This is a genomic window from Streptomyces sp. NPDC046215, from assembly GCF_040646215.1.
GTDB classification, from domain to species: domain Bacteria; phylum Actinomycetota; class Actinomycetes; order Streptomycetales; family Streptomycetaceae; genus Streptomyces; species Streptomyces stramineus.
In genome coordinates, this window is record NZ_JBEYZW010000026.1 from 1 (window position 1) to 56,615 (window position 56,615).

52 protein-coding genes and 1 riboswitch (1 of these 53 running past the window's edge) are annotated in these 56,615 nt (G+C 71.7%); of the genes, 31 read left to right on the forward strand and 21 right to left on the reverse strand.

The features are described 5' to 3' along the window. Positions 1-122: 122 nt before the first annotated feature. The gene (locus ABZ951_RS14075; RefSeq protein WP_344091506.1) at positions 123-1,514 is read right to left on the reverse strand and encodes an aminotransferase class V-fold PLP-dependent enzyme; all 1,392 of its coding nucleotides are present in this window, start codon (positions 1,512-1,514) and stop codon (positions 123-125) included. Positions 1,515-1,770: 256 nt separating this feature from the next. Here ABZ951_RS14075 and coxB point away from each other — a divergent pair, with 256 nt between their 5' ends. The 4 genes from coxB (at position 1,771) to ABZ951_RS14095 (ending at position 6,278) form a co-directional block, all read left to right on the forward strand. After that, the gene (coxB, locus tag ABZ951_RS14080) at positions 1,771-2,742 is read left to right on the forward strand and encodes a cytochrome c oxidase subunit II (RefSeq protein WP_344091508.1); all 972 of its coding nucleotides are present in this window, start codon (positions 1,771-1,773) and stop codon (positions 2,740-2,742) included. Beyond that, positions 2,739-4,472, forward strand: coding sequence for a cytochrome c oxidase subunit I (gene ctaD, locus ABZ951_RS14085; RefSeq protein ID WP_344091510.1), 1,734 nt, complete (start codon positions 2,739-2,741; stop codon positions 4,470-4,472). Before coxB ends, ctaD begins: the two co-directional genes overlap by 4 nt. Next, the gene (locus ABZ951_RS14090) at positions 4,469-4,867 is read left to right on the forward strand and encodes a cytochrome c oxidase subunit 4 (RefSeq protein WP_344091512.1); all 399 of its coding nucleotides are present in this window, start codon (positions 4,469-4,471) and stop codon (positions 4,865-4,867) included. Before ctaD ends, ABZ951_RS14090 begins: the two co-directional genes overlap by 4 nt. Before the next feature lie 166 nt (positions 4,868-5,033). Further along, positions 5,034-6,278 carry an Ig-like domain-containing protein gene (locus ABZ951_RS14095; protein WP_344091515.1) on the forward strand — a complete coding sequence of 415 codons (1,245 nt, stop codon included), beginning with the start codon at positions 5,034-5,036 and terminating at the stop codon, positions 6,276-6,278. Positions 6,279-6,282: 4 nt separating this feature from the next. On the opposite strand, the gene ABZ951_RS14100 is transcribed toward ABZ951_RS14095, so the two are convergent. Further along, complete coding sequence (locus ABZ951_RS14100) at positions 6,283-6,708, reverse strand: hypothetical protein (protein WP_344091517.1); 426 nt, start codon at positions 6,706-6,708, stop codon at positions 6,283-6,285. 283 nt (positions 6,709-6,991) lie between these two features. On the opposite strand from ABZ951_RS14100, the gene ABZ951_RS14105 reads away from it, so the two are divergent. The 7 genes from ABZ951_RS14105 (at position 6,992) to idi (ending at position 14,807) form a co-directional block, all read left to right on the forward strand. After that, positions 6,992-7,612: a heme-copper oxidase subunit III gene (locus ABZ951_RS14105; protein WP_344091519.1), complete on the forward strand. Its 621-nt coding sequence runs from the start codon at positions 6,992-6,994 to the stop codon at positions 7,610-7,612. Positions 7,613-7,684: 72 nt separating this feature from the next. Beyond that, a complete protein-coding gene (locus ABZ951_RS14110; RefSeq protein ID WP_344091522.1) occupies positions 7,685-8,494 on the forward strand; it encodes a c-type cytochrome in 810 nt (269 codons plus the stop codon). Beyond that, positions 8,491-9,549: a Rieske 2Fe-2S domain-containing protein gene (locus tag ABZ951_RS14115; RefSeq protein WP_344091524.1), complete on the forward strand. Its 1,059-nt coding sequence runs from the start codon at positions 8,491-8,493 to the stop codon at positions 9,547-9,549. Before ABZ951_RS14110 ends, ABZ951_RS14115 begins: the two co-directional genes overlap by 4 nt. Beyond that, on the forward strand, positions 9,546-11,195 hold the full coding sequence (locus ABZ951_RS14120) for a ubiquinol-cytochrome c reductase cytochrome b subunit (protein ID WP_344091526.1): 1,650 nt from the start codon (positions 9,546-9,548) through the stop codon (positions 11,193-11,195). Before ABZ951_RS14115 ends, ABZ951_RS14120 begins: the two co-directional genes overlap by 4 nt. Before the next feature lie 306 nt (positions 11,196-11,501). Beyond that, positions 11,502-12,746: a cytochrome P450 gene (locus tag ABZ951_RS14125; protein ID WP_344091529.1), complete on the forward strand. Its 1,245-nt coding sequence runs from the start codon at positions 11,502-11,504 to the stop codon at positions 12,744-12,746. 134 nt (positions 12,747-12,880) lie between these two features. After that, complete coding sequence (trpD, locus tag ABZ951_RS14130) at positions 12,881-13,948, forward strand: anthranilate phosphoribosyltransferase (RefSeq protein WP_344091531.1); 1,068 nt, start codon at positions 12,881-12,883, stop codon at positions 13,946-13,948. 268 nt (positions 13,949-14,216) lie between these two features. Continuing rightward, positions 14,217-14,807 carry an isopentenyl-diphosphate Delta-isomerase gene (gene idi / locus ABZ951_RS14135; RefSeq protein ID WP_344091533.1) on the forward strand — a complete coding sequence of 197 codons (591 nt, stop codon included), beginning with the start codon at positions 14,217-14,219 and terminating at the stop codon, positions 14,805-14,807. Positions 14,808-14,875: 68 nt separating this feature from the next. Here idi and ABZ951_RS14140 read toward each other — a convergent pair whose 3' ends face one another. From ABZ951_RS14140 to ABZ951_RS14170, 7 genes are all read right to left on the reverse strand, one after another. After that, positions 14,876-15,850 carry an aminotransferase class I/II-fold pyridoxal phosphate-dependent enzyme gene (locus ABZ951_RS14140; RefSeq protein ID WP_344091536.1) on the reverse strand — a complete coding sequence of 325 codons (975 nt, stop codon included), beginning with the start codon at positions 15,848-15,850 and terminating at the stop codon, positions 14,876-14,878. A gap of 90 nt (positions 15,851-15,940) precedes the next feature. Next, complete coding sequence (locus ABZ951_RS14145) at positions 15,941-16,186, reverse strand: phosphopantetheine-binding protein (RefSeq protein WP_344091538.1); 246 nt, start codon at positions 16,184-16,186, stop codon at positions 15,941-15,943. A 10-nt stretch (positions 16,187-16,196) separates the two neighbouring features. Beyond that, on the reverse strand, positions 16,197-17,225 hold the full coding sequence (locus ABZ951_RS14150) for a beta-ketoacyl-ACP synthase III (RefSeq protein ID WP_344091540.1): 1,029 nt from the start codon (positions 17,223-17,225) through the stop codon (positions 16,197-16,199). Positions 17,226-17,254: 29 nt separating this feature from the next. Next, positions 17,255-18,268: a squalene/phytoene synthase family protein gene (locus ABZ951_RS14155; RefSeq protein WP_344091542.1), complete on the reverse strand. Its 1,014-nt coding sequence runs from the start codon at positions 18,266-18,268 to the stop codon at positions 17,255-17,257. A 102-nt stretch (positions 18,269-18,370) separates the two neighbouring features. Further along, a complete protein-coding gene (locus tag ABZ951_RS14160; protein ID WP_344091544.1) occupies positions 18,371-20,152 on the reverse strand; it encodes a thiamine pyrophosphate-binding protein in 1,782 nt (593 codons plus the stop codon). Positions 20,153-20,190: 38 nt separating this feature from the next. Next, entirely contained in the window at positions 20,191-20,862 is a 672-nt protein-coding gene (locus tag ABZ951_RS14165) for a hypothetical protein (RefSeq protein ID WP_344091547.1), read from the reverse strand. Positions 20,863-20,957: 95 nt separating this feature from the next. Next, on the reverse strand, positions 20,958-21,917 hold the full coding sequence (locus ABZ951_RS14170) for a 3-oxoacyl-[acyl-carrier-protein] synthase III C-terminal domain-containing protein (protein WP_344091549.1): 960 nt from the start codon (positions 21,915-21,917) through the stop codon (positions 20,958-20,960). 442 nt (positions 21,918-22,359) lie between these two features. After that, positions 22,360-22,476, forward strand: a riboswitch (SAM riboswitch). Positions 22,477-22,666: 190 nt separating this feature from the next. On the opposite strand from ABZ951_RS14170, the gene ABZ951_RS14175 reads away from it, so the two are divergent. Beyond that, the gene (locus ABZ951_RS14175; RefSeq protein ID WP_344091551.1) at positions 22,667-24,025 is read left to right on the forward strand and encodes an aminotransferase class V-fold PLP-dependent enzyme; all 1,359 of its coding nucleotides are present in this window, start codon (positions 22,667-22,669) and stop codon (positions 24,023-24,025) included. A gap of 809 nt (positions 24,026-24,834) precedes the next feature. Here ABZ951_RS14175 and ABZ951_RS14180 read toward each other — a convergent pair. After that, on the reverse strand, positions 24,835-25,116 hold the full coding sequence (locus ABZ951_RS14180) for an Lrp/AsnC ligand binding domain-containing protein (protein ID WP_344091553.1): 282 nt from the start codon (positions 25,114-25,116) through the stop codon (positions 24,835-24,837). After that, complete coding sequence (locus ABZ951_RS14185) at positions 25,113-25,859, reverse strand: rhomboid family intramembrane serine protease (RefSeq protein WP_344091555.1); 747 nt, start codon at positions 25,857-25,859, stop codon at positions 25,113-25,115. Before ABZ951_RS14185 ends, ABZ951_RS14180 begins: the two co-directional genes overlap by 4 nt. Positions 25,860-26,072: 213 nt before the next feature. On the opposite strand from ABZ951_RS14185, the gene ABZ951_RS14190 reads away from it, so the two are divergent. From ABZ951_RS14190 to ABZ951_RS14210, 5 genes are all read left to right on the forward strand, one after another. After that, entirely contained in the window at positions 26,073-26,312 is a 240-nt protein-coding gene (locus ABZ951_RS14190; RefSeq protein ID WP_344091557.1) for a hypothetical protein, read from the forward strand. 94 nt (positions 26,313-26,406) lie between these two features. Further along, positions 26,407-27,711, forward strand: a complete 1,305-nt coding sequence (locus ABZ951_RS14195; protein WP_361279924.1) for an NYN domain-containing protein — start codon at positions 26,407-26,409, stop codon at positions 27,709-27,711. Between the two features lie 248 nt (positions 27,712-27,959). Beyond that, on the forward strand, positions 27,960-29,039 hold the full coding sequence (locus ABZ951_RS14200) for an NlpC/P60 family protein (protein WP_344091559.1): 1,080 nt from the start codon (positions 27,960-27,962) through the stop codon (positions 29,037-29,039). 248 nt (positions 29,040-29,287) lie between these two features. Then, the gene (locus ABZ951_RS14205; RefSeq protein WP_344091562.1) at positions 29,288-30,340 is read left to right on the forward strand and encodes an NlpC/P60 family protein; all 1,053 of its coding nucleotides are present in this window, start codon (positions 29,288-29,290) and stop codon (positions 30,338-30,340) included. 161 nt (positions 30,341-30,501) lie between these two features. After that, complete coding sequence (locus tag ABZ951_RS14210) at positions 30,502-31,683, forward strand: hypothetical protein (RefSeq protein WP_361279926.1); 1,182 nt, start codon at positions 30,502-30,504, stop codon at positions 31,681-31,683. A gap of 631 nt (positions 31,684-32,314) precedes the next feature. On the opposite strand, the gene ABZ951_RS14215 is transcribed toward ABZ951_RS14210, so the two are convergent. Further along, positions 32,315-33,553: a glycosyltransferase 87 family protein gene (locus ABZ951_RS14215; protein ID WP_344091601.1), complete on the reverse strand. Its 1,239-nt coding sequence runs from the start codon at positions 33,551-33,553 to the stop codon at positions 32,315-32,317. A 156-nt stretch (positions 33,554-33,709) separates the two neighbouring features. Here ABZ951_RS14215 and ABZ951_RS14220 point away from each other — a divergent pair, with 156 nt between their 5' ends. Next, a complete protein-coding gene (locus ABZ951_RS14220; RefSeq protein WP_344091564.1) occupies positions 33,710-34,852 on the forward strand; it encodes a glycosyltransferase family 4 protein in 1,143 nt (380 codons plus the stop codon). 81 nt (positions 34,853-34,933) lie between these two features. Here ABZ951_RS14220 and ABZ951_RS14225 read toward each other — a convergent pair whose 3' ends face one another. Then, on the reverse strand, positions 34,934-36,730 hold the full coding sequence (locus ABZ951_RS14225; RefSeq protein WP_344091567.1) for an AMP-dependent synthetase/ligase: 1,797 nt from the start codon (positions 36,728-36,730) through the stop codon (positions 34,934-34,936). A 269-nt stretch (positions 36,731-36,999) separates the two neighbouring features. On the opposite strand from ABZ951_RS14225, the gene ABZ951_RS14230 reads away from it, so the two are divergent. The 6 genes from ABZ951_RS14230 to ABZ951_RS14255 all read left to right on the forward strand — a co-directional run bounded on the left by ABZ951_RS14230 (position 37,000) and on the right by ABZ951_RS14255 (position 42,187). After that, a complete protein-coding gene (locus ABZ951_RS14230) occupies positions 37,000-37,773 on the forward strand; it encodes a metallophosphoesterase (protein ID WP_344091569.1) in 774 nt (257 codons plus the stop codon). Positions 37,774-37,854: 81 nt separating this feature from the next. After that, a complete protein-coding gene (locus ABZ951_RS14235; RefSeq protein ID WP_344091571.1) occupies positions 37,855-38,304 on the forward strand; it encodes an SRPBCC family protein in 450 nt (149 codons plus the stop codon). Between the two features lie 95 nt (positions 38,305-38,399). Beyond that, positions 38,400-39,731, forward strand: coding sequence for an ArsA-related P-loop ATPase (locus tag ABZ951_RS14240; RefSeq protein WP_344091574.1), 1,332 nt, complete (start codon positions 38,400-38,402; stop codon positions 39,729-39,731). A 56-nt stretch (positions 39,732-39,787) separates the two neighbouring features. Beyond that, positions 39,788-40,252 (forward strand): DUF5304 domain-containing protein, encoded by a 465-nt coding sequence (locus tag ABZ951_RS14245; RefSeq protein ID WP_344091577.1) that lies wholly within the window; start codon positions 39,788-39,790, stop codon positions 40,250-40,252. Positions 40,253-40,352: 100 nt separating this feature from the next. Next, positions 40,353-41,294, forward strand: a complete 942-nt coding sequence (locus ABZ951_RS14250; protein WP_344091580.1) for an ROK family glucokinase — start codon at positions 40,353-40,355, stop codon at positions 41,292-41,294. Positions 41,295-41,422: 128 nt separating this feature from the next. Next, a complete protein-coding gene (locus ABZ951_RS14255) occupies positions 41,423-42,187 on the forward strand; it encodes an endonuclease/exonuclease/phosphatase family protein (RefSeq protein WP_344091583.1) in 765 nt (254 codons plus the stop codon). A 98-nt stretch (positions 42,188-42,285) separates the two neighbouring features. On the opposite strand, the gene ABZ951_RS14260 is transcribed toward ABZ951_RS14255, so the two are convergent. Next, positions 42,286-42,912, reverse strand: coding sequence for a hypothetical protein (locus ABZ951_RS14260; protein WP_344091586.1), 627 nt, complete (start codon positions 42,910-42,912; stop codon positions 42,286-42,288). Then, positions 42,905-43,687, reverse strand: a complete 783-nt coding sequence (locus ABZ951_RS14265; RefSeq protein ID WP_344091588.1) for an alpha/beta fold hydrolase — start codon at positions 43,685-43,687, stop codon at positions 42,905-42,907. Before ABZ951_RS14265 ends, ABZ951_RS14260 begins: the two co-directional genes overlap by 8 nt. A 112-nt stretch (positions 43,688-43,799) precedes the next feature. Between ABZ951_RS14265 and ABZ951_RS14270 the strand changes: the two genes are divergently transcribed. The 4 genes from ABZ951_RS14270 (at position 43,800) to ABZ951_RS14285 (ending at position 47,565) form a co-directional block, all read left to right on the forward strand. After that, the gene (locus tag ABZ951_RS14270) at positions 43,800-44,561 is read left to right on the forward strand and encodes a lysophospholipid acyltransferase family protein (protein ID WP_344091590.1); all 762 of its coding nucleotides are present in this window, start codon (positions 43,800-43,802) and stop codon (positions 44,559-44,561) included. A gap of 62 nt (positions 44,562-44,623) precedes the next feature. Further along, entirely contained in the window at positions 44,624-45,832 is a 1,209-nt protein-coding gene (locus ABZ951_RS14275) for a DUF5931 domain-containing protein (RefSeq protein ID WP_361279928.1), read from the forward strand. Further along, the gene (locus tag ABZ951_RS14280; protein WP_344097879.1) at positions 45,825-46,493 is read left to right on the forward strand and encodes a response regulator transcription factor; all 669 of its coding nucleotides are present in this window, start codon (positions 45,825-45,827) and stop codon (positions 46,491-46,493) included. Before ABZ951_RS14275 ends, ABZ951_RS14280 begins: the two co-directional genes overlap by 8 nt. A 40-nt stretch (positions 46,494-46,533) precedes the next feature. After that, the gene (locus ABZ951_RS14285; RefSeq protein ID WP_344097880.1) at positions 46,534-47,565 is read left to right on the forward strand and encodes a 6-phosphofructokinase; all 1,032 of its coding nucleotides are present in this window, start codon (positions 46,534-46,536) and stop codon (positions 47,563-47,565) included. 59 nt (positions 47,566-47,624) lie between these two features. On the opposite strand, the gene ABZ951_RS14290 is transcribed toward ABZ951_RS14285, so the two are convergent. Both ABZ951_RS14290 and ABZ951_RS14295 read right to left on the reverse strand, forming a co-directional pair. Next, positions 47,625-49,613: an anthranilate synthase family protein gene (locus tag ABZ951_RS14290; protein ID WP_361279910.1), complete on the reverse strand. Its 1,989-nt coding sequence runs from the start codon at positions 49,611-49,613 to the stop codon at positions 47,625-47,627. Positions 49,614-49,713: 100 nt separating this feature from the next. Continuing rightward, positions 49,714-49,770: a trp operon leader peptide gene (locus ABZ951_RS14295; protein WP_361279930.1), complete on the reverse strand. Its 57-nt coding sequence runs from the start codon at positions 49,768-49,770 to the stop codon at positions 49,714-49,716. A 134-nt stretch (positions 49,771-49,904) separates the two neighbouring features. Here ABZ951_RS14295 and ABZ951_RS14300 point away from each other — a divergent pair, with 134 nt between their 5' ends. Together ABZ951_RS14300 and ABZ951_RS14305 are read left to right on the forward strand one after the other, a co-directional pair. Continuing rightward, a complete protein-coding gene (locus tag ABZ951_RS14300) occupies positions 49,905-51,254 on the forward strand; it encodes a class II 3-deoxy-7-phosphoheptulonate synthase (RefSeq protein WP_344097882.1) in 1,350 nt (449 codons plus the stop codon). Positions 51,255-51,373: 119 nt separating this feature from the next. Further along, entirely contained in the window at positions 51,374-51,634 is a 261-nt protein-coding gene (locus ABZ951_RS14305; protein ID WP_344097883.1) for a (2Fe-2S)-binding protein, read from the forward strand. Between the two features lie 19 nt (positions 51,635-51,653). On the opposite strand, the gene bfr is transcribed toward ABZ951_RS14305, so the two are convergent. Further along, entirely contained in the window at positions 51,654-52,142 is a 489-nt protein-coding gene (gene bfr / locus ABZ951_RS14310) for a bacterioferritin (protein WP_344097884.1), read from the reverse strand. 153 nt (positions 52,143-52,295) lie between these two features. Here bfr and ABZ951_RS14315 point away from each other — a divergent pair, with 153 nt between their 5' ends. Further along, on the forward strand, positions 52,296-52,919 hold the full coding sequence (locus ABZ951_RS14315; protein WP_344097885.1) for a sulfite oxidase-like oxidoreductase: 624 nt from the start codon (positions 52,296-52,298) through the stop codon (positions 52,917-52,919). An 18-nt stretch (positions 52,920-52,937) separates the two neighbouring features. Here ABZ951_RS14315 and ABZ951_RS14320 read toward each other — a convergent pair whose 3' ends face one another. The 3 genes from ABZ951_RS14320 to ABZ951_RS14330 form a co-directional block, all read right to left on the reverse strand. Further along, complete coding sequence (locus tag ABZ951_RS14320; RefSeq protein WP_344097886.1) at positions 52,938-53,825, reverse strand: deoxyribonuclease IV; 888 nt, start codon at positions 53,823-53,825, stop codon at positions 52,938-52,940. A gap of 2 nt (positions 53,826-53,827) precedes the next feature. Continuing rightward, on the reverse strand, positions 53,828-55,789 hold the full coding sequence (pknB, locus tag ABZ951_RS14325) for a Stk1 family PASTA domain-containing Ser/Thr kinase (protein WP_361279914.1): 1,962 nt from the start codon (positions 55,787-55,789) through the stop codon (positions 53,828-53,830). Between the two features lie 246 nt (positions 55,790-56,035). Next, positions 56,036-56,615, reverse strand: partial view of an MFS transporter gene (locus ABZ951_RS14330; RefSeq protein WP_344092076.1) — the 3' end only. Its footprint extends 1,268 nt past the window's final position; the window shows 580 of its 1,848 coding nt (coding positions 1,269-1,848); its start codon lies beyond the right edge, outside the window — the gene reads right to left on this strand; the stop codon is at positions 56,036-56,038.

Consider the following 56,615-nt stretch of genomic DNA (forward strand, 5'->3'; position numbering starts at 1 on the left):
CTCCTCAATCGCCGGACGGGCTGAATAGCCCGTCCGGCGATTGAGGACAAGGCACAGCAGCCCGTCCGGCGATTGAGGACACCGCCGCGCAGCGGTGGTGCACCCCCACCCCCCCGCCGGCTTCAGACGCGCCGCCGCACCGTGTACGCCACCCCCGTCTCCGCCGGCCGCTCGCCCACGTACTCCTGCTCGCGCATCGCGCACCACGCCGGGATGTCCAGGCGCGCCGCCTCGTCGTCGGACAGCACCGTCACCAGGCCGCCCACCGGCACCTCGCCGATGACCTTCGCCAGCTCGATGACGGGGATCGGGCACCGCTTGCCGAGCGAGTCGACGACCAGCTCCGCGCCGGCCTGTGCCGCGGCCTCCGACGGGGCGGGCCCCGAGGGCGCGCCCAGCTGTTCGCGCACCGAGGCCACCACCCCGGGCAGGACGTCGAGGAAGCCCGTCACGTCCTCCCGGGTCGTCCCTCGCGGCAGGGACACGCGGACGTTGCCCTCCGACAGCACCCCCATCGCGCGCAGCACATGGCTGGGACGCAGGGTGCTGGAGGTGCACGACGAGCCCGACGAGACGGAGAACCCGGCCCGGTCCAGGGCGTGCAGCAGCGTCTCGCCGTCGACGTACAGACACGAGAAGGTGACCAGGTGCGGCAGTCGCCGCACCGGGTCGCCGACGACCTCCACCTCCGGGACCAGCCGCGGCACCCGCGCCCGGATCAGCTCCACCAGCTCCCGCAGCCGGGCCGCCTCGGCCGCCGCCTCCTGCCGCACGGCCCGCAGCGACGCCGCGGCCGCCACGACCGCCGGCAGGTCCGGGAAGCCGGGCGCCCGGCCCGACTCCCGCTCGTCCGCCGGGCCCTGGGCCGCGTACCGCACCCCCTTGCGCACCGCCAGCAGTCCCACCCCGGACGGCCCGCCCCACTTGTGGGCACTGGCCGCGAGCAGCGACCAGCCGCCCTCGACCGGCCCCCAGCCGAGCGACTGCGCGGCGTCCACCAGCAGCGGGACCCCCGCGGCCCGGCACTCCTCGGCCACCTCCGCGACCGGCTGCGCGGTGCCCACCTCGTGGTTGGCGGACTGCAGCGCCGCCAGCGCGGTGTCCGGGCGCAGCGCCGCCGCGTACCCGCCGGGCGCCACGCGGCCCGTGCGGTCCACGGCCACCTCCGTGAAGGTGCCCCCGGCGGCTTCGAGGGCGGCCGCCGACTGCAGGACGGCGGAGTGCTCCACGGCCGACACGACCAGATGGCGGCCGACGCGCCGACGGCCCGAGAGGGCGCCGGCGATGCCGTCGTGCAGTGCGCGGGTACCCGAAGGGGTGAACACCAGCTCGTCCGGGCGGCAGCCGACCGCCTCGGCCGCGGCCTCGCGGGCGGCGTCCAGCAGGAGCCGGGCGCGCCGGCCCTCGCGGTAGAGCCGGGCGGGGTCCGCCCAGCCCTCGTCCAGGGAGGCCAGCAGCGCCTGGCGGGCGACGGGGTGCAGGGGGGCGGCGGACGCGGCGTCGAAGTAGGGCACGGAAGAACGCTAGCGCCCCCCGACCGCGCAGGTCGGCGCCGGTCTGACGGTCCTCCAGATGGCCCCCGGAGCCCCGTATTCCATCCCTTCGGGGTGTGACCCGGCGCGTTGGGCACCCTCCCCGCGCGACCCCAAATAGCGTCCAGTAGGGTTTGGTCCGCATAAACATCCAAACCCCTGCCCGCAGCGGGCCGGCGACCGACCAGCGAGACGGCCGCAGCCGGCCGCACGGGCGAGACTCTCGGGAAGGCGCTACGTGAGTCCCAACGGCTCCGACCGCTCGTCGCGGCGCCCGGTGCGGCGGAAGCTGCTGCAGGCGCTGGCCGCGGGCGCTGTCCTGGCGACCGCCTCCGGTTGCACATATAAGGACTTCCCCCGCCTCGGAATGCCCACTCCTGTCACGGAAGAGGCACCGAGGATCCTCTCCCTGTGGCAGGGCTCTTGGGCCGCCGCCCTCGTGGTCGGCGTCCTGGTATGGGGCCTGATCATCTGGAGCGTCATCTTCCACCGGCGAAGCCGGTCCAAGGTGCAGGTTCCCCCGCAGACCCGGTACAACATGCCCATCGAGGCGCTGTACACCGCGGTCCCGATCATCATCGTGTCGGTGCTCTTCTACTTCACCGCGCGTGATGAGAACAAGCTCCTGACCAACCCGGAGAAGCCGCAGCACGTCATCAACGTGGTGGGCTTCCAGTGGAGCTGGGCCTTCAACTACATGGAGAACGTCGACGGCAACGCCGCGACACCGGCGAAGCCGCTCCGTGAGAACAAGGAGCTCGACGCGGTTCCCGACCGGTTCCTCAAGAAGGCACCGCAGGGCGCGGAGGGCGTGTACGACATCGGCATCCCCGGTACGCGCAACCCGCAGAACAACAACCCGGGCCCCACGCTCTGGCTCCCCAAGGGTGAGACGGTCCAGTTCGTCCTCACCTCGCGGGATGTCATCCACTCCTTCTGGGTGGTGCCGTTCCTGATGAAGCAGGACGTCATCCCGGGGCACACCAACAGCTTCACGGTGACCCCGAACAAGGAGGGCACCTTCATGGGCAAGTGCGCCGAGCTCTGCGGCCAGGACCACTCCCGGATGCTCTTCAACGTCAAGGTCGTCTCCCCCGAGCGGTACCAGGAGCACCTGAAGGAGCTGGCGAAGAAGGGCCAGACCGGCTACCAGCCGGCGGGCATCGCGCAGACGGATCACGCGAAGAACGCGGAGACCAAGAACAAGTGAGCATCCTCAACGAACCCCAGGGTGCCGCCGCCGCGACGGCCACGGCAGCACCACCCGTACGCCAGAAGCAACCCGGCAGTACTGTGATCAAGTGGCTCACCACCACCGACCACAAGACGATCGGCACGCTCTACCTGGTCACGTCGTTCGCGTTCTTCTGCATCGGCGGCGTCATGGCGCTCCTGATGCGCGCCGAACTCGCTCGTCCCGGCACGCAGATCATGTCGAACGAGCAGTTCAACCAGGCGTTCACGATGCACGGCACGATCATGCTGCTGATGTTCGCGACGCCCCTGTTCGCCGGTTTCGCCAACTGGATCATGCCGCTGCAGATCGGCGCGCCCGATGTGGCGTTCCCGCGGCTGAACATGTTCGCGTACTGGCTCTACCTCTTCGGCTCGCTGATCGCGGTGGCCGGCTTCCTCACCCCCCAGGGTGCGGCCGACTTCGGCTGGTTCGCCTACTCCCCGCTGTCGGACGCCGTCCGCTCGCCGGGTGTCGGCGCCGACATGTGGATCATGGGTCTGGCCTTCTCCGGCTTCGGCACGATCCTCGGCTCGGTCAACTTCATCACCACGATCATCTGCATGCGCGCCCCGGGCATGACGATGTTCCGCATGCCGATCTTCACCTGGAACGTCCTGCTGACCGGTGTCCTGGTCCTGCTGGCCTTCCCGGTCCTGGCCGCCGCGCTGTTCGCCCTGGAGGCGGACCGTAAATTCGGCGCCCATGTGTTCGACGCGGCCAATGGCGGCGCCCTGCTGTGGCAACACCTCTTCTGGTTCTTCGGCCACCCGGAGGTGTACATCATCGCGCTGCCGTTCTTCGGCATCATCTCCGAGGTCATTCCGGTCTTCTCCCGCAAGCCGATGTTCGGCTACTGGGGCCTGATCGCCGCGACGATCTCGATCGCCGGTCTGTCGGTGACGGTCTGGGCGCACCACATGTACGTCACAGGTGGCGTGCTGTTGCCCTTCTTCTCCTTCATGACCTTCCTGATCGCGGTACCGACCGGTGTGAAGTTCTTCAACTGGATCGGCACCATGTGGAAGGGCTCGCTGTCCTTCGAGACCCCGATGCTCTGGGCCGTCGGCTTCCTGATCACCTTCACCTTCGGTGGTCTGACCGGCGTCATCCTGGCCTCGCCCCCGATGGACTTCCACGTCTCCGACTCGTACTTCGTGGTCGCGCACTTCCACTACGTCATCTTCGGCACCGTGGTGTTCGCGATGTTCTCCGGCTTCCACTTCTGGTGGCCGAAGTTCACGGGCAAGATGCTGGACGAGCGCCTGGGCAAGATCACCTTCTGGACGCTGTTCGTGGGCTTCCACGGCACGTTCCTGGTCCAGCACTGGCTGGGTGCCGAGGGCATGCCGCGCCGTTACGCGGACTACCTGGCCGCCGACGGCTTCACCACGCTGAACACCATCTCGACGATCAGCTCGTTCCTGCTCGGTCTGTCGATGGTGCCGTTCATGTACAACGTCTGGAAGACGGCCAAGTACGGCAAGAAGGTCGAGGTCGACGACCCGTGGGGTTACGGCCGTTCGCTCGAGTGGGCGACCTCCTGCCCGCCGCCGCGGCACAACTTCCTCACCCTCCCGCGGATCCGCAGCGAATCCCCGGCGTTCGACCTGCACCACCCGGAGATCGCGGCGCTGGAGCTCGAGGAGAACCTCGGCGCGTCGGATGAGAAGGCCCTCGCGGGTGGCAAGGAGGCCGGCAAGTGAAGATCCAGGGCAAGATGTTCATCTGGCTCTCCGTCTTCGTGCTCGCCATGGCGATCGTCTATGGCGTGTGGTCGAAGGAGCCGGCCGGTACCACGGCCCTCTTCCTGGCCTTCGGCCTGTGCATCATGGTCGGCTACTACCTGGCGTTCACCGCGCGCCGGGTGGACGCCGGAGCGCAGGACAACAAGGACGCGGACGTCGCCGACGACGCCGGTGAGCTGGGCTTCTTCGCCCCGCACAGCTGGCAGCCGCTGTCCCTGGCCGTCGGTGGCGCGCTCGCTTTCATGGGCGTCGTCTTCGGCTGGTGGCTGATGTACTTCTCGGCCCCGGTCATCCTGATCGGCCTCTTCGGCTGGGTGTTCGAGTTCTACCGCGGTGAGAACCAGAACCAGTAGGTTCGCACGCCGCGCGACGCCGGGCCCCGCACACCGCAAGGTGGGCGGGGCCCGGCCGCGTTCCCGCGGGTCCCGGACGGGCCTGCCGGGGACCCCGGCCGGGCCCCGGCACCCGTTTGCAGCCTTCCCGCAGGCCGTACCCCACGATCCTTCCTACGGTGTGACCATGAGTCACTCTCCTCGAGGCCGCACGGCGCTCGCCGGTGCCCTGCTGCTCGTCCCCCTGGCGATGGGGACCGGCGGGTGCGGCGGCTCGTCCAACCCGCTGGCCGACAAGCCGTACGACGCCACGGGAGAGGTCGCGCTCACCGGCGGTGACGGCCGGAAGGCGGACCCCAGCAAGCCGCTGGAGGTGAAGGCCACCGGCGCGGACCGCATCACCGACGTGACGGCCACGGACGCCGCCGGGCGCTACGTGAAGGGCGAACTCGCCCCCGACGGCTCCAGCTGGCACAGCACCGGCGCGCTGGCCGCCGGCGCCCACTACACGGTGCGGGTGAGCACCGAGGACGGGGAAGGGGCCCAGGGGCGCCGCACGATCGGTTTCGACACCAGCGCGGCCGACCAGCTCCTGCGGGTCGCCTTCGGCCCGCAGAGCGGCACCTACGGCGTGGGACAGCCCGTCACCGCCGAACTCAGCGCCCCCGTCGAGGACCCCGCCGCCCGGGCCGTCGTCGAACGGGCCCTCAAGGTCGACTCACAGCCCGCCGTGGAGGGCGCCTGGCACTGGGTGGACAACCGGACCCTGCACTACCGGCCGAAGGACTACTGGCCCGCCCACGCCACCGTCGAAGTGCGCTCCGGCCTGGACGGCATCAAGGTCACCGGCGGGCTCTACGGAGGCCCCTCCAAGCCCGTGAAGCTCACCACGGGCGACCGGATCGAGGCCATCACGGACGCTTCCGCCCACAGCATGACCGTGCTGCGCAACGGACAGCCGATCCGCTCGATCCCGGTGACCACCGGCAAACCCGGCTACGCCACCCGCAATGGGGTCAAGGTGGTCCTCGGCCGGGAATCCTTCGTACGCATGCGCGGCACCAGCATCGGCATCGCCGAGGGCAGCGACGACTCCTACGACCTGCCCGTCTACTGGGCCACCCGGGTGACCTGGAGCGGTGAGTACGTGCACGCCGCCCCCTGGTCCGAGGGGTCGCAGGGGGCGGAGAACGTCAGCCACGGCTGCACCGGCATGAGCACCGCCAACGCCAAGTGGTTCTTCGACACCGTCAAGCTCGGCGACATCGTCAAGGTCGTCGGCAGCGCCGGTGCGACCATGACGCCGTTCGACAACGGCTTCGGCGACTGGAACATGCCCTGGGCGAAGTGGCGCGAGGGCAGCGCCCTGGCGGCCGGGAAGCGCGACGGGAGCAGCCCCGCCGATGCGGCCCGGCTCCGCCCGCAGCTGTGAGCCCTCAGGCCCCCACGGCGTGCTGCCCCAGGGGCTTGCGGGCCGGTCGCGCGCGCAGCAGGGCGGCCAGGGTGTCCGCGAACACCGCCGGGTCCAGAGGATGGGTCACCGCGGCGTCCGCGCGGCTCCAGGTGGCCAGCCAGGCGTCCTGAGGGCGCCCCATGAGCAGCAGCACCGGCGGGCAGCGGTACACCTCGTCCTTGAGCTGCCTGCACACGCCCATGCCGCCCGCGGGGGCCGTCTCGCCGTCCAGTACGCACACGTCGACCCGGCGCTCCTCCAGGGCGCTCAGAACGGCGGGCAGGGTCGCGCACTCCAGGTACTCCACCGGCGGGACGTCGGCCGCGGGGCGGCGCCCGGCGGCCAGCCGTACCTGCTCGCGGGTGCCCGCGTCATCGCTGTAGACCAGCACCGTGGCGGTCGGCTGCATCGTTCCTCCAGGCTGTTGGGCGGATACGGCTGTGGCTCGGGCGCGGAACGCTCCGCCCCGCGGATGCTACTCCCGCAGCGCCGCGCCCGAGGAGGGTCCGGTTGTGAAGAAGATCGGCCCGATGACCCGTCACCAGCGGTCGGGACACGGCCCGCGGGGGGCTGTGGAAGCTCTGCTTCCCCCCTTTGGGGGACCCCGGCCTTGGGCCGTACGAGCAGGGCATACGGTCTTGACACACCGAACGGCACCCCCCGGAGTGAGCGCGAGATAAGCGACCGACATAATGTCGGTCGTGGCGACAGCAACAGCAGTAGATACCGGGCACGCGCACCCCTCGGTCAATCGGCCGAACCTCACCAGCGTCGGAACCATCATCTGGCTGAGTTCCGAGCTGATGTTCTTCGCGGCCCTCTTCGCGATGTACTTCACCCTCCGTTCGGTGACCGGTACGGACCACTGGAAGGAAATGGCGTCGGCGCTGAACGTTCCGTTCTCAGCGGCCAACACCACGATCCTTGTGCTCTCCTCCCTCACGTGTCAGCTCGGCGTCTTCGCCGCCGAGCGCGGCGACGTGAAGAAGCTGCGCTCGTGGTTCGCGATCACCTTCGTGATGGGTGCCATCTTCATCGGCGGCCAGATCTTCGAGTACACCGAGTTGGTCAAGAACGACGGGCTCTCGCTCTCCTCGGACCCGTACGGCTCGGTGTTCTACCTGACGACCGGCTTCCACGGCCTGCATGTGACGGGCGGACTCATCGCCTTCCTGCTGGTCATGGGCCGGACGTATGCGGCCAAGAGGTTCACCCACCACCAGGCGACAGCGGCGATCGTCGTGTCCTACTACTGGCACTTCGTCGACGTGGTCTGGATCGGGCTCTTCGCCACGATCTACTTGATCAAGTAACTCGAAGGTTTCGGTCCCGTACGGGCCAACAGTCCAGCATCGACGCAGAAGATCCTGACACCGGGGTAATCCGTGAAAAAGCTCTCCGCACGACGACGCCATCCGCTGGCGGCGGTCGTCGTCCTACTCTTCGCGCTGGCGGTAACTGGGGGGCTGTACGCCGCGTTCGCGCCGGCGGACACGGCCAAGGCCGATGACAGCGCCCAGTCTCTTGCCATCGAGGAGGGCAAGAAGCTCTATTCCGTGGGCTGCGCAAGCTGCCACGGCACCGGCGGTCAGGGCACCACCGACGGCCCCAGCCTCGTCGGCGTGGGCGCCGCGGCCGTCGACTTCCAGGTCGCCACCGGTCGCATGCCGCTCCAGCAGCAGGGCGCCCAGGCACCGCGGAAGAAGGCGATCTACACGCAGGCCGAGATCGACCAGCTCGGCGCGTACATCGCCTCGCTCGGCGCCGGTCCCTCGGTTCCGACCAAGGATCAGTACAGCCCCGACGGCGCCGACATCGCCAAGGGCGGGGAGCTCTTCCGTACGAACTGCGCCCAGTGCCACAACTTCACCGGCAAGGGTGGCGCTCTCTCGAACGGCAAGTTCGCCCCGGACCTGCACGACGTCAGTGCCAAGCACATCTACGAGGCCATGCAGACCGGCCCGCAGAACATGCCTTCCTTCCCCGACGGGGTCATGTCGGAGAAGAACAAGAAGGACATCATCGCGTACCTCGACACGGTCAACAGCAGCAAGGCGGAGAGCCCGGGCGGCCTCGAACTGGGTGGGTTCGGCCCGGTCAGTGAAGGTCTGTTCGCCTGGATCTTCGGCCTGGGTGCCCTGATCGCTGCCGCCATCTGGGTCGCTGCCCGGACCGCAAAGGCCAAGAAGTCATGAGTAGCCAAGACATTCCAGAAAAGAACCTGCCGAGCGTGCAGGGCGACGCCCACGACGGCGCCGTGACGCAGCCGGCCGGCGACCCGTTCGCCGACCCGGGCCTGCCGCCCCACGAGCACCGCATCCAGGACCTGGACGAGAAGGCCGCCAAGCGCTCCGAGCGTGCGGTCGCTTTCCTGTTCGTGCTGTCCATGCTGGCCACGGTCGGCTTCATCGCCTCGTACGTGGCCTTCCCGGTCGACAAGATCATTTATGTCTTCCCGATCGGTCACATCAGCGCGCTGAACTTCTCCCTGGGCATGACCCTCGGCGTGGCGCTGTTCTGCATCGGCGCGGGCGCGGTCCACTGGGCCCGCACCCTGATGTCGGACGTGGAGGTCGCCGACGACCGGCACGCCATCGCGGCCGAGCCGGAGGTCAAGGCCAAGGTTCTGGCCGACTTCAAGCAGGGCGCCGAAGAGTCGGCCTTCGGCCGGCGCAAGCTGATCCGCAACACCATGTTCGGCGCGCTGGCCCTGGTGCCGCTCTCCGGTGTGGTGCTGCTGCGCGACCTCGGACCGCTGCCGGGCACCAAGCTCCGCAAGACGGCCTGGGCCCAGGGCAAGATGCTGATCAACCAGAACAGCCTCCAGCCGCTGCGTCCCGAGGACGTCCAGGTCGGCTCCCTCACCTTCGCCATGCCCGAGGGCATGAAGGAGGAGGACCACGACTTCCAGAACGAGATCGCCAAGGCGGCCCTGATGATCGTCCGGCTCCGGCCGGAGGACATCAAGGACAAGAAGGAGCTCGACTGGTCGGTGGACGGCATCGTCGCCTTCTCCAAGATCTGCACGCACGTCGGCTGCCCGATCAGCCTGTACGAGCAGCAGACGCACCACGTGCTCTGCCCGTGCCACCAGTCCACCTTCGACCTCGCCGACGGCGGACGCGTGGTGTTCGGCCCGGCCGGGCACGCCCTTCCGCAGCTGCGGATCAAGGTCAATGACAAGGGCTACCTTGAGGCCATGGGCGACTTCGCCGAGCCCGTCGGTCCTGCCTACTGGGAGCGCGGATGAGTACTGCAAGCACGAATCAGACGGGGGCTCCCGACCAGGACCGCCGCAAGGCGCCCGCCGGCGAGCGGGTAGCCGACTGGGCTGACGGCCGGCTGGGGATCTACACCCTGGCCAAGGCCAACATGCGCAAGATCTTCCCGGACCACTGGTCCTTCATGCTGGGCGAGGTCTGCCTCTACAGCTTCCTGATCATCATCCTCACGGGTGTGTATCTGACGCTGTTCTTCCACCCCAGCATGAACGAGGTCGTCTACCACGGCTCCTACGTCCCCATGCAGGGGATGCGGATGTCCGAGGCGTACAAGTCGACGCTGGACATCAGCTTCGACGTCCGTGGCGGTCTGCTCATCCGGCAGATCCACCACTGGGCGGCGCTGGTCTTCATCGCCGGCATGATCGTGCACATGATGCGCGTCTTCTTCACGGGCGCGTTCCGCAAGCCGCGCGAGGTCAACTGGCTCTTCGGCTTCCTGCTGATGGTGCTGGGCATCTTCACCGGCTTCACCGGCTACTCGCTCCCGGACGACCTGCTCTCCGGCACGGGTGTCCGCATCGCCGACGGCCTGATCCTGTCCGTGCCCATCGTCGGCACGTACATCTCGATGTTCCTGTTCGGCGGGGAGTTCCCGGGCACGGACTTCGTGTCCATGTTCTACTCGATCCACATCCTGCTGCTGCCGGGCATCATGCTGGGTCTGGTGGTCGCCCACCTGATCCTCGTGATCTACCACAAGCACACGCAGTTCCCCGGCCCGGGCCGGACGAACAAGAACGTCGTCGGCATGCCGCTGATGCCGGTCTACATGGCCAAGGCCGGAGGCTTCTTCTTCCTGGTCTTCGGTCTCATCGCGGCCCTCTCGGCGATCGCCACGATCAACCCGGTCTGGGTGCTCGGCCCGTACCGGTCCGACCAGGTCTCCACGAACGCCCAGCCCGACTGGTACCTGGGCATGTCCGAGGGCCTCATCCGCGCCATGCCCGGGTGGGAGATCAACCTGTGGGGCCACACCCTCGTCCTGGGTGTGTTCATCCCGCTGGCGCTCTTCGGAGTGGTCCTGGGCGCCATCGCCATGTACCCCTTCATCGAGTCGTGGGTCACCGGCGACAAGCGCGAACACCACCTGCTGGACCGTCCGCGCAACGCTCCGACCCGCACCGCCTTCGGTGTGGCGTGGATCACCGCGTACATGGTCGGCCTGGTGGGCGGTGGCAACGACCTGTGGGCCACCCACTTCCACCTGTCGCTCAACGCCATCACCTGGTTCGTCCGGATCGGCTTCTTCGTCGGGCCGGTGCTCGCCTTCATCGTCACCAAGCGGATCTGTCTCGGCCTCCAGCGCCGTGACCGGGAGAAGGTGCTGCACGGCCGGGAGTCGGGCATCATCAAGCGCCTGCCGCACGGTGAGTTCGTCGAGATCCACGAGCCGCTCTCGCAGGAGCAGCTGCACACCCTCACGTCGCACAACCAGCCCCAGCCGCTCGAGCTGGAGCCGGTGGTCGACGAGAACGGTGTCCAGCGCAAGGCCGGGACGATGCAGAAGCTCCGCGTGAAGCTCTCCAAGGGCTTCTACGGCGAGGGGTCGCAGATCCCCAAGCCCACCGCGGAGGAATTCCAGGAGATCACCAGCGGGCACGGTCACCACTGACCCGCCGCTGTTACTGACCCGCCACGACGAGGGGCCCACGGGAAAATCCCGTGGGCCCCTCGTGTGTTGTATCCCACGACCCCGGTCCTGACCGGCCTTCATATCACCGGCAGCCGGGGTCAGTTGAGCCTCGAACCTTGATCTCTACTGAGGGATGCAATTAATCTTGGCCATGTTGGCTCGGAGGCTTCCCCCTCGCCCCGAAGCCCTGGCCGGTTCCCCCCTCCCGGCTCTTCTCAGGAGCTCAATCGCTGCCACCCACTGACACCATCCGCTGCTGTGAGCAGCAAGGAAGGGAAAACTGGCATGCTGGATCAGAACGGCGAATTTTCCTTCGACATCGACTCGGCTTTCCGAGCCGACCCCTACCCGGTCTATCGTGAACTCCGCGCGCACCACCCGTTGGTGCGCGGGCCGCTGGGTGCCTGGGCCGTGAGCCGGTACGAGGACTGTGACGCGCTGCTGCGGGACCGCAGAATGGGCAAGGACCTCGGCGATTCCAACTATTTCGCGCAGGTGGCCGGCACGGCGGAGGGGGAGCCCCCGCCATTCCTCGGTGTCGGGGTGGACGGCTGGGACGCCAATTTGTTCCAGTTGCTGGACCCGCCGGAGCACACGAAACTGCGCTCGCTGGTGGGCAAGGCCTTTACGCCGGCCATCATCGATGCCCTGAAGAATTCCGTGGCAGCCACCGTGGACGAACTGCTCGACGGGCTTCCGGAACGTTTTGATGTCATGGACCTGCTGGGTGCGCCGCTGCCCATTCGGGTGCTCGGCGACATGATGGGCATTCCGCGGGAGGATCATGAGGTATTCACCCGCTGGTCCACCGAAATAGCCCATATTCTGGAGCTGGGAGCCGAGCCCTCCGAAGACGTCGCGATCGCCTGCCAGAAGGCCGTCACGGAGTGCACGGACTACTTCACCGACCTGCTCGAGAAGCGCGGCGACCAGGGCGAGGACGACCTGCTGTCCCAGCTGGCCCGCGCCCGGGACTTCGGCGAGGGCCTGACCATACGGCACATCGCCGCGGTCTGTGTGCTGCTGGTGGTGCCCGGCCTGGACACGTTCGCCAACCTGGTGGGGAACGCGGCCGTCCTCTTCGCGCGGCACCCAGAGGTGCTGCCGGGGCTCGCGGCCGAGCCGGAGACGGCGGACGCCGTGCTCGACGAGATCCTGCGCCTGGAGCCCCCGACGCACGCCTCCTGGCGCGTCGCCATCGAGCCCCTCGAACTGCACGGCCACGAGATCAAGAAGGGGGACGTCGTCCTCCTGCTGCTGGCCGCGGCCAACCGGGACGAGCGGGTCTTCCCCGACCCGGAGATCTTCAACCCCGGGGCCCACAGCCGTAAGCACCTCTCGTTCGGGCGCGGGATCCACTACTGCGTGGGGGACATGCTCTCCCGGCTGATGGCCAAGGAGGCGTTCAACGGGCTGGCCCGGCGCGTCACTTCGCTGAAGCTGGAGGACGAGGAGGTCGCGTACAAGCCGGGCATCTGGCTGCGCGGCCCGGCCCGTCTCCCGGTGCTCGCCGAACGCCGGGCCCGCTGACCGTCTTCGGTGCCCCGGCCACGGATGGCCGGGGCACCGCGGGACATCGATACAGTGGGGCCAGGCCCGTGGCCTCCAGCCCCATACCCGGTCCACCGGTCACCCGGCGGGCCGACGCATCCAGGAGCGTGAGGATGAATACCGTTCCCCCCGTCGGCTCTCTTGCCGGAGGCGCCTTGCAGTCCTGGCCGGACGTCCTGTCCGCTCTGTTGGCCGGGCACGACCTGAGCGCGGACACCACCGCCTGGGCGATGGACCGGATCATGCGGGGGGAGGCCAGCGACGCGCAGATCGCGGGCTTCGCGGTGGCGCTGCGGGCCAAGGGCGAGACCGTCGACGAGATCGTCGGCCTCGTCCGGACCATGTACGCGCACGCCCACTTGATCAACGTGCCCGGGGCGACGGTCGACATCGTGGGCACCGGCGGTGACTACGCCAAGACCGTCAATATCTCCACCATGTCCGCCATCGTGGTCGCCGGCACCGGTGCCAAGGTCGTCAAGCACGGCAACCGCGCGTCCTCCAGCGCTTCCGGCGCCTCGGACGTGCTGGAGAAGCTCGGCGTCAATCTGGAGCTGGATTCGCGGCGGGTGGAGGAGGTGGCCCACGAGGCCGGCATCACCTTCTGTTTCGCGGTCAAGTTCCACCCCGCCCTGCGGCATGTGGCGGCCGCCCGCAAGGACTTGGGCATCGCCACCTCCTTCAACTTCCTCGGCCCCCTGACCAACCCCGCCCGGGTGCGGGCCCAGGCCACCGGCGTGGCCGATGCCCGCATGGCCCCGATCATCGCGGGCGTACTGGCCGAACGGGGCTCCTCCGCCCTGGTCTTCCGCGGTGACGACGGGCTGGACGAACTGACGACGACCGGTACGTCCACGGTATGGATCGTCCGGGACGGCGTGGTCCGGCGGACGTCCTTCGACCCGCGCGAGGTGGGCATCACCCTGGTGCCGATCGAGGCGCTGAAGGGCGCCGACGCCTCGTACAACGCGGATGTGGCCCGCCGGCTGCTGCACGGCGAGCGGGGGCCGGTGCGCGACGCCGTGCTGCTCAACTCGGCTGCCGCGCTCGTCGCCCTGGAGCCCACCGACGCGCCGCTGACCGACCAGATCGCCGCGGGGATGGCCCGGGCGGCGGAGTCCATCGACTCGGGGGCGGCCGAGTCCGCTCTGGCGCGCTGGGTGGCCGCCACCACCGCCTGAAGCCCGCGAATTCCCCGGCGGCCGCCAGGCGCCCTCCCGGCCCCCGAATCATGCGTCCCGCATTCTTTTCGGGGGCCGGAAGAATAAATGCGGGCACGTAGTCGACGGTGCCGGGCCGCCCTGTTACGATCATATTGCTGTTATGGGTTGACCTGAATCACTGAAGCCAGTTCTTGGAATACAAAGCCTGGCCGTGGGGACACCTGCTGAGAAGAGAAGACCGCGCCCGACGCGGCAGACTTATTTCGGCCAAGACAAAGGTTTGATCGTGGCACTCCCTGAAATTAACCAGGACGAAATCAACCAGGACTCGGCCGGCAGTCCGATACTGCTGGAACTGGTCAACCCCGATGGAGAGACGATCGGCACGGCCGAAAAGCTCTCCGCGCATCAGGCCCCGGGGAAGCTGCACCGCGCGTTCTCGGTCTTCCTCTTCGACGCGGAAGGCCGCATGCTCCTGCAGCAGCGTGCGCTCACCAAATACCACTCGCCGGGCGTCTGGTCCAATGCCTGCTGCGGGCACCCCTATCCGGAAGAGGCCCCCGAGGCCGCCGCCGTCCGGCGCACCCATGAGGAATTGGGGCTGAAGGCGGCGAATCTTCTCCCGGCCGGCACGGTGACGTACTACCACCCCGACGAAATATCCGGTCTGGTGGAGCACGAGTACAACCACCTTTTCGTCGGGATTGTCGACCAGCCGACCGACCCCGATCCGGAAGAGGTGCACGCCACCCGTTTCGTGACGCAGCGGGAATTGGCGGAGCTCCAGGCCGAGAAGCCCTTCTCGGCCTGGTTCCCGACGGTATGGGAAGCCGCTCTGCCGGCCGCCCGCCGACTGGTGCCGTCCGGCGGCTGGTGAAAGACGGCCGGCCGCCGGGCCGGCCCGTGAACTGACGCACAGCGGCCTCGGGGATTTCCCCGAGGCCGCTATTGCGTGAACGCGGTGAGCACGGCGGCGTTCGACGCCTGGTCCCCGAGGGTGAGCCGCACCCCTTCGCCGGGGTAATAGCGGGCCGTGACGCCGGCGCCCTCTAGCCGGGTCCGGATCTGCTCGACCCGGTCCGGCTCGTCGAGCCAGAGGAAATTCGTGTGGCTGGGCAGGACCCGCCAGCCCCCGTCGCCCAGCGCCCGGAACACCTCGTCCCGCTGCGCGACGATGAACCGCACCCGCTCCTGGAGCTCCTGCTCGGCGCGGAGGGAGCTCTCGACCGCCGCCAGGGACAGGGAGCTCATGGAGTAGGGCAGCTGGAAGCCGTTGACGCGCGCGGCCAGGTCCGGATGCGCCACGCCGTAGCCGACCCGCATGCCGGCGAGGCCGAACGCCTTGGAGAACGTGCGCAGGACGAGCAGATTCGGGAACTCCCGGATCCAGGCCAGCGCGTCGGGCCGCTCCGCCTCCGCCACGAACTCGATGTACGCCTCGTCCAGGACGACCAGCGTGTCGGAGGGGACCAGGGCGACGAACTCCTTGAGCTCGGCCGCGTCCAGCAGCTGACCGGTCGGGTTGTGCGGATTGCACACGATGACGGCGTCCGCGTCGACGGCCGCCTTGGCCAGGGCGACGAGATCCTGGTGGCCGTCGGGCAGCAGCGGCACCTGGACGGGCTCGGCGCCCGTCATCTGCGCCAGCAAGGGATACGCGTCGAAGTTGCGCCAGCCGTACACCAGCCCGCGGCCGGGCCGTACGCGGGCCTGGAGCGCTTGCAGCGCCACCCCGACGGATCCGGCGCCGACGACGACCTGAGCCTCCGGAACCCCCAGCCAGCCGGCTATGGACGATTTCAGCCGTTCCGGAAAGAACTCCGGGTATCTGTTCACCCCGTCCACCGTGCGGGCGATCTCCGCGGCCACGGAGGCGAGCGGCGGCAGAGGGTTTTCGTTGAGTGCCAGGAAGTGGTGCATGCGACCCTCCGGGAATGAGAGAACCAGTGACAAAGCCGCCGTCGGCGTCAGGTGCCGACGGCGGCTGAAGGGGTCGGGCGGGGGCGGGGGTTACGCGGTCGCGGCACCCTTGGACTTCAGCAGTTCCACGGCGTCCTGGAAGGTCGACGTGCCGGTCAGCTCGTTGCCGTCCAGCGTCGGGAGGCCGAAGGCGCGCTCCATGAGGATGATGAACTCGACCACGCCCATGGAGTCCACGCCCGCCTCCTGGAAGGTCGAGCCCCCGACCAGCGCGGCGGTGGACTTCGGGAACGTCTCGTCGAGCAGGGCCTCGAGCTTGCTGTTCAGTGCTTCCATTGCTCTTCTCTCACTTCTCGTGCTGGAGGTCGTTGATTCCGCGGGAGTCGAGCTCGGGCCACGTCAGGGCCGCCGAACCCCAGGAGAGGCCGCCGCCGAACCCGGTGAGCACCACCCGCTGCTCGGCCTTGAGCAGGCCGTTCGCCGCGGCGTCGGCGAGCGCCAGGGGGATGGAGGCGGCCACGGTGTTGCCGACCCGGTCGATGTTCTTCGCCACCCGGTCCGCCGGGATTCCCAGCTGCCGGGCGCAGGTGTCGAGGATGCGCACGTTCGCTTGGTGCGGGACGAGGAGGCCGACGTCCTCGGCGCTCCAGCCGGCCTTCTCCAGGGTGTTCCGCACGGACCCGGCCATGTGCCGTACGGCCCGGGTGAAGACCTGCGGCCCCTCCATCCGGAAGTAGCTCTCGGACGCGGCCGGCGCGCCCCCGTGGGAGCGCTCCTCGGAGCCGCCGCCCGGGACGGTGATCAGGTCGACGCCCTCGCCGTCGCTGCCGAGGTCGAAGCCCCGCAGCGCACCCGGCTCCGCCCGGTCTCCCGCGCGGAGCACCACGGCACCCGCGCCGTCGCCGAAGATGACGCGGGTGGTCCGGTCGGCGGGGTCCAGGATGGTCGAGAAGGTGTCCGCGCCGATGACCAGGGCGGTGTCGGCGACTGAGGTGGCGATCAGGCCCGCCGCGGTGGCCAGGGCGTACACGAACCCCGTGCACACCGCGGCCACGTCGAAGGCGGCGACCCCGCCGAGCCCGAGCCGGGTGGCGACCAGCGGAGCGGTCGCCGGGCACGGCCGGTCCGGGGTGCTGGTCGCCAGGACCACGGCGTCCACCCCGGTGACCCCCGCCGACGCCAGCGCGCGCCGGCCCGCTTCGGTGGCCAGGTGCCCGGTGCTCATCCCGGGGTCGATCACGTGCCGCCGGCTGATCCCGGTACGGGTCCTGATCCACTCGTCCGAGGTGTCCAGCTCCGCGGCGAGCATGTCGTTGGTGACCACGCGCGGCGGAACGAACGCCCCGAGCCCGCTGATGACCGCGGCTCGTGTCATGGCGTGTGCTCCGTGTGCTTCAAAGGGCTTCAGAGGGCGTCGGGGGAGTAGGGGCGGCGGATGCGGTAACCGTCCCGCTCGGCCTGACGGTTGACCTTCGCGGCCCGTGCGGCGGCGGCGGCCGTGCGCGGCACCATGACCGCCGAGTTGAAGCCGATGCCCTTCTTCGGCTTGTTGAAGAAGGCGTAGTCGTCCTTCACCAGGTCCGTGACCATCGCCTGGTGGGTCTGGATGTCCAGCTCGACGAACTTCCGCGAGGTCGGGTGGAGCGTCCGGCCCCAGCTGCGGCCGGCGTCCAGGTGCTTGCGCGCCCGCTCGATCTCGAACTTCATGAGCTCGCGGACGGCGTCGCTGGTGTAGCCGCTGCCGACCTCACGGATCAGGTCGCCCCTGTCCAGGCCGAACTTGGTCAGGTGTTCCACCGGCAGGTAGAGCCGCCCGAGCTCCAGGTCCTCCTGCACGTCCCAGATGAAGTCCAGGAGCTGGAAGGCCGTGATCGTGTGCTTGCACAGCTCCTCGGCCTCGGCCGACAGCGGCTCGAACAGCCCGTTGATCCAGGTGGCCGGCAGCAGGGTGACGCTCTGGAGGAACCCGTCGAGGTCGTCGTACGTCGCGTACTCGTACGTGGTGAGGGCCTCGCGCTGGGCCTGGATGAACTCCGGCACGCGGTCGTAGGGGAGGTCCCACGTCCGCATCATGTGCACCAGGGCGCGGGAGAGGGCGGAGTCGGTCTCCTGGTCGCCGGACGGCGGGCCCTCCACCTCCAGCGTCTCGCCCTTGACCGCCGCCAGGTAGGCGCGCTCCCACTCGTCGAGCCGCTGGGCCCGCACCTCGGTGGAGCGGTTGACGTCGTCGACGAGGTCGTCGACGTAGCAGACGAACGAGAAGAAGACGTCGAAGTAGGGGCGCTTGGCCGCGGGGAACATGTAGCGGCCCAGGAAGCGCCCCCGGCCGATCTCGCGGAACAGCCTGGAGCTCTTGAGGTAGTCCGCGCGCAGTCCGGAATCCGTGATCCCCGCGAGATCGAGCTCGTGCACAGTCATGTTGATTCTTTCTGCAGATCGGTTGGGTGTTGCCGCGACCGGGGCACGGCGGGAGAACCCACACCGCGCGGGGTGGGGTGGGGCGGGCACAGGGGCCTGGGGTCAGGCCGGTGCCATCAGTGCCGAAAGGTGCGCCGGGGAGGCCGTCCACCGCGAGGAGCGCACCGGCATGGTGGGCTCGTCCGCCGGCAGGAAGCTCGCGAAGGGCGGGACTTCCTCCGCTTCGAGGCGGAGCTCCAGCACGCCCGTCAGATGGGCGTGCTCGCGGTAGTCCGCCAGCAGCTCCGTGAGCTCCGCGGCGGTTCCGGCGCTGCCGACCCACAGCCGGTCGGGGCCGCCGAGGCCCCTCGACAGGGTGGACACGTCGACCGGTGTGTAGTCCACGGCCGTGATGCGGGAATCGAAGAACGTCTGCTGCCGGGTGGCGCACATGCCGTGCATGCCGTTGTTGAAGACGACGTACAGGATGGGCAGCCGGAGCTCTACCGCGGTGTGGACTTCCAGACCGCTCATCAGGAACGCGCCGTCACCGCAGAACACCACGGTGCGGGTCCCCTCGGCCGTCCCGAGCTGCGCTCCGATCGCCCCGGCGATGCTGTACCCCATGCCGCCCATGCCCAGGGCGATCGTCGAGGACGAGCCCGGCGGGACGGACGAGTAGTGCATGGAGGCGACGCTGCAGTTGCCGGCGTCGTAGAGGAGGTGCCCCTGGCGGGGCAGGTGCTCCTCCAGGATGCCGACGGCCTCGCTCTGCAGCAGGCCGCCTTCGGCGTGCGGCGCCCTGCCCGGTATGGGCTCGGCCAGCCGGGGGACGAACCGGGTCAGCTCGTACCCGACAGGCGGCACCGTGAACGGGTCCGCGTCCAGCCGCTCCAGCAGGCGCTCGAAGACCACCCCCGCGTCGCCCTGGACGACGGTGTCGGCCAGGGCCGACCTGAGCACCTCGCCGGGGTCGATGTTGACCGTGGCGACGTGCCGCGCGTCCCAGCCGTGCAGCACGCTGCGGGTCATCATGGCCAGCCCGGTGCCGACCAGCACGATGAAGTCGGCCTTGCTCTGGAGAAAGGCCGCCGCGGACGGGTGCCCGCCGGCGCCCACGACACCGAAGTGGAGCGGGTCGTCGTTCGGGAACTCGCCGCGCGCGCCCATGGTGGTCACCACGGGGATGCGCGCCTGACGGGCGAACCGCAGGACGGCGTCCGGAGCGGAGGACCGGCGTACGCCGTGGCCCAGCAGCAGCACGGGGGCGGTGGCGGCGCGCAGCCGGCGGAACAGCTCGTCCACGGCCTCGCTGTCCACCGGCTCGGGCTGGACGAACTCCTGGAAGTCCCGCGGCCAGTCGGCGGGGAGCGGCCCCACCTCCAACTCGTACGAATCCCTCGGGAGGAGCAGGGCGACCGGCCCCATCCGCCCGGTCAGAGCGGTCGTGATCGCGTCCCTGAGCTGTTCCCAGAACAGGTCGGCGTCACAGATCCGCACGGTCTTCTTGGTCACCGCGCTCAGCATGGGCAGCGCGTCCACGGACCGGCCGATGCCGGAGGAGTCCTGGAAGGACCCGCGTCCGTCCAGCGCGGCGGGCGGCTGGCCCACCAGGGCCAACACCGGCACCGATTCGGCGTAGGACTCGGCCAGTCCGGCGACCAGATTCATCATTCCGCCGCCGGACGTCGCGCAGCAGACGCCCAGTGTCCGGTGGACACGGGCCCGCGCGTCGGCCATGAAGGCGGCGCCGTCCTCGCGCTTGCTGAGAACGGCTTCCAGTCGTCCGGCCCCCAGCCGGTCGATGGAATCGTGTATGTGCTCGACGTTCGCCCCGCTGACGCCGAAGACGTAGCGAGCGTCCAGCTCGCGCAGCGCGGTGACGAGCGCGTCAGAGATCCGCATGTTTCCCCCCGTGTGAGCTGAAGAGCCGGTGCCGGCCCCTAGCGCTGCGACTCCGACCCGAAGCGGTGCTCAAGGATCTTCTTGAGGTTGCCCATCTCGATGGAGTGGCCGGCGTGGAACATCGGCCAGATGTCGCCCACCCACACGCGGTCGGTGCGGGCCCGGCCCTTGGCGATGTAGTCCGGCACGTCGGTCGTCGCGCGGTCGTAGTACGGGTGCTTGCAGTTGCTCCACAGCACCACGGTGCCCGGCTTGTTGAAGACCTTGGCCGAGTCGATGATCGTCAGGTAGTAGCGCATCCAGAGCTCCTGGCCCTGGTCCCAGGCGCACGGGTACACCACGAGGCCCTGCTCCGGGCCCTTCTGGGCGTCCGAGCGGATGTAGATGTCCGTGTTGGGCTGGATCATCTCGTCCGCGCGGTACAGCCCGCCGCCGAGGTGCTTCATGTTGCGGATGCTGTACGTCCACTCTTCCAGCGAGCGGGCGTTGGCGCAGTACTCGAATACGATGTCGTAAGGGACGTCGATGTGCTCGGAAAGCGGGCAGTACTGCCCGAATATCTCCTCGTGGGAGTAGCTCTCCTTCGTCATCCCCTCCATCAGCTTCATCATCTCGTCCTGACCGGTGTTCTCGTTCCACACCAGGTCCAGTTCGAGCAGATCCGAGTTGTCGAGCTGGTAGTTCTGGGCAAGACCGGACTCATCGGGCATGCGGGCAGCCATCATTTACTCCTGAGCAAGAATTGTTTTTGGTTTGCTGCTGGGAACTAGCTGTTCCGGTGGGAACTAGTGGGCACTAGTGGGAACTAGCTGTTCCAGCGCAGGACCATGGAAGACACCATTTCCCCGCCATGCGTGAAAGTGGCAAAAGCGATCACATCGCCGGAAGAAATAATCTTCTTGTCCAGTGCGTCGGCGAGGGTGACCGGGAGGGAACTCTGGAACATGTTCCCGTAATGGCTGAGCGTGTCATGGGTGCGGGCGTCGTCGATGCCGCACCGCTTACGCCATTCCGCGATGTACTTCTCGTTGGGCTGGTGGGTGATCAGGCAGGAGACGTCGTCGCTCGTCAGGCCCGCCTTGTCCAGCGCGGTCGCCATGGCGGTGGGCAGGCACTCCATCGTCACGGCCCACAGCCGGGCGAGCATGCTCGGGCTGAACTTCACCGTGAGCGGCCCGCTGCCGCGCTCCCAGTGCGGGAGCTCGACGCCGTCCACCGCGTCCGGCTCCACCCGCAGGGCGGCCCAGTTCTCGCCGAACGCCTGCTCGTGCACGGAGAGGACGGTCGGCTCGCCGACGGTCAGCAGGGTCGCGGACGCGCCGTCCCCGAGGACGAAGGACTCCGGCGACTTCTGGAACTCCTCCAGCCGCGACACGAAGTTGGTCACCGTGACGACGGCGATCTTCTTGTACTGGCCGGAGTCGATGAAGGCGCGGGCGGTGATCACCGAGGAGACCCACGAGCAGCAGCCGTTCTCCACGTGCAGAACGGCGGCCGAGGTCGCGCCGACCCCGTGCTGGATCGCCGTTCCCACGCCCGGCGAGAAGGTGTCGTTGAACTGGGCCGAGACGATGATCAGGTCCAGCTCGTCCGCGCGCACGTCGTTGCGGCCCAGCAGCTTGTTCAGCGCTTCGATGCCGAGCTCGGCGGACGTGTAATCCGGCGAAGCGAATCTCCGCTCATTCACGCCGGCAAAGAAGGCGTGGTCGCTCAGTCCGTCTTCGGCGCGGGCGAGGTCGCTGTTGCGCACCACTCGCTCGGGCATGAAATTCACTACATCGACGATGCGCGTAGAGCTCACGAGCGGTCTCCGCCCGTATTGCCGGTCATGCACGCAAGTGTGGCCTGATGCAAATGAATGCATGGATAGATGAACATGACCGCCCCCAAGGTCTCTGGCTTGTTCTTGTTGCTGTTCCAGATGCGAACGACTCTACGATCATGGATGTAACGGTTCGATGACGGTCAGGTCACGAAGTGGTTAAACCCATAGTGGAATGGTTAATTCCGCAATGGCTTGTGTTCGCTGTCGGTAATGGGCGACATTGCCGCTGATTTCCACGGCCGACCGGCGTGGCCCGGGCATAGATGGACAGTTTTTGGTTGATTCTCGGTCGGTCCGGCGGTAGGTCGGTGACGGGCCCCGCGATAAGCTGGCGGCGGACATGTGGTGCGCCTGCCGCATACCTGTGTCATACTCGCCGCCAGGTCACGAGTGACAGCGTTCAGGCCCCGGCTTGCTGTCCGGCAACCCTCCTTCCGTGGCGGGGTGCCCCGGGTGATGACCGGGCCGCAGGCAGCGAGGTCTGCGGCAAGCGCGGATCCCTCACCAGGGGTCCTGGTTGTCGAGGGAGCCTCTTCAGTGATTCAGCGAATGCGTTAGGGCCTACGGCCCGTTTCCCTTGAACTCCGCACGGCCACGCCGTGTGTCGAGTCGGTACTCCGCACGCGGCGCCCCTGTTTCCCGCGCGTGCGCATACGCACCTCTTCCGCCTGCATCCAGGAGAATTCGCCATGTCCGCATGCCCTGTTGCCGCCGAGCCCGCCGTCTGCGCGCCCCTGCCCGTCCTCGGCCGCGACGTCCGCGTCCCGCTGGTCACCGGGGGCGAGGTGACCTACGCGGCGCTGGACTACGGCGCCAGCGCGCCCGCGCTCCAGCGGGTGTGGGACGACGTGGCCGCCTACGCGCCGTACTACGGCAGCGTGCACCGCGGGGCCGGGTATCTCTCCCAGCTGTCCACCGAGTTGTTCGAGAACAGCCGTGCCGACGTCGCCGCGTTCCTCGGCTGCCGTGAGGACGACCAGGTCGTCTTCACCCGCTCGACCACCGACTCCCTCAACCTCCTCGCGACCGTTCTCCCGCCCGGCACCCGGGTGTTCGTCTTCGAGACCGAGCACCACGCCGCGCTGCTGCCCTGGGAGCGGCGGGCGGGGGTGGAGGTCACCTACCTCGACGCGCCGCGCTCACCGCGCCAGGCCGTCGAGACGCTGGAGCGGGCCCTGGCCGGGCGGGAGCCGTACGGGCCGGCGCTGGTCTGCGTGACCGGCGCGTCCAACGTGACCGGTGAGCTGTGGCCCGTGCGGGAGCTGGCCGCGGCCGCCCACGCGCACGGCGCCCGCATCGTCGTCGACGCCGCCCAGCTCGCGCCGCACCACCCGGTGGACATCGCGGAGCTGGACGCCGACTGGGTCGCCTTCTCCGGGCACAAGCTGTACGCGCCCTTCGGCGCCGGGGTGCTGGCCGGCCGCGCGGACTGGCTCCGCGACGCCGAGCCCTACCTGGCCGGCGGCGGCGCGAGCCGCGCGGTGACCCGCGGCCCCGGCGGCGGCGTGGCCGTCGAGTGGCACGACACGGCCGCCCGGCACGAGGCGGGTTCCCCCAACGTCATCGGCGCCTACGCCATCGCTTCGGCCTGCAAGGCGCTCACCGAGGCGGACTTCGGCCGGCTCGTCGAGCGCGAGCGGCAGCTCGTGGCGACCCTCCGCGAGGGCCTCGCCCGGGTGCCGGGGGTCCGGGTGCTCTCCCTCTTCGGGGAGGACGCGCCCCGGGTCGGCGTGCTGTCCTTCGTCGTGGAGGGCTGGAACAGCTCGCACTTCGCGGCGGCCCTGTCGGCGGAGTACGGCATCGGCGTCCGCGACGGCCTGTTCTGCGCCCACCCGCTCGTCCGCACCCTGCTGGGCGGCACCCCGGACGAGCCGGGGGAGTGCGGGGCCCCCGAGGCGGGACAGTCGCTCAACGCCATCCGGGTCAGCTTCGGCGCGGGCACCCCGGACGAGCACGTGACACGGTTCGTCCGAGCGGTGGGCGAGCTGGTGCGCGAGGGTGCCCGCTGGAACTACCGCACGGAGAACGGGCGGTGCGTGCCGGCGTAGCGGCCTGGCGGCCTGGCGGCCGGGCGGTCGTGAGCCCGGGGCCTGCGGGACCTTGTCGGCCAAGACCGAGCCTCGGCGGCCGGGGGCCGTCAGGTGTGACGTGACGGGGCCGGCGACGTGGCGGGGTCGGCTGTCGCTGGGCGACGCCGGGTGGAGGGCGTGCGCCCGAGGGCGGGGCGTGCTGCCGGAGCTGGTGTGGCGCGCCGGGCCCGTTGTTGTGGGCGGTGCCGGGTGGCGGGCGCTCGTCCGGGGTACTGGGCAGCGCGGCCGAACTTGGGCGGGACGTAGCCGGGTCCTGGTCGGCTGGACGTACCGTCAGGTGTGGCGGGGCTCGCTGTCGTGGGCGGTGCCGGGCGGGCGGCCCGGGGAGGCTGCGGCGCGCCGCGGCCCGCCGGGCGGCTGGCGACGGTACGACCGCGGGAACCGAACCTGCCGGGAGTAGCGGCCCACGGTACGGCCGCCGCCACGTGGCGGACGCCGCTGACCTCGTCAGCCGACGCGCCGGGGGCCCTGTCGCCGGAGTGCCCGCCCCTACGAGGCTGCTCGCCGCAGACGCGAGGCCGGTACGGCCGCGGTGGGCTCAGTTCCGGGAGCCCGCCCGGAGTTGCGGGTGCGGCGCACGGCGCGCCGGGTGGGGCGCTTGGCCGCGTGCCGGCCGAGGCTCGGCACGGCCGCCGTCCGGAGCATGGGGCAGGCCCCCGGGGCCCGGGGTTCCGACGGCCGCTCGCCGCAGACGCGAGGCCCGGACGGCAGTCCGTACGGGCGCCCGCCCCAGGCCCCCTTGGTTTCCGGCAAGCCCGCCGCAGGCGCTACGCGTCGAGGCCGATCGCGAACGCCGCCTCCAGGTCGTGGTGCGAGTACGTGCGGAAGGCGATGTGCGTCTCCGTGGAGGCCACCCCGGGGACCTTGCTGATCAGGCCGGGGATGACGTCCGCCAGGTCGTCGTGGCGGGCCACCCGGACCATCGCGATCAGGTCGTGCGCCCCGGTGACCGAGTAGACCTCGCTGACGCCTTCGATGGCGGCGATCTTCTGGGCGATCTCGGGGATCTGGTCGATGTCGGTCTTGATGAGCACGATCGAAGTGATCACGGCTGGCTCCTATCGGGGGTCGGGGGCGGCCCCCCGGGCGTGCGCGGCAGCCCGTCGCCGGACGGGGCTGCGCCCTTCACTTTAGCCGCACGCCCGTAGCGGACCCACGCGTAGAGGAAGCCGAGCGTGAACCCCACGACGTGGGCCAGATAGGCGACCCCCGGCCGGTCGCCCGCCGTGCGGGCGGCCAGCCACTGCAGGACGAACCAGAACAGCAGTACGGCCCAGGCGGGAAAGCGGAGCGGCAGGAAGAAGAGGAAGGGGAAGAGACTGGTGACGCGGGCCCGGGGAAAGAGGTAGAGAAACGCCCCGAGCACCCCGGAGATCGCCCCCGAGGCGCCGACGAGCGTCTGGGCGGAGTGGGTGTGCGCGACGGCGTAGCCCAGCAGCGCCAGCGCCCCGGCGGCGAGGTAGAAGAGCGCGAAGGCGGTCCGGCCCATGCGCTCCTCGGCCATGGCGCCGAAGACGTGGAGGAAGAGCATGTTCCCCAGCAGATGCAGCCAGTTGCCGTGCACGAAGAGCGCGGTGAACGGGGTGGGCAGCTCGTCCGCGGCGCCGCTCCACAGCTCGCCGGGCACCACGCCCCAGCGCTCGAAGTAGCCGGTCTGCGCGGCCAGCAGCTCGGTGCCGGCGCCGTAGGAGGAGGTGAAACCGGACGCGGGGCCCAGCAGGAAGACGCCGCAGCAGACGCCGATGAGGACGTAGGTGACCAAGGGGCCCTGACGCACTGCCTTTCCGGTCATGAGCAGATCATGGCGTACCGGTCGCAACCGTACAGAGCGCCTCGCCGGGCCGCCGTCCCACGACGGACGCGGGGCGGGACCGCCGCCGTCCGGGCACCGCATGACCATCAGGCCGTAGGGTTACGGGGAGCACTTCCGCGCGCTCCACGGCGCGCTCCCCGGCGTCCGGCGGGCGGAGCGCGAGGAACCTCGACAAGGACGGACGGCGACACGATGGGCGTTCCCCAGCCGACGACGCAGACCCGGTGGCGCTGCGCGCTGTGCGGCAACCTCACCCGGTTCGACGTGACGCGCACGACCAAGGCCGTCGAGTACGTGCACCTCGACCTGGCCGGGGAGCCGCAGGTGGAGGAGCGCGACGTGGTCAGTGAGACGATCGAGTCCGTGCGTTGCCGCTGGTGCAACGCCGTCGATCAGATCGAGCTGGTGGACAGGCCGGGCGCGAGCGCCTGAAGAACGGGAGCAATGAGCGGTGGTTGAGCATACGGGCGGCACGGAGGCGACCGGTGACCCTGCTGACACCGGTGGGTCCGACGGTGTCGCCGAGGTGCTCGACCGCGCGCTGCCCGAAGGCGTCAGGCGCCGGGTCATCGGCCTGGTGGCCGAGGCGTTCGGCGGCCTGACGGTCTCGGAACTCCCTCCCGCGCTGCGGCAGTACGCCCGTTTCACCCCCAGCCGCCGGGCCAAGTTCGCGGGCAACGCCATGGCCGCGGCCGTGGAGAACGACGCCGCGTTCCGGCAGCGGATCTCCGCCCGGCTGCGGGAGACGGGCTCGGAGCTGGCCGAGGCGCTGGAGGCCGGTTCGCCGCCCGCCGCCGCGGACCCGGAGGACGTGGCGGCCATGGCCTATGTGCTGCGGCCCGCCGGCTGGGTCAAGCTGGTCACGGCCGCGGGCGAGGAGGCCCAGCGGGCCGGCGCCGAGCGGGCCGGCGAGGAGGCCCGCCGCGAGTTGCAGCGGCTGCGCGAGGAGCTGGCCGCGGCCCGTGCCGAGGCGCGCGCGGACGCCGAGCGGGGCCGCGCCGAGCTGGACGCCGCGCGCAAGGAGGCCGACGCGTTGCAGCGCAAGCTGCGCAGCGCCGTCAGCGACGTGCGCCGGGGCGAGGCCGCGCTGCGCAAGGCGCAGGCGGAGCTGGAGTCCGTGCGGGCGGCCGGGGCCGCCGAGAAGACGGCCGCCCTGGGCGAGGCCCGGCGGCTCAAGGCGCGGCTGTCGGAGGCGGAGTCGGCGCTGGAGTCGAGCCGCCGGGCGGTGCGCGAGGGGCGCAGCGTGGAGGACATGCGGCTGCGGCTGCTGCTGGACACGGTCCTTGACGCGGCGCAGGGGCTGCGGCGCGAGCTGGCGCTGCCGCCCGTCTCCGTGCACCCCGCCGACACGGTCGACGCGGTGGAACCGGGCCGGATGACGCCCAAGGACATCGCCGCCCGCGCCCTGTCGGAGACCGACCCGGCGCTGCTGGACCAATTGCTGGCCCTGCCGCAGGCTCACCTGGTGGTCGACGGCTACAACGTCACCAAGACCGGCTATCCGACGATGCCGCTGGACAAGCAGCGGCTGCGGCTGCTGGGCGGCCTCGCGATGCTGGCCGCCCAGACGGGCGCGGAGATGACCTGCGTCTTCGACGGCGCCGAGCTGGCCGCGCCCGTGCTGCTCGCGCCGCCGCGCGGGGTGCGGGTGCTGTTCAGCAAGCCCGGGGTGACGGCCGACGAGCTGATCCGTCAGCTGGTGCGGGCGGAGCCGGTGGGCCGTCCGGTGGTCGTGGTCTCCACCGACCGTGAGGTGGCCGACGGCGTCGCCAAGGCCGGGGCCCGGCCGGTCGCTTCGGCGCTGCTGCTGAAGCGGCTCGCTCGCACCTGAGGTCACCTCGAGGTCACCACAGGTGACCGATGAGCGGGCCGGCCCGTACCGACCGTGTGGTGTTGGTAAAGGATGTGCGGGTGGGGCGAGATTTTTCTCATGAGGATTTGAACGGATCACATGAAGCTCACTAAGGTCGGGCCTCGAACCTTCGCGCGGTAGATCATCCATTCGGGGTGACGGTGAAGGTCCCGCCGGAACCGCGGAATTCGCGTGCCAGGCGGCCGAGGAAGAAGGAGCTCGTCTCCGTGGCGTCCCACCGTCGTCCCAAGCAGCCGGGCCGCGCCCGCGTGACCGTCCTCACCGCGACCGCCGCCGCGGCCGTCGCTCTCTCGGCCCAGGGCGCCAGCGCCGACCCCCAGCCGTCGAAGTCCGAGGTCAAGACGAAGGTCGACAAGCTCTACGAAGAGGCGGAGCAGGCCACCGAGAAGTACAACGGGGCCAAGGAGAAGCAGGAGAAGCTGGACAAGTCCGTCGGCGACCTCCAGGACAAGGTGGCCCGCGGCCAGGAGGAGCTCAACAAGCTCCGCAACAGCCTCGGTTCGGTCGCCACCGCCCAGTACCGCAGCGGCGCCATCGACCCCTCCCTCCAGTTGCTGCTCTCCTCCGACCCGGAGACCTACCTCGCGAAGGCGTCCACGCTCGACCAGCTCAGCGCCAAGCAGGCCGACACGCTCAAGCAGATAGCCGAGAAGCAGCGGACGCTCAAGCAGCAGCGCCAGGAAGCCACCGGCAAGCTCAAGGACCTCGCCGAGACCCGCAAGGCCCTGGGGGAGAAGAAGGACGAGGTCCAGGGCAAGCTCGCCGAGGCCCAGAAGCTCCTCAACACCCTCTCGGCCAAGGAGCGCGCCGAGGTCGTCGGCGCGGACCAGGCCGGGGGCGCCGAGGGCAAGGAAGGCGCCAAGAGCGGCGGTTCGCGCGCCGACCGCTCCGCCGGCAGCAGCCGCCCCGACCTCGGCAAGGACCTGCCGACCTCGGGCCGGGCCGCCGGGGCGCTCTCCGCCGCGCAGAGCAAGATCGGCACCCCCTACGTCTGGGGCGCGACCGGCCCGAGCTCCTTCGACTGCTCGGGGCTGACCTCCTGGGCGTACGCGCAGGCCGGCGTCACCCTGCCGCGCATCTCGCAGGACCAGGCCAACGCCGGCACCCGCATCTACGACCAGAGCCAGCTCAAGCCCGGCGACCTGGTGATCTTCTACGGCGACCTGCACCACGTCGGCCTCTACGCGGGCAACGGCCAGACCCTGCACGCCCCCCGCTCCGGCACCAATGTCCGCTACGAGCCGATGAGCAACATGCCCTTCCAGTTCGGCGTCCGCATCGGCTGACCCGTACGGCACGCCTTGGGCCGAATGGCTGACGTGCCGCCCGTTCGGGCGAATCCCGAGGACGGCCGCTGACTCCACGCCCCGCCGGTGACCTGCGTCTGTCGGCGGGGCGTCGGCATTCCCGCACGGCGCGGTCTTTGAACAGGGGGTGAGCGCGCCGCTACTGTCTGGCGCGCGGCGCCCGGGGCATCGTCCGCCCGTTCCCGGGCGGCAGGGGCCGCACACAGTGGAAGGGAGTGCGGCAACCCGTGGCGTCCCATCGCCGTTCTGCGCAGTCCGGTCTCACCCAGACCGTCCGGGTCACCGTCATGTCCGCCGCCGTGGCCACCGCGGCGGCCACGCTGACGACACCCGCCGACGCCCGTCCCGGCGGCGACTCCCGGGCACCGGGGACGGTGAAGGCCCAGGTCGACCGGCTCTACGAGGAGGCCGAGCAGGCCACCGAGAAGTACAACGCGGCGGACGAGCGGGCCGACGGCCTGCGCAAGAAGGTCGAGCGGGCCACCGACCGGGTCGCGCGCGGCCAGGAGCGGGTCAACCGGATGCGCCGGTCCCTGGGCATGATCGCCACCGCCCAGTACCGCACCGGCGCCGTCGACCCGGCGATCCAGCTGCTCCTCTCCTCGGACCCGGACGGCTACCTGGAGAAGGCCGCGGTCCTGGACCGGGTGACCGGGCGTCAGGCGGGGGAGCTCAAGGCGCTCCTGGAGGCACAGCGCGGCCTGCGCCAGGAGCGGGCCGAGGCCGTGCGGGTGCTGGCGCAGTTGGAGGAGAGCCGCAAGGCCGTCGAGCGGCACAAGCGGGAGGTCGAGAGCAAGCTCGCCACCGCCCGCAAGCTGCTGAACGCCCTGCCGCAGGCGGACCGCGAGGCGTACACGAGGGCCTCCCGCGCGGGCGGCGACGGCGGCCGGGCCGAGGGATCCCTCGCCGGGCTGCCCCCGCTCTCCGCCGGCTCCGCCCGGGGCGCCGCCGCGGCCATGGCCGCCCGCTCCGCCGTCGGCTCCCCCTACGCCTGGGGGGCGACCGGGCCCGGCGCCTTCGACTGCTCGGGGCTCATGCAATGGGCGTACGGCAGGGCCGGGGTGGGGCTGCCGCGCACCTCGCAGGCGCAGCGCGGCGCCGGCCGCCAGGTGTCACTGTCCGAGGCACAGCCCGGCGACCTGGTGATCTACCGCAGCGACGCCAGCCACGTGGGCATGTACGTGGGCAACGGACAGGTGGTGCACGCGCCCTACCCGGGGGCGCGGGTGCGCTACGACCCGGCCAACATGATGCCGATTTCCTCCGTCACCCGGCCATGAGCGCGCCTTGAGCGCACGCCCCGGGGCGCGCGGCTCGTACGATGCGGGGCGTGACGGGCCGGTGGTGGTGGAGCGGACGCGGGGACAGCCCCGGCGACAGGCGAGGACCGGTGCGCCGGGCGGCGTACGGGCTCGCGGCGGGCCTGCTCGCGCTCCCGGCCCTGAGCGGGTGCGGCGCCGTGGGCCTCGCCGGCGACCGGGGAGGGCAGGACGCCTCCGTACGGGCCCTGCTGGACCGGTGGGCCGAGGCGGTACGCGGCCGTGACGAGCGCGCCTTCCTGGACGCCGTGGACCCGGCCGCGGGCGGCTACCGCGCCGAGCAGCGCCGGGTCTTCGCCAACCTCGCCGCCGTGCCGCTGGCGTCCTGGGACTACCGGCTGGTGCGGACCGGCGGGTTCGCTCCCGCCCAGGGCGACGGCCGCCGGATCGCCGTCGAGGCCGAACTCCGCTACCGCCTCGACGGGTACGACGCCGCCCCCGTCACCACGACGGCCCGGCTGACGCTCGTCAGCCGGGCCGGCCGGTGGTACGTGGCCGCCGAGGACACCCGGCGCGGCGGGCGTCAGCTCTGGCAGCAGGGCCCGGTCACCGTCGTCCGCGGCGCGCGCAGCCTCGTCCTCGGCGTCGGCCAGGACCGGGCGCGGCTGGGGGCCGTAGCGGAGCTCGCGGACCGGGCCGTGCCGGCCGTGCGCGAGGCATCGCGGGGCACCGCCTGGCCCGGGCGGGTCGTGGTGGAGATGCCGGCCTCGGTGGAACGCATGGCCGCCCTGCTGGACTCCTCCGTGGCGAAGTACCGGGGCATCGCCGCCGTGACCACCGGCGAGGTCGGCCGCTCCGGGGCGGCCCCCGCCGACCGGATCATCGTCAACCCGGAGGCGTACGGGACGCTCGGCGAGGCGGGCCGCCAGGTCGTCCTCACCCACGAGACGGCCCATGTCGCCACCCGCACCCTGACCTCGGCGGCCACCCCGCTGTGGCTCTCGGAGGGCTTCGCCGACTGGGTCGCCTACCGCGGTACCGGCCGCACCGCCCGCCAGGCCGCGCCCGAGCTGGCCCGCGCGGTCGCCGAGGGCCGCCAGGCCCGGGAACTGCCCGAGGACGCGGCCTTCGGCTTCGCCGGGGAGTCCGGCCGGCTGGCCCGCGCCTACGAGGAGGGCTGGCTGGCGTGCCGCCTGATCGCGGAGCGGTGGGGCGAGGAGGAACTCGCCCGCTTCTACCGCGAGGTGGGCGGCCACGACCGCCGTGCGGGCGCGGTGCCGGCGGCGCTGCGCAAGGTCCTGCGCGTCTCGGAGGCGGAGTTCACCGCGCAGTGGCGGGCGTACGTGACGGCGGAACTGAGCTGACGGGCCTCCGGCCGGGGGCGGGAGCCGGCGGGCCCTTCGGCCGGGACCGGGAGTCGGCGGGGTCTCGGTGGCTGCCGGCCGGCCTGCGCCGGGGCGGGCTGGGGTGACGGGAGGTGGCGGGCGGTGTCGTGGGCGGGGGCGTTCATGCCGAGGGAGCCGGTGCCGGCCGTCGGTAGTGAGGGTCGTCCCTGTTGAGGCGCTGCCTCCCCGGCGGCGAGCTGACGGGCCTTCGGCCGGGACCGGGAGCCGGCGGCGTCTCGGTGGCTGCCGGTTGGCTTGCGCCGGGGTGGGTCCCGGGCCTCGGGAGGTGGCGGGCGGGGGCGTTCGTGCCGACGGAGCCGGTGTCGGCCGTTCGTGGTGAGGCGGGCCCTCGCCCCTGTCGGGGTGCTGCCGCCGGGGCGAGCTGACGGGCCTCCGGCCGGGAGCGGGAGCCGGCGGGGTCTCGGTGGCTGCCGGCCCGCTTGCGCCGGGGTGGGCCCGGGGCCGCGGGAGGTGGCGGGCGGGGGCGTCCGCCGACGGAGCCGGTGCCGGCCGTCGGTGGTGGGGCTCGTCCCTGTTGGGGTGCTGCCCCCCCGGGGGCCGCGCTCGCGCGGCTGAAAGCCGGGTGGTCGGCCGGGCCGGAGGCCCCCGGTCAGCGGGTCGTCAGGGCCGGTTCCTTCTCCGCCGGGGGGTCGTCCGGCGCTCCCGTCACGTCCGGGTCCTTCACCGTCTCCCGCCACAGCCGGGTGCACGAGATGAGCGTCGCGACCACCAGCAGGGCGTTGCGCAGCGTCAGCGTCGCCACCCCCAGCTTGTCGCTGGCCACGACGTGCGAGAACCAGATGGGGAACTCCAGCTGCGTCAGCGGAGCCGCCAGCAGCACCAGCGCGATCGGCAGCCCCTGCCGCGTCGCCCGCATCGTCATGCACACCGCCGCCAGGCCGATCAGCCACACCACGTACTGCGGGCTGATCACCCGGCTGGTCGTGGTGAACAGCAGCACCGCGGCGAACGCCGCGTCGCACAGGGTCGTCTCGGTGAACCGGCGGGCCCGCAGGCGCCACACCAGCAGCCAGCCGAAGGCCAGCACGCTCAGGGCGAGCGCGAGCCGGCTCACCGTGCGGACGTACGGGCCGAGGAATTCCACCGAGCCGTAGTTCAGCCGCGCGTGACCGTGCCACCCGAAGTGCCGGCCCAGGTGGAAGATCAGCGACCCCAGGGACTCCACCTCCGTGCCCCGGTCGCGCTGGAACGTCAGGAACGCCAGCGCCCCCGGCATCGTCACCGCGAACAGCAGCCCCAGCGCCAGCGCCGTCAGCAGCGCCGAGCTCCACAGGGAACGGGTGCGGCGGCCGCGCGGCGAGCCGATCAGGAGCAGCAGCGGCCACACCTTCAGCAGCGCGCCGAACCCCATGAGGGCACCCGCCAGCCGGGTCCGCCGCCCCGCCACCAGCAGTGCCGCGACCGCGACGGCCGTCACCATCACGTCGTAACGGGCATAGACGATCGGCCCCAGCAGGGGTACGCCCAGCACCCAGACCCACACCCCCGCCGCACTGCGCCGCCTGCCCCGCACCGAGTAGAGCAGCAGCGTGAGGACCACCGCGTCCGCCAGGAAGCAGACCACGAAGAACGCCGGGGCGTAGTCGAGGAACGGCAGCAGCCCCGGCGCGAGCACGGCGAGCGCGGCGGCCGGCGGGTACTGCCAGGTCACGTCGTCGTAGGGGAAGGTGCCGGTGCTCAGCACCCCGTACCAGCCCTGGTAGATCACCTCGATGTCGACGGAGACGTCCGACCCCGGCATCACCCACACCCGGAACACACACATCAACAGCACGGCCCGGGTGACGGCCCACACCGCGATCGAGAGCCGCAATCCAGCGCCCGCCATCATTCACCTCGTCCTTCACGGTCCTACACGCCCACCGCGCGCCGCTACTGCAAGGCATGATGCCCGCCCGGGCCGCCCAGGAGCGGTGACGTGGCGGTACGCGGCCCCGTTGCCGCCCGATCGCCGCCTCCGGGGCACCCGGTACTGTCGGGCGCGATGGACAAGACCCTGATCGTCACCAATGACTTCCCGCCCCGGCCCGGCGGTATCCAGGCGTTCCTGCACAACATGGCGCTGCGCCTGGACCCGGCCGATCTCGTCGTCTACGCCTCCACGTGGAAGCGCGGCCGGGAAGGAGCCGAGGCCACCGCCCGGTTCGACGCCGAGCAGCCCTTCACGGTCGTCCGCGACCGGACGACGATGATGCTGCCCACCCCGGCGGTGACCCGGCGGGCGACCGCGCTGCTGCGGGAGCACGGCTGCACCTCCGTGTGGTTCGGGGCCGCCGCGCCGCTGGGCCTGATGGCCCCCGCGCTGCGCCGGGCGGGCGCCCGCCGGCTGGTCGCCACGACGCACGGGCACGAGGCCGGCTGGGCCCAGCTGCCCGTCTCCCGGCAGCTGCTGCGGAAGATCGGCGAAGCGACGGACACAATCACCTATCTGGGGGAGTACACCCGCTCCCGCATCGCCGCCGCGCTGACGGACGAGGCCGCCGCGCGCATGGTGCAACTGCCGCCCGGCGTGGACGAGAAGACCTTCCACCCCGGCTCCGGCGGCGAGCGGGTCCGCGCCCGCCTCGGCCTCAGCGGCCGGCCCGTCGTGGTGTGCGTCTCCCGGCTCGTGCCCCGCAAGGGCCAGGACACCCTGATCCGGGCCATGCCCCGGATCCTGGCGGCCGTGCCGGACACGGTGCTGCTCATCGTCGGCGGCGGCCCGTACGGCAAGGACCTGGAGAAGCTGGCCGCGGAGACCGGCGTCGCCCACGCGGTCCGCTTCACCGGGCCCGTCCCCTGGGAGGAGCTGCCCGCCCACTACGGCGCCGGTGACGTCTTCGCGATGCCCTGCCGCACGCGCCGGGGCGGCCTGGACGTCGAAGGGCTCGGCATCGTCTACCTGGAGGCGTCGGCGACGGGCCTGCCCGTCGTGGCCGGCGACTCCGGCGGCGCCCCGGACGCCGTCCTGGAGGGGGAGACGGGCTATGTGGTGCGGGGCGGCTCCGCCGAGGAGTCCGCGGACCGCATCGTCACGCTGCTCGGTGACGAGGCGCTGCGGACCCGCATGGGCGAGCGGGGGCGGCTGTGGGTGGAGGAGAAGTGGCGCTGGGACCTGCTGGCCGACCGCCTGAAGCTGTTGCTGTGAAACGCCGGCGCCGGGCAGGCTCAGCGAGCCCGCCCGGCGCTTGAGGGCAATCAGTAAGAGGGCAATCGGTAAGGGGAGCCGCTACCCGCGGTAGAGGGCCTCGATCTCGTCCGCGAAGTCCTTCGCCACCACGTTCCGCTTCAGCTTCAGCGACGGCGTCACATGGCCGGAAGCCTCCGTGAACTGCGCCGGCAGGATGCGGAACTTCCGGACCGACTCCGCCTTGGAGACCGCCGCGTTGCCGTCGTCGACGGCCTTCTGCACGGCCGCCAGCAGCTCGGGGTCACCGGCCAGCTCGGCCGGGGTGGTGCCGGCCGGCTTGCCGTTGTCGGCCAGCCAGCGCGGCAGGAAGTCCTCGTCCAGGGTGATCAGCGCGCCGACGAACGGGCGGGCGTCACCGACCACCATGCACTCGGCGATCAGGGCGTGGGCGCGGATGCGGTCCTCGATCACGGCCGGGGCGACGTTCTTGCCGCCCGCCGTGACGATGATCTCCTTCTTCCGGCCGGTGATCGTCAGGTAGCCGTCCTCGTCGAGCGTGCCCAGGTCCCCGGTGTGGAACCAGCCGTCCACCATGGCGTCCGCGGTGGCCGTCTCGTTGTTCCAGTAGCCCTGGAAGAGGTGCTCGCCGTGCAGCAGCACCTCGCCGTCGTCGGCGATCCGCACGACCGAGCCGGGCAGCGGCTGCCCGACCGTGCCGATCTTCTGCCGGTCCCAGGGGTTGAAGGCGGTGGCCGCGCAGGTCTCGGTGAGGCCGTAGCCCTCCAGGACCGTGAAGCCGATGCCCCGGTAGAAGTGGCCCAGGCGCTCGCCCAGCGGCGCGCCCCCGGAGATCGCGTGCGTGGCCCGGCCGCCCAGGACGGCGCGCAGCTTGCCGTAGACCAGCCGGTCGAAGATCGCGTGCTTGATGCGCAGGCCCAGCGACGGGCCCGCGGGGTTGTCCATGGCCCGGCTGTAGGCGATGGCGGTGTCGGCGGCCTTGTCGAAGATCTTGCCCTTGCCGTCGGCCTGGGCCTTGGCCCGCGCGCCGTTGTAGACCTTCTCGAAGACGCGCGGCACCCCGAGGATCAGCGTCGGCCGGAAGGCGGCGAGCTCGTCCGTCAGGTTCCTGATGTCCGGGACGCAGCCGAGCTTGATGGGCGCCAGCACCGCCGAGATCTCCACCAGCCGCCCGAAGACGTGGGCGGTGGGCAGGAAGAGGAGCACCGAGGAGTCGCCCGTGCGGAACAGCGGCTTGAGCCGCTCCACGGCGTTGCCGCACTCCACGAAGAAGCTGCGGTGGCTGAGCACACAGCCCTTGGGGCGCCCGGTGGTGCCCGAGGTGTAGACGATGGTCGCGGGGGAGTCGGCGTTGGCGAGCGCGCTGCGCTCGTCCACCTCCTCGTCGCTCAGCCCCTCGCCGGCGGTCCGCAGCCGTTCGACGGCGTCGCCCTCGATCTGCCAGATCTGCGTCAGGTCCGGCAGCCGGTCGCGCACGGACGCGACGGCCGACTCGTGCGCCGCGGTCTCCACCACGCAGGCGACGGCCCCGGAGTCGCCGAGGATCCACTGGATCTGCTCGGCCGAGCTGGTCTCGTAGACCGGCACGGTCACGCCGCCGGCGCTCCAGATGGCGAAGTCCAGCAGCGTCCACTCGTAGCGGGTGCGGGACATCAGCCCCACCCGGTCGCCCGGCCGCACACCGGAGGCCATCAGCCCCTTGGCCGCGGCCCGGACCTCCGCGAGGAAGGCCGCGGCGCTGACGTCCTCCCAGCGGCCGTCGACCTTGCGTCCGATGACGGCGACATCGGGGCGCTGCGCGGCGTTGCGGCGGATGAGATCCGTCAGGTTTCCGTCCGCAGGGACCTCGTAGAGGGCCGGAAGGCTGAACTCGCGCAAGACTGCTGCTCCTCGTCGGGCGCCGGCGCCGCCGCGTCTTCGAGGGGCGCTGCGTCGGCTGCGGTCCATGGTCAGGCAAGGGGGGTAGTGGACTGCCCGGACGTTACCCACCAGTACGGCTTTCGAATAGAGGGTTGCGGCCAGATGTTCTCTGCGTCACATGCCACGGGACTGCTCTGCGAACCCTAGCCCGTGCGCTGGGTGACCCGGAAGTAACCGCAGGTCGGAGACCTTCCGAAGGCGGCGTCGCAGCGCCTAGGGTGATCGGTATGCGAGGCGACTTCAGGGTTCACGTGGTCAGCGACGTGCACGGCAACAGCGAGGGCCTCGCCCGGGCCGGCGAGGGCGCCGACGCCCTGATCTGCCTGGGCGACCTGGTCCTCTTCCTCGACTACGCCGACCACTCCCGCGGCATCTTCCCCGACCTGTTCGGGGTCGCCAACGCCGACCGGATCGTGGAGCTGCGCACCGCGCGCCGCTTCGACGAGGCCCGCGAGCTGGGCCGGCGCCTGTGGGCCGGCCTCGACAAGGAAGCGGCGATCGAGGCCGCGGTGCGCAAGCAGTACGCCGAGCTCTTCGCCGCCTTCCCCACCCCCACCTACGCCACCTACGGCAACGTCGACATCCCCCGGCTGTGGCCCGAGTTCGCCGGGCCCGGCACCACCGTCCTCGACGGGGAGCGGGTGGAGATCGGCGGACGCGTCTTCGGCTTCGTCGGCGGAGGCCTGCGCACGCCCATGCGCACCCCCTACGAGATCGACGACGAGGAGTACGCCGCCAAGATCACCGCACTCGGCGAGGTGGACGTGCTCTGCTCGCACATCCCGCCCGACGTGCCCGAGCTCTGCTACGACACCGTCGCCCGCCGCTTCGAGCGCGGCAGCGCCGCCCTCCTGGCCGCGATCCGCGCGACCCGGCCCCGCTACGCCCTCTTCGGCCACGTCCACCAGCCGCTCGCGCGCCGGATGCGCATCGGCGCCACGGAGTGTGTCAACGTCGGGCACTTCGCCTCCACGGGCACACCCTGGGCGCTGGAGTGGTGACGGCCGGCGCCAGGTAGCCTTCACCCGCAGGCATACGAGGCACATGAGGCAGCGCGAACCCGGTACGGAGGAGCCACGCAGATGGCGGAACACACCAGCTCGAGCATCACGATCGAGGCCACCCCGGCCGAGGTCATGGCAGTGATCGCGGACTTCGACCGCTACGCGGAGTGGACCGGGGAGGTCAAGCAGGCCGAGGTGCTCGCCAAGGACGACCAGGGCCGCGCCGCGCAGGTGCGGCTCGTCCTCGACGCGGGCGCGATCAAGGACGACCACACGCTGGCCTACACCTGGCCGGAGCCCGGCGTCGTCAGCTGGTCCCTGGTCAAGTCGCAGATGCTGCGCCAGCTCGACGGCTCCTACAGCCTGGAGCCGGAGGCCGGCGGCAGCCACACCAAGGTGACGTACCAGCTCACCGTGGACGTCAAGATCCCGATGCTCGGGATGATCAAGCGCAAGGCGGAGAAGGTCATCATCGACCGCGCCCTGGACGGTCTCAAGCAGCGCGTGGAGAGCACCAAGGCGCTCTAGCCGGCGTCGGCACCGCCTCCCCCACCGGCTCCACCGGCCGCCGGCATCACCCGACGCCCCCTCGTACCACGCACCTCATTGCCGGAGGCTTCTCCTTGCGCACGGTCCTCGTCACCGGTCCCGGCGGCGCGGGCCGCACCACCACCGCGGCCGCCACGGCGCTCGCCGCGACCCTCGCCGCTCCCCGGGCCGGGCGGCACCACCGCGTCCTGCTGCTCACCGCCGACCGCGGGCCCACCCCCGAGGCGGTGCTCGGCACCGCCCTGCCACCCCCGCCACCGGGCGGGGCCGCGGGCACCCCCTGGGGGCCGCCCGCCGAGGCCGCCGCCGGGCTGTGGGCCGCCCGCATCGCCACCGGCGAACACTTCCAGGACCGCGCCCGCGACCTCCAGGACCGCGGCGCCTCGCTCTTCGACCTGCTCGGCTCCACCCCCCTCGACGCCGAGGAGCTCACCGAACTCCCCGGCGCCGAACCCCTCGCCGTCCTCTCCGCCCTCCGGGCCGCCCACGAGAGCGCCGACTGGGACCTCCTCGTCGTCGACATGCCGCCCGCCCACGACACCGTGCGCCTGCTCGCCCTGCCCGAGCAGTTGCGCCGCTACCTCCGCCGGCTCCTGCCCGCCGAACGGCAGGCGGCCCGTGCCCTGCGCCCGATGCTCGCCCAGCTCGCCGGGGTGCCGATGCCCGCGCAGCGGCTGTACGAGACCGCCGAGCGCTGGGAGGAGGAGCTCGCCGCCGTCCAGCGCGTGATCGAGGCGCCCGGCACCACCGTCCGCCTGGTCGCCGAACCCGGCCCCCTCGCCGCCGAGGACCTGCGCGTCGCCCGCGCCGGCCTCGCCCTCCAGGGCTGCCGCGTCGACGCCCTCGTCGCCACCCGGCTGCTCCCCGACGGCGCCGACGCCTCCCCCGACCCCTGGCTGGCCGGCCTCGCCGCGGAGCAGAACGCCACGTACAAGGCGCTCCAGCAGGACTTCCTCGTCGACGGCGTCACCGTCTGCGCCCTGCCCCACCTCGGCCGCGCGCCCCGCGGCCACCGGGACCTCACCGAGCTCGTCACCCGCGCCCGCTCGACCACCATCGGCGGCCCCGCCGGGGCACCCGGCATCGCCGCGGGCCAGGGCCTGGCCGACGAGCTCGACGGCTGGACGGCCGCCGGCCACGGCCCCGAGGACGCCTGGACGGTCGAGGACCGTCTCGCCACCGACGGCGTCCTGCTCTGGCGGCTGCCCCTGCCCGGCGCCGACCGGGACACCCTCGACCTCATACGCAGGGGCGACGAACTCATCGTCGGCGCCGGGCCCTTCCGCCGCGTCCTGCCCCTGCCCTCCGCGCTGCGCCGCTGCGCCGTCTCCGGGGCGGGCCTGCGGGACGGGGCCCTGTGCGTCCGCTTCACCCCCGACCCGGCCCTCTGGCCGCGGACCCCCTGAACACCGCTCCGGCGTTCAGGTAACGTCGAAGGAAATCCCCGTCGCAGGAGTCCGCCATGAGCGATGCCACCCAGCGCCCCGCACCCGACGCGGCGGCCGATCCCGATGCCTGGGGCCAGGCGTGCGCCGAGGACCTCGCCGCCGAGCGGGCCCGCCGCCGCGAGAAGTACGGGCAGCCGCCCGGCAGCGCCGCCGAGGAGCTCCGCAAGCTCTTCGACGCCGTGAGCGAGAAGGTCTCCGCCCTCCAGCTGCCGCTCGCCGGCACCGCCGCGCAGGGCGTCGTCCAGCAGGTCGTCGCCCAGGCCAAGGCCGCCGTCGAACCGGTCATCGAGCGCAACCCCGACGTCTTCGACCACCTGGCCTCCGCCGGCTCCGAACTGCTCGCCGCCTACCGGGCGGCCGTCCAGGGCCAGGAGCAGCGCTGGACCCGGGGCGAGCCGCCCCGGCATCCCGGAGCCGGTGAGGGCCCCGGCAAGGGTGACGGGGCGACGGGCGGATCCGAGCGCATCGACCTGGACTGATCCCGGACCGATCCCCTCCGCGGGGTGAACGGCACGGGGGCACTCCCGTGCTCCGGTACGGTGGGGCGCGGCGGGGTTCGAGCGAATAACTGAGGGACACATGGGACTCACCATCGGCGTCGACATCGGCGGCACGAAGATCGCGGCCGGCGTGGTCGACGAGGACGGCAAGATCCTCGCGACCTGCAAGGTACCCACCCCGGCGACGCCCGAAGGGGTCGTCGACGCCATCGCGGACGCGGTGCGCACGGTCGGTGCCGACCACGAGATCGAAGCCGTGGGCATCGGTGCCGCCGGCTACGTGGACGACAAGCGGGCCACCGTCCTCTTCGCCCCGAACATCAACTGGCGCCACGAGGCCCTGAAGGACAAGGTCGAGCAGCGCGTCGGCCTCCCGGTCGTCGTGGAGAACGACGCCAACGCCGCCGCCTGGGGCGAGTACCGCTTCGGCGCCGGCCAGGGCCACGACGACGTCATCTGCATCACGCTGGGCACCGGCCTCGGCGGCGGCATCATCATCGGCAACAAGCTGCGCCGCGGCCGCTTCGGCGTGGCCGCCGAGTTCGGCCACATCCGCGTCGTGCCGGACGGCCTGCTGTGCGGCTGCGGCAGCCAGGGCTGCTGGGAGCAGTACGCCTCCGGCCGCGCCCTCGTCCGCTACGCCCGCCAGCGCGCCAACGCCACCCCCGAGAGCGCCGAGATCCTCCTCGGCCTCGGCGACGGCACCCCCGAGGGCATCCAGGGCAAGCACATCAGCGACGCCGCCCGCCAGGGCGACGCGGTGGCCGTCGACTCCTTCCGCGAACTGGCCCGCTGGGCCGGCGCGGGCCTGGCCGACCTCGCCTCGCTCTTCGACCCCTCGGCGTTCATCGTCGGCGGCGGCGTCTCCGACGAGGGCGACCTCGTCCTGGACCCCATCCGCAAGTCCTTCCGCCGCTGGCTGGTCGGCGGCGAGTGGCGCCCCCACGCGCAGGTCCTCGCCGCCCAGCTGGGCGGCAAGGCGGGCCTCGTGGGCGCGGCGGACCTGGCCCGACAGGGCTGACCCCCGGTGCCCCGCGGAGCCCCGCGGGGCACCGCACCGATCACGACGGCGCGCAGGGAGTCCCTCCCGGCGCGCCGTCGCGCTTCTCCCCCTTGCCCCGGCACGACGGAAAAGCACGAGGTAGCCGCATGAGTTCTGCCCCACTGCCGGACCTCCCGGCATCCCGCACCGCGGCGGACGGCTCGGCAGTCGTCCGCGTCCTCAGCTACAACATCCGCTCCATGCGGGACGACACCGAGGCCCTCGCCCGGGTGATCCGCGCCTGCGCCCCCGACGTCGTCTGCGTGCAGGAAGCCCCCCGCTTCTTCCGCTGGCGCAAGGCCGCCGCCCGCCTCGCCCGCACCTCCGGGCTCGTCTACGTCACCGGCGGCGCCACGGCCTCCGGCCCCATGATCCTGTCCTCGCTGCGCGCCACCGTCGAACACACCGACGACGTGCTGCTGCCCCGCACCCCCGGCCTGCACCAGCGGGGCTTCGCGACGGCGGTACTGCGCTTCGGCGGGGCCCGGCTCGGCGTCCTCAGCTGCCACCTGAGCATGCGGGACGGCGAGCGCTACGGGCAGGGCCGGCTGCTCCTCGACAAGCTGGCCTCGCTCGGCGTCCCGCACGCCGTCGCGGCCGGCGACCTCAACGACCGGCCCGACGGCCGCACGTTCGGCCTCCTCGCGGACGCCCTCCAGGACGGCTGGGCCACGGCGCCGTGGGGCCGCGAACACACCACGCGCCTCGGCGACCCGCTCCAGCGCATCGACGCGGTCTTCGCGACCGGGGGCGTGGAGGTGCTCGGCTGCGGTGTCCCCATGGGGCTGCCGGGCATCGAGGAGAAGGACCTGCGGGCGGCGACGGATCACCTGCCGGTGTTGGCGGCGCTGAGGGTGCCGGTCGCCGGCTAGCGTCCTGTCCGTTTCCGGCTGCGGGCCGTCGTTGCCGCCTGCGGCGGGCGCCCTGCGGGCGCGCCCTCAAACGCCGGACGGGCTGTTCTTGCCGAGCTTCAGACGACCGCGCCGCGGCCCGGGTCGTCGTCCTCCTCGTCGCTGTCCTTCATCCGCAGGACGAGCGTGGCGAAGCCGCCCAGGAAGCCGCCGACCCCCAGGGTGGTGAGCCACCACGTCAGCTCCTGGCGCAGCAGCACCATGAGGAGGAGCAGCAGCGGGCCGCCGAGCACCGCGATCCACGCGAAGCGGGCCGTCACGTCACCGGTCGGGAGCGGCGGGGGCTCCGGCGGGACGAAGTGGCCCTCTTCGGCGTCGTCGGTGCCGTCGGCGTCGTCCTCACCGGGGGCCGCGGCCGAGTCCCAGTCGCGGGGGCCGACGCCCGGGGCGTAGACGATGAAGCCGCCCACCGGCTGGTCCGGGCGGCCCGGGTCCGCCGGGGCGGGCGCCGAGGGCGACTTCGGGGCCTCGGGGGAATCAGCGGACTCGACGGGATCAGCGGGCTCGCTCCTGCCCAGCTTCCCGCCGGGGGCGGCGGTGTCGGGCACGTCACCGGAGGCGGGCCAGCGGCCGCTGTCCGGGTCGGGCTGCTCCCCGTACGCGGCGACGAGCTCCGCCCACGCGGCGTCCTCGTCCAGGGGGTCGCGGCTCTCGTCGCGGTCGCGGTCCGCGTCGTGCTCAGCCACGGGTGGCCGCCGTCCCCGCCTCGCCGACGTGCGCCGAGAGGCGGCTGATGAACGCGTGGGTCTGCTCGAAGATCAGCTCGGCGTCGTGGTCGAGGGTCGCCACGTGGTAGCTGCGCTCCAGCAGCCGCTCGGTGAGATCCCGTGAGGAGACGCGGGCCAGGATGCGCGCCGAGTCGGCGGGCGGGACGACGTGGTCCTCGGGGCTGTGCATCAGCAGCAGCGGCTGGGTGACCTCGGGCAGCTCGGCGTCGAGCTGTTGCAGGAAGCGGCGGAAGGAGTACGCCGCGTGCAGCGGCACCCGGTCGTAGCCGAGCTCCTCGGCGCCCGGCTTGGCGATGTCGCTGGCGATGCCCGCCGTCGTCGGCATCAGGTGGCGCACCACCGGCAGCGCCTTGGCGGCCAGGCCGTGCACCTTGTTGGCGGGGTTGACCAGGACGACGCCGGAGATTGCGGCACCGTGCTTGGCCGCGAGCCGCAGGGCCAGCGCGCCACCCATGGACAGCCCGCAGACGAACACCTCGGAACACCGCTCCCGCAGCTCCCGCAGGGCCCGGTCGACCTCCGCGTACCAGTCCTGCCAGCCGGTGAGCTGCATGTCCTGCCAGCGCGTGCCGTGGCCGGGCAGCAGGGGCAGCGAGACGCTGAGGCCCCGCTCCGCGAGAGACTCGGCCCAGGGCCGTACGGACTGCGGGGAACCGGTGAAGCCGTGACACACGAGGACGCCGACCTCTCCGCCGTCGTGGCGGAACGGCTCGGCTCCGGGGAGGAGCGGCACCGGAATCTCCGATCGGTGGAACGGGAAAAGGGGTCTGGCCCTCAGCGTACGCGGAGCGCCGCACGGCGGGTAGGCAGGTTAAGGTCTCCTCGTCACTACAGGAGGTTCTGGGTTGTTCTACGGCGCAATGAAGCTGTCCATCGGCGGGTCGCTGAAGCTTGCCTTCCGGCCGTGGGTGGAGGGGCTGGAGAACATCCCGGCCGACGGTCCCGCGATCCTGGCGAGCAACCACCTCTCCTTCTCGGACTCCTTCTTCCTCCCCGCGGTGCTCGATCGCAAGATCACCTTCATCGCGAAGCAGGAATACTTCACCTCCCCCGGAGTCAAGGGAAAGCTGACGGCCGCCTTCTTCAAGGGCGTCGGTCAGCTCCCGGTCGACCGTTCGGGTGGCCGCGGTGCCGGCGAGGCCGCGATCAAGAGCGGTCTGGAGGTCCTGGAGCGCGGTGAGCTGTTCGGCATCTACCCGGAGGGCACCCGTTCCCCCGACGGCCGCCTCTACCGCGGCAAGCCGGGCGGGCTGGCCCGCGTGGCCCTCCTGTCGGGAGCGCCGGTCATCCCGGTGGCCATGATCGACACCGAGAAGGTGCAGCCCCCCGGCAAGGTCCTGCCCAAGATGATCAAGCCGGGCATCCGGATCGGGAAGCCGCTGGACTTCAGCCGCTACCACGGCATGGACGGCGACCGCTTCATCCTGCGCTCGGTGACCGACGAGGTCATGTACAAGATCATGGAGCTGTCCGGCCAGGAGTACGTCGATATCTACGCGACCGCCGCCAAGCGGCAGATCGCGGACGAGGCCAAGCGCAAGGCCGAGGAGGAGAAGGCGGCCAAGGCCGCCGGACTCGACAAGGCGGGGAAGCGGCCCGAGGCGTAACCGCGCCCGGCTGGGGGGTTCGGTCGATGACACCGCGCAGCGGGAAGCCGCGCGCCGTACGGATGTCCGTGGAGCTGCCGCTGTGGCGCGCGCTGACGGGGTACCGCATCCTGACGCTGGGCTATGCCCTCGCGCTCTTCTTCCTCAACTACCACGAGTACGCCCACCCGCTCGGCGCCGCTCTCTACATGGGCGTACTCACCGCGTGGATGGCGGTGACCTGGAGCTGGGTCACCTCGCCCGAACGCTGCACCAAGCGGTTCCTCGTCGCCGACCTCTCCCTCGCCCTGGTCGGCATCCTGCTCACCGCCGCCGTCGACTCCGCCGAGCGCATCGACGGGGGCGCGGCCACCCTCCCGTCCATCTGGGCGGGCGGCGCGGTGCTGGGCTGTGCCATCAAGGGCGGCTGGCGCTGGGCGGCCGTCGGCTCCACGCTCGTGGCCGTCGCCAACCTCGCCGAGCGCGGCAGCCCCGCCCGCGACACCGTCCACAACGTGCTGCTGGTGTGGGTGTCCTCCATCGCCATCGGCTACATCGTCGAGGTGGCCCGCGCCAGTGAGCGCACCCTCGCCCGGGCCCTGCAGATCGAGGCCGCCACCCGCGAGCGCGAGCGGCTGGCCCGCGACATCCACGACGGCGTCCTCCAGGTCCTGGCCATGGTCCAGCGCCGCGGCACCGCCCTCGGCGGCGAGGCGGCCGAGCTCGGCCGGATGGCCGGCGAGCAGGAGATCGCCCTGCGCACCCTGGTCGCCGGGGGCCTGCTGCCCCCGCAGCGCTCCGCCGAGCAGCTCGCCGAGGACGCCGAGCTCGTCCGCTCCGTCCGCGCCCCGGTCCGGCCCGCCGGGCCCGCGCGGCCGCCCGCGGGCCCCTGCGACGTGGGGGCGCTGCTCGCCCCGCACGCCGGAGCCGGCGTCTCCTTCGCCGGGCCCGGCACCCCCGTCCTCCTGGAGGCGGCCGCCGCGGCGGAGCTGGCGGCCGCCGTCAGCGCGGCGTTGGACAATGTCCGCAAGCACGCCGGCGACGGCGCGCGGGCCTGGATCCTGCTGGAGGACGAGCCGGACGCCGTCGTCGTCACCGTGCGGGACGACGGCCCGGGCATTCCCGAGGGCCGGCTGGCCGACGCGGAGCGGGAGGGGCGCATGGGCGTCGCCCTGTCGATCCGCGGCCGGCTGCGGGATCTGGGCGGCAGCGCCGAGCTGCTGTCCGTGCCCGGCCAGGGCACAGAAGTCGAATTGAGAGTTCCACGGGGAGCGGGGCCGAAGGATGAGTGAGACGACCGTGAAGGTCATGGTGGTCGACGACCACCCCATGTGGCGCGACGCCGTCGCCCGCGACCTGGCCGGCGCCGGGTTCGACGTCGTGGCGACCGCGGGGGACGGGCCCCAGGCGGTACGCCGGGCGCGGGCCGCCGCCCCCGACGTCCTGGTCCTGGACCTCAACCTGCCCGGCCTGCCCGGCGTCGCCGTCTGCAAGGAAGTCGTGGGGGAGAACCCCGCGCTGCGCGTCCTGGTGCTCTCCGCCAGCGGCGAGCACGCCGACGTCCTGGAGGCCGTGAAGTCCGGCGCGACCGGGTACCTCCTGAAGTCCGCCAGCACCGAGGAGCTGGTCGACGCCGTCCGCCGCACCGCCGCCGGCGACCCCGTCTTCACCCCCGGCCTCGCCGGGCTGGTCCTCGGCGAGTACCGGCGGCTGGCCGCCGACCCCGCCCCGGCCGCCGCCGACGACCCCGGCGCGCCCCGGCTGACGGACCGTGAGACCGAGGTGCTGCGCCTCGTCGCCAAGGGCCTGTCGTACAAACAGATCGCCGAGCGGCTGGTTATTTCCCACCGGACGGTGCAGAACCATGTGCAGAACACCTTGGGCAAGCTCCAGTTGCACAACCGCGTGGAGCTCGTGCGCTACGCGATAGAGCGAGGTCTCGACGACGCCTGACCTTCCGCGGCCGGGCGTTCCCGGCTGAAGGGAGATTGTCATGCGGGTCGGAGTGCTGACCGGCGGTGGTGACTGCCCCGGGCTCAACGCAGTCATCCGCGCCGTCGTCCGCAAGGGCGTCCAGGACTACGCGTACACGTTCACCGGCTACCGCGACGGCTGGCGGGGGCTGCTCCACGGCAGGTCGGTCCCGCTGAACATCCCCGCCGTCCGCGGCATCCTGCCCCGCGGCGGCACCGTGCTCGGCTCCTCGCGCACCAACCCCTTCACGCAGGACGACGGCGTCGCCCGGATCCGGGAGACCCTCACCAAGGACGAGGTCGACGCCCTGATCGCCATCGGCGGCGAGGACACCCTCGGCGTCGCCGCCCGCCTCCACGGGGAGCACGGCATCCCCTGCGTCGGCGTCCCCAAGACCATCGACAACGACCTCTCCGCCACCGACTACACCTTCGGCTTCGACACCGCCGTCAACATCGCCACCGAGGCCATCGACCGCCTGCACACCACCGCCGAGTCCCACATGCGGGTCCTCGTCGTGGAGGTCATGGGCCGGCACGCGGGCTGGATCGCCCTGCACTCCGGGCTCGCGGGCGGCGCCAACGTCATCCTCATCCCCGAGCAGCGCTTCGACCTCGACGAGATCTGCGGCTGGGTCACCTCCCGCTTCACCTCCAGCTACGCCCCGATCGTCGTCGTCGCCGAGGGCGCCATGCCCAGGGACGGCGACCTGGTCCTCAAGGACGCCGCCGCACAGGACTCCTTCGGACACGTGCGGCTCTCCGGGGTCGGCGAGTGGCTGGCGAAGGAGATCGAACGGCGCACGGGCAAGGAGGCGCGGACCACGGTCCTCGGGCACGTGCAGCGCGGCGGCACCCCCAGCGCCTTCGACCGCTGGCTCGCCACCCGCTTCGGCCTGCACGCGATCGCCGCCGTGCGGGACGGCGACTTCGGGAAGATGGTCGCCCTGCGGGGGACGGACATCGTCCGCGTCGACCTGGGCGAGGCCACGGCGCGGCTGAAGACCGTGTCGGCGGCCCGGTACGAGGAGGCCAAGGTCTTCTTCGGCTGAGCCGGCCGGCTACCGCCGGGCGGGCCGACTTCGGCTCGCCCGGCGGGTGGGGCACCGCTTCACTCCCGTCCGGCCCGGACGCGCACCGCCGTCAGCAGCTCCGTCACGATCGCCGCCCCGCCCAGCGTCAGCACCGACTCCGGGTGGAACTGGACCCCCGCGAACCCCTCCGCGCGCAGCGCGTGCACCTCTCCGGTCGCCGGGTCGCGGGCCACCTCCACCCGGTGCGCCGCCAGCTCCGCTTCCGCGACGTCCGTACACCGTGCCGCGAAGGTGTTGTAGAAGCCCACCGTCTCCGGCCGGCCGAAGAAGTCGATCCGCCGCTGCGCCCCCTGCGACGGATCGGTCTTGCGGACGATCTCCAGGCCCAGCTCCGACGCGATCAGCTCGTGCCCCAGGCACACCCCCAGCAGCCCGTGCCGGTGCCCGCGCAGCAGCTCCGCGGTCAGGCCGCGCAGCAGCCGCATCTTCGGGTCGGCCGCGTCGGACGGGTCGCCGGGCCCGGGCCCCAGCACCACCGGGCCCTCGTGGGCCAGGGCGGCCTCCCGCAGCCCCGGCGCGTCGTAGCGCCGCACCGTGACCGCCAGGCCCGAGGTGCGCAGCAGGTGCGCCAGCATCGCGGTGAAGGTGTCCTCGCCGTCGACGACGAGCGCGTGGCCGGCCGGTGCCGCCGCCGGGGCCTGCATCCGCAGCCAGAACGGGGCCAGGTCCGCGCGCCGGGCGTCCAGCGCGGCCCGTACCGCCGGGGCGTCCGCGAGCCGGGCCGCGGGGGCGGCCGCGGCGGGCCGGCCGGGGGTCCGTACGCCCAGCGCCGTCAGCACGCCCGCCGCCTTGGCGTGCGTCTCGGCGACCTCGCCCTCGGGGGTGGAGTGCCGCACCAGGGTCGCGCCGACGGGCACCCGCAGCCGGCCGCGCCGGTCGATGTCGGCGGTGCGGATGAGGATCGGAGAGTCGAGGGTCTGCCCGCCGCCCGCGTCCCGGCCGATGAGCGCGAGCGCCCCGGCGTAGTAGCCGCGCCCACCGGGCTCGTACCGCTCGATGACGCGGCACGCGTTCTGCACGGGGGAACCGGTCACGGTCGCCGCGAACATCGTCTCCCGCAGGACGTCCCGGACGTCGAGCGAGGAGCGGCCCCGCAGCTCGTACTCGGTGTGCGCGAGGTGGGCCATCTCCTTGAGCCGCGGCCCCACGACGACCCCGCCCCGGTCGCCGACGGTGCACATCATCTTCAGCTCCTCGTCCACCACCATCGAGAGCTCCTCCACCTCCTTGCGGTCGTGGAGGAAGGCCAGCAGCCCCTCCTCGGTGGGGCCCCCGGCCGGGTAGCGATAAGTGCCGCTGATGGGGTTCATCACGACCGTGCCGCCGGACATCCGCACGTGCGCCTCCGGGCTGGCGCCGACCAGGGTCCGGCCGGGCGTGTGGACGACGTAGGTCCAGTACGCGCCCCGCTCGCCGGCCAGCAGCCGCCGGAAGAGGGCCAGGGCGTCGGCCGCCGCGCAGTCGCGGCGGTGCTCTCCCGGGGGGCGGCCGCCGGACCCCCAGCCGGGGACGGTGCCCTCGAAGGTGCGCCGGATGACGAAGTTGGCACCCTCGCCCGTCCCGATCTCGTCCTCGACGACCCGCTCGACGATCCGGGCGTAGTCCGCGTCGCTCACGTCGAACGCGCCGCCCTCGACCCGCACGGCGTGGGCCGGCAGCGCGGCCAGGACCTCGGCGAGCGGCAGCTCGTACGCCTCCTGCGGGCGCAGCACGGCCAGCGGCGTCCCGTCGTCGCGGACGTCGAAGCCGCGCTCGCGGATCTGCCGGAAGGGGATGAGGGCGAGCGCGTCGTGGACCGGGCCGCCGGCCGCGGCACCCCGGGGCAGCGGGATGTCGGTGAGGCGGGCGACCTCCTCCACGGGGCCCAGCAGCAGCTCGACCCGGTCGCCGGGGAGGCCGGGGGTGCGGCGGTGCAGGAGCGCGAAGGGCGGGCAGCCGGGTTCGGTCAGCCGGGCGAGGAGGCGGGGCGTGCGGCGCGGGGTGCGGGGCGGGGTGTCTGCGGTCATCGGGGGAGGTTCCTTCCGGTGAGGGGAGGAACGGCCCGGGAAACACCGAAGGCCGCCCCTCGGGGCGGCCTTCGCGGTGCGTCTTTTCGAGTACGCGCGATCAGTGGGCCGCCGGATGAGCGGTCCACCACCAGTTCTGGGTCGACTGTGCGTACATGCCGCGCACCTTACCGGACGCGCGGCGCGGCCGGGAGGGGTTTTTCCGGGGGCGACGGCGGGAGCGCCCTGAGGCTTGTCTCACAGTGCGGTACTGCGGATGGACCCGCTGTCGCGACACCGTAGGGTTGGAGCGTGACCGTGAATGCTGAACTCCACGCCGGTGGCAACACCTGGCGCTCCCTGCCCGCGGCGCAGCAGCCTGACTGGCCGGACCAAGAGGCTCTGCGCGATGTGATCGCGGAGCTCTCGAGTTATCCGCCCCTCGTCTTCGCCGGCGAGTGCGACCAGCTGCGCGAGCGCCTGGGAGCCGTCGCCCGTGGTGAGGCGTTCCTGCTCCAGGGCGGCGACTGCGCGGAGGCTTTCGACGCCGTCGGCGCCGACCAGATCCGCAACAAGCTCAAGACGCTCCTGCAGATGGGCGCCGTGCTGACCTACGCGGGCTCCGTGCCCGTCGTGAAGGTGGGCCGCATCGCCGGCCAGTACAGCAAGCCGCGCTCGAAGCCGACCGAGACCCGCGACGGCGTGACCCTGCCGACCTACCGCGGCGACTCCGTCAACGGCTTCGCCTTCACGCCCGAGGCCCGCACCCCGGACCCCGAGCGCCTGAAGCGGATGTACCACCACTCGGCCGCCACCTTGAACCTCGTCCGCGCCTTCACCACCGGTGGCTACGCGGATCTGCGCCAGGTGCACGCCTGGAACCAGGACTTCGTGAAGTCCTCCCCGTCCGGCCAGCGCTACGAGGCCGTCGCCCGCGAGATCGACCGGGCGATGAACTTCATGAACGCCTGCGGGGTGGAGCCGGACGAGTTCAAGACCGTCGAGTTCTACGCCTCCCACGAGGCGCTCGTCCTGGACTACGAGTCCGCCCTGACCCGGGTCGACTCGCGGACCGGTGACCTCTACGACGTCTCGGGCCACATGGTCTGGATCGGCGAGCGGACCCGGCAGCTCGACGGCGCGCACATCGAGTTCGCGTCGAAGATCCGTAACCCGATCGGGGTGAAGCTCGGCCCGACGACCACGCCCGAGGACGCGCTGACCCTGATCGAGCGGCTCGACCCGGAGCGCGAGCCGGGCCGGCTGACCTTCATCACCCGCATGGGCGCCGACAAGATCCGCGACCGGCTCCCGGCGCTGGTCGAGAAGGTCACGGCGTCCGGTGCGCAGGTCGTGTGGATCTGCGACCCGATGCACGGCAACACCTTCGAGGCGGCCTCGGGCCACAAGACCCGCCGCTTCGACGACGTGCTGGACGAGGTCAAGGGCTTCTTCGAGGTCCACAAGAGCCTCGGCACCCACCCGGGCGGCATCCACGTCGAGCTGACCGGTGACGACGTCACCGAGTGCGTGGGCGGCGGCGACGAGATCTTCGTCGACGACCTGCACCAGCGCTACGAGACGGCCTGCGACCCGCGGCTCAACCGCAGCCAGTCGCTGGACCTGGCGTTCCTCGTCGCGGAGATGTACCGCGACCAGTAGGAACCCGGCGGGAGACGGCGATGGGGCGCGGATCGAGTGATCCGCGCCCCACTGCGTTGTTAATCCCCGACCGGGCCGGGTAAGGTAAGGGTAACCTTATTGATCAACCCGGTGAGGCGGTGAACCGCGTGTACGTCTGCTCGTGCTTCGGCATCACGGAGCAGCAGGTGCGCGAGCACGCGGACAACGGGGCGTGCACCCCCCGGCAGATCGCCTCCGCCAGCAAGGCCGGCACCGACTGCGGCAGCTGCGTGCGCCGCATCCAGTCCCTGCTCGGCCGGGGCGCGTGTCCGCGCCGCGAGCTGGCCGACCAGGGGGATTCCGGCGTGCTGAGCGCCGAGGTGCCGCAGCCGCAAGCCGCGCAGGCGCAGGCGGCCTGACCCTTCGGGGCGTCGCCGGTCAGTCGGCCCCGCCGTTCGACTGCTCGATGAACTGGGCCAGGTACAGCGGCTCGCCGAGCTTCTCGATCAGGTCCAGCTGGGTGTCGAGGTAGTCGATGTGATTCTCCTCGTCCTCCAGGATGGCCTCGAAGATGTTGGCCGAGGTGATGTCCCCCTTGGCGCGCATGACCTCCACCCCGCGCTTGAGGCGGTCGATGGCCTCGACCTCCACCTGCCGGTCGGCCTGGAACATCTCGATGATCGTCTGGCCGACGCGCACATGGAAGAGGCGCTGGTAGTTCGGCAGCCCTTCCAGGAACAGGATCCGGTCGGTGAGCACCTCCGCGTGCTTCATCTCGTCGAACGACTCGGCTCGGGTGTGCGCGGCGATCTTCGACCAGCCCAGGTGTTCCTGCATTTTCGCGTGCAGGAAGTACTGATTGATGGCAGTGAGCTCGGCCGTCAGCTGTTCGTTGAGAAATTCGATGACCTCGGGGTCGCCCTGCATCGCAGAGGCTCCTTCCAGGAGGATGACTGGCAGGTTGCGCGCATCCTCGCACCGCCCTTCGAAACCGTCCAGTAAGTGCACACTTAGTGGGAGTTGCCCCGATAGCGGAACCCCTGGTCATCAGCAGGGTCAAAGGTCTGACACCATGGAGCCATGGGTCAGTCGGAAAGCCGCAAAGGGGAGCATCTTCAGCTGCCCCCGGGGCAGCGCCTCCAGCGCGGATGGCCGGTGACGCACTACGGGCCGGTGCCGAGGTTCAAGCCCGACCGCTGGGAGTTCCGGGTCTTCGGATCCACCGCGGACGGTGACAAACACTGCTGGACGCACGACGAATTCTCCGCCCTTCCGTATACGACGGTGGTGGCGGATCTCCACTGCGTCACGAAGTACAGCATGCTCGACGCCGAATGGGGTGGAGTTTCGGCCCGGACGGTCCTGGAACTCGCGCCGCCCGCGCCCGAGGTCACCCATGTGATGGTGTGGGCCGAATACGGCTTCAGCTCCAATCTGCGGCTCGCGGACTTCACCGCCGAGAAGACCATGTTCGCTACGCACAAGGACGGCGAACCCCTCACCGCCGAGCACGGCTTTCCGGTACGTCTGGTCGTCCCGCACCTGTACGCCTGGAAGGGTCCCAAGTGGGTGCGCGGCGTGGAGTACATGACCGCCGACCGCCGTGGCTTCTGGGAGGAGCGCGGCTACCACAACGTAGGCGACCCCTGGCGGGAGCAGCGCTACACGTACCAGGAGCAGCCGGGCGAGGGCCCGGAGATCTAGCCCGCGGGCCGGGCCGGCTCAGCCCGCCCAGCCGTCCCGCAGCTCCTTCAGCCGCGCCACGTCCGCCGCGTGTCCCGCCGGCCCGCCCGGCGTCTCGATCGTCAGCGGCACGCCCGCGGTCGCCGGGTGGGTGAACAGCTCCGCGAACGGGTCGGCACCGATATGGCCGGAACCGATGTTCTCGTGCCGGTCCCGGTGGGCGCCGGACGCCTCCTTGGAATCATTGGCGTGGATGAGCTTCAGCCGTCCCTCGCCCACCACGGAGACCAGCTCGTCGAGCGTCCGCTTCATCCCGCCCGGCTCGGCGAGGTCGTGCCCCGCCGCGAAGACGTGGCAGGTGTCCAGGCAGACCCCGAGCCGCGGGTGGTGCTCCAGCGCCTCGAAGTACGGGCCCAGATCCTCCACCAGAGAGCACAGTGAGGACCCCTGCCCGGCCGTCGGCTCCAGCAGCAGCCAGGGGTCGTCGTCGTGCGTCAGCTCGTCCAGCAGCGGCAGCAGCCGCTCGTGGACCTGCTCCAGGGCATCTCGGCGGGGCCTGCCGCCCGTCGCCGAACCGGTGTGGACGACGACGCCGCGCGCGCCGATCGCCCGGCCCCGGCGCAGCGAGTGCCGCAGCGACTCCCCGGACAGCTCGACCGTCGCGGGGGTGTGCGAGCCGAAATTGATCAGATAGGGGGCGTGGACCCAGACCGGCAGCGACTCCCGCGCGCAGGCGTCCCGGAACTCCTCGTCCTGCCGGGGGTTGCCGGCCGGGGTCGCCCAGCCGCGCGGGTTGGCGACGAACACCTGCACCGTCTCGGCGCCCATCTCCCGGGCGTACGGCAGACCGACCTTGGCCAGGCCGCCGGCGACGGGGACGTGGCCGCCGACGGGGTTGCGCAGCCGGGCGGGGGCGGTGCTGTCCATGGCTACAGGCCGCCCTTGAGCTTGACGGTGATGGTGTCGCCCTTGGGCGCCTTCTCGCCGCCCTTGACGGACTGGCTGTCGACGGAGTCGCGGGGGAAGAAGAACGGCTTGTCGACCTTGACCTGGAACCCTGCGCCGGTGAGCGCCTGCCTGGCCTCGGCCTCGCTCTTGCCGGTGACGTCCGGGACCGTGACCATCTCCTTGCCCTTGGAGACCGTCAGGGTGACGGTGTCGCCCTTGGCCGCCTTGTCGCCCTTGCCGGGGGACTGCCCGGCCACCGAGCCCTTGGGCTTGTCGGAGTGCACCTGGGTGTCCGAGACCTCGACCGTGAACCCCCGGCCCTCCAGGGCGGAGGTGGCGTCCGCGACGGACAGCCCGCTGACGTCCGGCACGTCCAGGGCCTCGCCCTTGCTCACCGTCAGTGCCACGGGGGAGTCCGGCCGGCGCTCCGCGCCCGGCTTGGGATCGGTGGCCAGCACCGAGCCCTGCGCGGTCTCGCCGCTGAACTGCTTGCCGACCTCGCCGACCGTCAGGCCCGCGCTCTCGATCTTCCGCTTCGCCTCGTCGAACGGCATGCCCACGACATTGGGTACCTCGGCCTTCGCCGGGCCGCGCGAGACGGTGATCGTCACCTTGCCGGTCTTGCGGATGCGCTCGCCGGTGGCCGGGTCGGTCGCCGTGACGCGGCCCCGCTCGACGGTGTCGCTGAAGTCCTGCTTCACCTTCACGCCGAGCCCCGCCTTGTCGAGCTCCTGCTCCGCCTTGGCCTGCGGCATGTCCAGCACGGCCGGGACGCTGGTGAACTGGCCGGAGTTGATGTACCAGACACCGCCGCCCACCAGCACCACCACGAGGGCGACCAGCGCCGCGAGCAGTCCGAGGCGCGGCCGGGGCCGCCGGGGCGCCCCGGGCGGCGGGCCGGGCGGGGCCGGGGGCGCGGGCGGGTGGTCCAGGCGCGTGGTGCGGTTGAGCGGGTCGTCCGCGGCGGGCAGCGGCCGCGGGGCGGTCCGGGGGATCACGCTCGTGCGGTCCTCGGAACCGGCGGCACCGGCCGCGCCGTCGGGGCCGCCGCTCCCGGGCGGGGTCGCCCGCGGGGGCGTCGCGTCCAGCTGCTCGTCGGTCAGGGCCTCGCGCGCCGTACGGACCCGGCCCAGCAGGCCCACCGCGTCGGCGGGGCGCAGCCGGGGGTCGCGGGCGGTGGCGCCGGCGACGAGGGCGTCCAGCTCGGGAGCCAGCCCCGGGACGGCCGCCGACGGCGGCGGTACGTCCTCGTGGAGGTGCTGGTAGATGACCTGGGCGGGGGTGCTGCCGGTGTGCGGCTTGGCGCCGGTGAGCATCTCGTAGAGGACGACACCGCAGGCGTAGACGTCCACCCGGGCGTCGGCGGTGCCGTGCTCCAGCTGCTCGGGGGCCAGGTAGGACACCGTGCCCAGCACGGACCCGGTGGAGGCCGTGGTGTCGGTGTCCACCGTCCGCACGAGACCGAAGTCGGCGACCTTCACCCGGCCGTCGTCGCCGATCAGCACGTTCTCCGGCTTCATGTCGCGGTGCACCAGGCCCGCGAGGTGGGCCGCGCCGAGCGCGGCCAGCACGGGCTCGGCGATGTCGAGCGCGGCGCGCGGCTGGAGCGCCCCGCGCTCGCGCAGCACGTCGCGCAGGGTGCACCCGGCCACGTACTCCATGGCCAGATAGACGTAGGTGCCGTCGGTGCCCTGGTCGAAGACGCCCACCACGTTGGGGTGGTCGAGGCGGGCCACGGACTTGGCCTCGCGGATGAAGCGCTCCACGAACGCCGCGTCGGCGGCGAGCGAGGGGTGCATCACCTTCAGCGCGAGCACCCGGTCCAGGCGGGTGTCGAGGGCGCGGTAGACCGTGGCCATCCCGCCGACGGCGACGCGCGCCTCGACTCGGTAGCGGCCGTCGAGCACGTGCCCGACGAGCGGGTCTCCCAGGGTCGTATCCACGGCACCTGAGTCTACGAGGCCCGCGACACGATCCGGCCAGGCCGGGGGGCTCCGCCGGAACCGGCGGGAAAATCGGGTCGGCTGTGCGGTTGCCGCCTGCGGCGGAGGGCGGCCTGCGCGGCGGTGTCCTCAAGCTCCCCCAGCTACCGCTGGGGGTACCCCCAGGAGGTGCCCCCGGACGGGCTGGTAGTGGCTGAGCTCAGCCACTACCAGCCCGTCCGGGGCCCCACAACGGCCGCAAAGGCCCTAACGGAGCAGTTCCTCCGGGCAGCCCGTGCCCCGCGGCAGCTTGTAGGGGGCCGCGATGCGGTAGGTGCCGGCGTGCGGGGCGTGCAGCATCGTCCAGTCGTCCTCCGGCTGGCCCCCGCGCGCCTTCTGGACCTGCTTGGACAGGCAGCCGTTGACGTTCACCGGCGGCTCGCCGCGCGGGCCCACCTTGGGCGCCTCGACGGCCTTGCCCTTCTCGTCGACCACGCTCAGCCACGGCGAGTACGGGATGCGGATCAGGACCGGGCCCGCGGACTTCACCGTGATCGTCAGCTCGTTGGCCAGGGCCCGCTCGACGCTCGCCGGCGGGTCGGCCAGCGGCGTCGGGGCGTCGACCTCGTAGAGCCGCCAGTTGTCGTCGGACCACACCTCGCGCAGGTACGGCTGACCCTTGGAGACCAGCTTGGCCTCCTCCTTGGCCGCGTTGTCGGGCTCGCCGGTGGGCAGCACCACGTAGTGCACCGCCCAGCGGTCGAGCCAGGCCCGGTAGCTGGAGGGGGTGAGCATGCCCGGCTCGTAGAAGAGGGGGTTGCGCTTGAGGTCGGCCTGGCGGTTCCAG

Bases quoted from the DNA above. Each gene is read 5' to 3' on its own strand.
- ABZ951_RS14230 (WP_344091569.1), top strand. From the start codon at position 37,000: ATGCGAGGCGACTTCAGGGTTCACGTGGTCAGCGACGTGCACGGCAAC.
- bfr (WP_344097884.1), bottom strand. From the start codon at position 52,142: ATGCAGGGCGACCCCGAGGTCATCGAATTTCTCAACGAACAGCTGACG.
- ABZ951_RS14255 (WP_344091583.1), top strand. From the start codon at position 41,423: ATGAGTTCTGCCCCACTGCCGGACCTCCCGGCATCCCGCACCGCGGCG.
- ABZ951_RS14165 (WP_344091547.1), bottom strand. From the start codon at position 20,862: ATGCCCGATGAGTCCGGTCTTGCCCAGAACTACCAGCTCGACAACTCG.
- ABZ951_RS14115 (WP_344091524.1), top strand. From the start codon at position 8,491: ATGAGTAGCCAAGACATTCCAGAAAAGAACCTGCCGAGCGTGCAGGGC.
- ABZ951_RS14280 (WP_344097879.1), top strand. From the start codon at position 45,825: ATGAGTGAGACGACCGTGAAGGTCATGGTGGTCGACGACCACCCCATG.
- ABZ951_RS14245 (WP_344091577.1), top strand. From the start codon at position 39,788: ATGAGCGATGCCACCCAGCGCCCCGCACCCGACGCGGCGGCCGATCCC.
- ABZ951_RS14190 (WP_344091557.1), top strand. From the start codon at position 26,073: ATGGGCGTTCCCCAGCCGACGACGCAGACCCGGTGGCGCTGCGCGCTG.
- ABZ951_RS14315 (WP_344097885.1), top strand. From the start codon at position 52,296: ATGGGTCAGTCGGAAAGCCGCAAAGGGGAGCATCTTCAGCTGCCCCCG.
- trpD (WP_344091531.1), top strand. From the start codon at position 12,881: ATGAATACCGTTCCCCCCGTCGGCTCTCTTGCCGGAGGCGCCTTGCAG.
- ABZ951_RS14120 (WP_344091526.1), top strand. From the start codon at position 9,546: ATGAGTACTGCAAGCACGAATCAGACGGGGGCTCCCGACCAGGACCGC.
- ABZ951_RS14145 (WP_344091538.1), bottom strand. From the start codon at position 16,186: ATGGAAGCACTGAACAGCAAGCTCGAGGCCCTGCTCGACGAGACGTTC.
- ABZ951_RS14220 (WP_344091564.1), top strand. From the start codon at position 33,710: ATGGACAAGACCCTGATCGTCACCAATGACTTCCCGCCCCGGCCCGGC.
- ABZ951_RS14150 (WP_344091540.1), bottom strand. From the start codon at position 17,225: ATGACACGAGCCGCGGTCATCAGCGGGCTCGGGGCGTTCGTTCCGCCG.
- ABZ951_RS14105 (WP_344091519.1), top strand. From the start codon at position 6,992: ATGTCGGTCGTGGCGACAGCAACAGCAGTAGATACCGGGCACGCGCAC.
- ABZ951_RS14290 (WP_361279910.1), bottom strand. From the start codon at position 49,613: ATGACCGCAGACACCCCGCCCCGCACCCCGCGCCGCACGCCCCGCCTC.
- ABZ951_RS14095 (WP_344091515.1), top strand. From the start codon at position 5,034: ATGAGTCACTCTCCTCGAGGCCGCACGGCGCTCGCCGGTGCCCTGCTG.
- ABZ951_RS14100 (WP_344091517.1), bottom strand. From the start codon at position 6,708: ATGCAGCCGACCGCCACGGTGCTGGTCTACAGCGATGACGCGGGCACC.
- ABZ951_RS14125 (WP_344091529.1), top strand. From the start codon at position 11,502: ATGCTGGATCAGAACGGCGAATTTTCCTTCGACATCGACTCGGCTTTC.
- ABZ951_RS14250 (WP_344091580.1), top strand. From the start codon at position 40,353: ATGGGACTCACCATCGGCGTCGACATCGGCGGCACGAAGATCGCGGCC.
- ABZ951_RS14170 (WP_344091549.1), bottom strand. From the start codon at position 21,917: ATGCCCGAGCGAGTGGTGCGCAACAGCGACCTCGCCCGCGCCGAAGAC.
- ABZ951_RS14155 (WP_344091542.1), bottom strand. From the start codon at position 18,268: ATGACTGTGCACGAGCTCGATCTCGCGGGGATCACGGATTCCGGACTG.
- ABZ951_RS14235 (WP_344091571.1), top strand. From the start codon at position 37,855: ATGGCGGAACACACCAGCTCGAGCATCACGATCGAGGCCACCCCGGCC.
- ABZ951_RS14160 (WP_344091544.1), bottom strand. From the start codon at position 20,152: ATGCGGATCTCTGACGCGCTCGTCACCGCGCTGCGCGAGCTGGACGCT.
- ABZ951_RS14285 (WP_344097880.1), top strand. From the start codon at position 46,534: ATGCGGGTCGGAGTGCTGACCGGCGGTGGTGACTGCCCCGGGCTCAAC.
- ABZ951_RS14215 (WP_344091601.1), bottom strand. From the start codon at position 33,553: ATGGCGGGCGCTGGATTGCGGCTCTCGATCGCGGTGTGGGCCGTCACC.
- ABZ951_RS14140 (WP_344091536.1), bottom strand. From the start codon at position 15,850: ATGCACCACTTCCTGGCACTCAACGAAAACCCTCTGCCGCCGCTCGCC.
- ABZ951_RS14185 (WP_344091555.1), bottom strand. From the start codon at position 25,859: ATGACCGGAAAGGCAGTGCGTCAGGGCCCCTTGGTCACCTACGTCCTC.
- ABZ951_RS14320 (WP_344097886.1), bottom strand. From the start codon at position 53,825: ATGGACAGCACCGCCCCCGCCCGGCTGCGCAACCCCGTCGGCGGCCAC.
- ABZ951_RS14275 (WP_361279928.1), top strand. From the start codon at position 44,624: ATGTCCGTGGAGCTGCCGCTGTGGCGCGCGCTGACGGGGTACCGCATC.
- ABZ951_RS14175 (WP_344091551.1), top strand. From the start codon at position 22,667: ATGTCCGCATGCCCTGTTGCCGCCGAGCCCGCCGTCTGCGCGCCCCTG.